General features: G+C 64.3%; 38 protein-coding genes and 3 tRNA genes. 22 read left to right on the top strand and 19 right to left on the bottom strand.

The window, feature by feature from the left end; all coding sequences use genetic code 11:
• Positions 1–49: 49 nt before the first annotated feature.
• Positions 50–124 (bottom strand) — tRNA-Val (locus A7Q26_RS15590).
• 136 nt (positions 125–260) lie between these two features.
• Here A7Q26_RS15590 and A7Q26_RS15585 point away from each other — a divergent pair.
• Entirely contained in the window at positions 261–389 is a 129-nt protein-coding gene (locus tag A7Q26_RS15585) for an entericidin A/B family lipoprotein (RefSeq protein ID WP_066861483.1), read from the top strand.
• A gap of 11 nt (positions 390–400) precedes the next feature.
• On the opposite strand, the gene A7Q26_RS15580 is transcribed toward A7Q26_RS15585, so the two are convergent.
• Positions 401–589 (bottom strand): hypothetical protein, encoded by a 189-nt coding sequence (locus tag A7Q26_RS15580; protein ID WP_066861480.1) that lies wholly within the window; start codon positions 587–589, stop codon positions 401–403.
• 190 nt (positions 590–779) lie between these two features.
• Between A7Q26_RS15580 and hslV the strand changes: the two genes are divergently transcribed.
• The gene (gene hslV / locus A7Q26_RS15575; protein ID WP_198162959.1) at positions 780–1334 is read left to right on the top strand and encodes an ATP-dependent protease subunit HslV; all 555 of its coding nucleotides are present in this window, start codon (positions 780–782) and stop codon (positions 1332–1334) included.
• A 17-nt stretch (positions 1335–1351) separates the two neighbouring features.
• Positions 1352–2653, top strand: a complete 1302-nt coding sequence (gene hslU / locus A7Q26_RS15570; protein ID WP_066861474.1) for an ATP-dependent protease ATPase subunit HslU — start codon at positions 1352–1354, stop codon at positions 2651–2653.
• 148 nt (positions 2654–2801) lie between these two features.
• Here hslU and proS read toward each other — a convergent pair whose 3' ends face one another.
• From proS to phaR, 3 genes are all read right to left on the bottom strand, one after another.
• The gene (gene proS / locus A7Q26_RS15565) at positions 2802–4328 is read right to left on the bottom strand and encodes a proline--tRNA ligase (protein ID WP_066861471.1); all 1527 of its coding nucleotides are present in this window, start codon (positions 4326–4328) and stop codon (positions 2802–2804) included.
• Positions 4329–4412: 84 nt separating this feature from the next.
• Positions 4413–4757, bottom strand: a complete 345-nt coding sequence (locus A7Q26_RS15560) for a hypothetical protein (RefSeq protein ID WP_066861469.1) — start codon at positions 4755–4757, stop codon at positions 4413–4415.
• An 18-nt stretch (positions 4758–4775) separates the two neighbouring features.
• Entirely contained in the window at positions 4776–5351 is a 576-nt protein-coding gene (gene phaR / locus A7Q26_RS15555; protein ID WP_066861467.1) for a polyhydroxyalkanoate synthesis repressor PhaR, read from the bottom strand.
• Between phaR and A7Q26_RS15550 the strand changes: the two genes are divergently transcribed.
• Positions 5350–6438, top strand: coding sequence for an alpha/beta fold hydrolase (locus tag A7Q26_RS15550; RefSeq protein WP_198162958.1), 1089 nt, complete (start codon positions 5350–5352; stop codon positions 6436–6438). The two genes, phaR and A7Q26_RS15550, sit on opposite strands and share 2 nt — an antisense overlap.
• 50 nt (positions 6439–6488) lie before the next feature.
• Complete coding sequence (locus A7Q26_RS15545) at positions 6489–7661, top strand: acetyl-CoA C-acetyltransferase (RefSeq protein ID WP_066861464.1); 1173 nt, start codon at positions 6489–6491, stop codon at positions 7659–7661.
• 50 nt (positions 7662–7711) lie between these two features.
• On the opposite strand, the gene A7Q26_RS15540 is transcribed toward A7Q26_RS15545, so the two are convergent.
• From A7Q26_RS15540 to A7Q26_RS15500, 9 genes are all read right to left on the bottom strand, one after another.
• Positions 7712–8758: an alanine racemase gene (locus A7Q26_RS15540; protein WP_066861461.1), complete on the bottom strand. Its 1047-nt coding sequence runs from the start codon at positions 8756–8758 to the stop codon at positions 7712–7714.
• A gap of 25 nt (positions 8759–8783) precedes the next feature.
• Positions 8784–10373, bottom strand: coding sequence for an MFS transporter (locus A7Q26_RS15535; RefSeq protein WP_066861458.1), 1590 nt, complete (start codon positions 10371–10373; stop codon positions 8784–8786).
• Between the two features lie 581 nt (positions 10374–10954).
• Positions 10955–11338, bottom strand: coding sequence for a hypothetical protein (locus A7Q26_RS15530; protein WP_066861455.1), 384 nt, complete (start codon positions 11336–11338; stop codon positions 10955–10957).
• Between the two features lie 107 nt (positions 11339–11445).
• A complete protein-coding gene (locus A7Q26_RS15525) occupies positions 11446–11817 on the bottom strand; it encodes a tRNA-binding protein (protein ID WP_066861452.1) in 372 nt (123 codons plus the stop codon).
• 118 nt (positions 11818–11935) lie between these two features.
• Positions 11936–13936, bottom strand: coding sequence for an acetyl-CoA carboxylase biotin carboxylase subunit (locus tag A7Q26_RS15520; protein ID WP_066861448.1), 2001 nt, complete (start codon positions 13934–13936; stop codon positions 11936–11938).
• 132 nt (positions 13937–14068) lie between these two features.
• Positions 14069–15070 carry a biotin synthase BioB gene (gene bioB, locus A7Q26_RS15515; RefSeq protein WP_066861445.1) on the bottom strand — a complete coding sequence of 334 codons (1002 nt, stop codon included), beginning with the start codon at positions 15068–15070 and terminating at the stop codon, positions 14069–14071.
• A gap of 2 nt (positions 15071–15072) precedes the next feature.
• Positions 15073–17226 carry a methylmalonyl-CoA mutase gene (gene scpA / locus A7Q26_RS15510; RefSeq protein ID WP_066861442.1) on the bottom strand — a complete coding sequence of 718 codons (2154 nt, stop codon included), beginning with the start codon at positions 17224–17226 and terminating at the stop codon, positions 15073–15075.
• A gap of 165 nt (positions 17227–17391) precedes the next feature.
• Entirely contained in the window at positions 17392–17829 is a 438-nt protein-coding gene (gene mce, locus A7Q26_RS15505; protein ID WP_066861438.1) for a methylmalonyl-CoA epimerase, read from the bottom strand.
• A gap of 107 nt (positions 17830–17936) precedes the next feature.
• A complete protein-coding gene (locus tag A7Q26_RS15500; protein ID WP_066861435.1) occupies positions 17937–19469 on the bottom strand; it encodes an acyl-CoA carboxylase subunit beta in 1533 nt (510 codons plus the stop codon).
• Between the two features lie 125 nt (positions 19470–19594).
• Between A7Q26_RS15500 and A7Q26_RS15495 the strand changes: the two genes are divergently transcribed.
• The gene (locus A7Q26_RS15495; RefSeq protein WP_066861432.1) at positions 19595–21010 is read left to right on the top strand and encodes a helix-turn-helix domain-containing protein; all 1416 of its coding nucleotides are present in this window, start codon (positions 19595–19597) and stop codon (positions 21008–21010) included.
• Here the strand turns inward: A7Q26_RS15495 and A7Q26_RS15490 are convergent.
• Both A7Q26_RS15490 and A7Q26_RS15485 read right to left on the bottom strand, forming a co-directional pair.
• Positions 21007–22308: a chloride channel protein gene (locus tag A7Q26_RS15490; protein WP_066861429.1), complete on the bottom strand. Its 1302-nt coding sequence runs from the start codon at positions 22306–22308 to the stop codon at positions 21007–21009. The two genes, A7Q26_RS15495 and A7Q26_RS15490, sit on opposite strands and share 4 nt — an antisense overlap.
• A gap of 61 nt (positions 22309–22369) precedes the next feature.
• Positions 22370–22804 carry a DUF983 domain-containing protein gene (locus tag A7Q26_RS15485; protein ID WP_157102574.1) on the bottom strand — a complete coding sequence of 145 codons (435 nt, stop codon included), beginning with the start codon at positions 22802–22804 and terminating at the stop codon, positions 22370–22372.
• Positions 22805–22956: 152 nt separating this feature from the next.
• Here A7Q26_RS15485 and ychF point away from each other — a divergent pair, with 152 nt between their 5' ends.
• From ychF to A7Q26_RS15460, 5 genes are all read left to right on the top strand, one after another.
• Positions 22957–24057, top strand: a complete 1101-nt coding sequence (gene ychF / locus A7Q26_RS15480) for a redox-regulated ATPase YchF (RefSeq protein ID WP_066861423.1) — start codon at positions 22957–22959, stop codon at positions 24055–24057.
• A gap of 4 nt (positions 24058–24061) precedes the next feature.
• The gene (locus tag A7Q26_RS15475) at positions 24062–24583 is read left to right on the top strand and encodes a DNA-deoxyinosine glycosylase (RefSeq protein ID WP_066861420.1); all 522 of its coding nucleotides are present in this window, start codon (positions 24062–24064) and stop codon (positions 24581–24583) included.
• 89 nt (positions 24584–24672) lie between these two features.
• On the top strand, positions 24673–26223 hold the full coding sequence (locus tag A7Q26_RS15470; protein ID WP_066861417.1) for an alkaline phosphatase D family protein: 1551 nt from the start codon (positions 24673–24675) through the stop codon (positions 26221–26223).
• Between the two features lie 61 nt (positions 26224–26284).
• Positions 26285–26755: a MaoC family dehydratase gene (locus A7Q26_RS15465; protein WP_066861414.1), complete on the top strand. Its 471-nt coding sequence runs from the start codon at positions 26285–26287 to the stop codon at positions 26753–26755.
• Positions 26756–26819: 64 nt separating this feature from the next.
• On the top strand, positions 26820–27446 hold the full coding sequence (locus tag A7Q26_RS15460) for a LysE family translocator (protein WP_066861486.1): 627 nt from the start codon (positions 26820–26822) through the stop codon (positions 27444–27446).
• Positions 27447–27530: 84 nt separating this feature from the next.
• Here A7Q26_RS15460 and A7Q26_RS15455 read toward each other — a convergent pair whose 3' ends face one another.
• Together A7Q26_RS15455 and mutL are read right to left on the bottom strand one after the other, a co-directional pair.
• Positions 27531–28016, bottom strand: a complete 486-nt coding sequence (locus A7Q26_RS15455) for a hypothetical protein (protein WP_066861412.1) — start codon at positions 28014–28016, stop codon at positions 27531–27533.
• A gap of 4 nt (positions 28017–28020) precedes the next feature.
• A complete protein-coding gene (gene mutL, locus A7Q26_RS15450; protein ID WP_066861408.1) occupies positions 28021–29823 on the bottom strand; it encodes a DNA mismatch repair endonuclease MutL in 1803 nt (600 codons plus the stop codon).
• A 158-nt stretch (positions 29824–29981) separates the two neighbouring features.
• Here mutL and A7Q26_RS15445 point away from each other — a divergent pair, with 158 nt between their 5' ends.
• The 7 genes from A7Q26_RS15445 (at position 29982) to A7Q26_RS15415 (ending at position 37053) form a co-directional block, all read left to right on the top strand.
• Positions 29982–31028: a rod shape-determining protein gene (locus tag A7Q26_RS15445; protein ID WP_066861405.1), complete on the top strand. Its 1047-nt coding sequence runs from the start codon at positions 29982–29984 to the stop codon at positions 31026–31028.
• Between the two features lie 16 nt (positions 31029–31044).
• On the top strand, positions 31045–31956 hold the full coding sequence (mreC, locus tag A7Q26_RS15440) for a rod shape-determining protein MreC (RefSeq protein WP_066861402.1): 912 nt from the start codon (positions 31045–31047) through the stop codon (positions 31954–31956).
• Positions 31953–32480, top strand: a complete 528-nt coding sequence (locus tag A7Q26_RS15435; protein ID WP_066861399.1) for a rod shape-determining protein MreD — start codon at positions 31953–31955, stop codon at positions 32478–32480. Before mreC ends, A7Q26_RS15435 begins: the two co-directional genes overlap by 4 nt.
• Entirely contained in the window at positions 32477–34549 is a 2073-nt protein-coding gene (gene mrdA / locus A7Q26_RS15430; protein WP_066861397.1) for a penicillin-binding protein 2, read from the top strand. The genes A7Q26_RS15435 and mrdA overlap by 4 nt, the downstream gene beginning before the upstream one ends.
• Positions 34546–35658 (top strand): rod shape-determining protein RodA, encoded by a 1113-nt coding sequence (gene rodA, locus A7Q26_RS15425; protein ID WP_066861394.1) that lies wholly within the window; start codon positions 34546–34548, stop codon positions 35656–35658. Before mrdA ends, rodA begins: the two co-directional genes overlap by 4 nt.
• Positions 35659–35778: 120 nt before the next feature.
• A tRNA-Lys gene (locus A7Q26_RS15420) sits at positions 35779–35854 on the top strand.
• 194 nt (positions 35855–36048) lie between these two features.
• Positions 36049–37053, top strand: a complete 1005-nt coding sequence (locus A7Q26_RS15415; protein ID WP_066861391.1) for a cytochrome-c peroxidase — start codon at positions 36049–36051, stop codon at positions 37051–37053.
• 170 nt (positions 37054–37223) lie between these two features.
• On the opposite strand, the gene ettA is transcribed toward A7Q26_RS15415, so the two are convergent.
• Entirely contained in the window at positions 37224–38909 is a 1686-nt protein-coding gene (ettA, locus tag A7Q26_RS15410; protein WP_066861388.1) for an energy-dependent translational throttle protein EttA, read from the bottom strand.
• 101 nt (positions 38910–39010) lie between these two features.
• Between ettA and A7Q26_RS15405 the strand changes: the two genes are divergently transcribed.
• The 4 genes from A7Q26_RS15405 to A7Q26_RS15390 all read left to right on the top strand — a co-directional run bounded on the left by A7Q26_RS15405 (position 39011) and on the right by A7Q26_RS15390 (position 42364).
• Entirely contained in the window at positions 39011–40387 is a 1377-nt protein-coding gene (locus A7Q26_RS15405; protein WP_066861385.1) for a M20/M25/M40 family metallo-hydrolase, read from the top strand.
• Positions 40388–40544: 157 nt separating this feature from the next.
• Positions 40545–40748 (top strand): hypothetical protein, encoded by a 204-nt coding sequence (locus A7Q26_RS15400; RefSeq protein ID WP_066861382.1) that lies wholly within the window; start codon positions 40545–40547, stop codon positions 40746–40748.
• 204 nt (positions 40749–40952) lie between these two features.
• Positions 40953–41029, top strand: a tRNA-Pro gene (locus A7Q26_RS15395).
• A 180-nt stretch (positions 41030–41209) separates the two neighbouring features.
• Complete coding sequence (locus A7Q26_RS15390) at positions 41210–42364, top strand: tyrosine-type recombinase/integrase (protein WP_066861379.1); 1155 nt, start codon at positions 41210–41212, stop codon at positions 42362–42364.
• Positions 42365–42377: the final 13 nt, after the last annotated feature.

Here is a 42377-nt window from a genome sequence, read left to right as displayed (position 1 = left end):
CGGAGGCTCCGATAGGGACACCATTAACCCTTGGAATATCAAGGGAAAATGGTGGGCGCGACAGGGATTGAACCTGTGACCCCACCCGTGTGAAGGGTGTGCTCTACCGCTGAGCTACGCGCCCCCTGTAAGGAGGAGGCGGCCTTTGGCATCGGCCGCGCGCCCTGTCAACACTGTCCATCGATTCGATGCAAAATGCTTTCCCGACCGTCGGATCGCCGACTATAGAGAGGCATTCGAAATTCAGGAGTTCAGCCTCTATGCGTCAAGCCCTTATTCTCGTGATCGGCGGCCTGCTGCTTACGACCCTTTCCGCCTGCAATACAGTGCAGGGGGTGGGTCGGGATATCGAATCGGTGGGTCGTGCCGGAAAGGACGCCATGCACTGAAGAAGAAAACGCTATTGCAGGATGCGGCCGATCGCGGTCGCATTCTTGCGCAGACGGACTCCGTCACAATCGGGTTCGCCGCACTCGCACGCTTCGATCGTGTAACGCACACCGCACATGACCAGAATATCCTGATCGAACGAATAATTGGAAATACCCGCGCGTTCGACCTTTTCCTGTGCTCTGGCTTTGAGAGACATGGATACTCCTTCTGCTCGGTAATCATTCGTTGTGCGATGCACAATGTCAATTGACGCAGATTTGTTCCTGAACATTTTGTAAGAATATTGTCGCGCAAATGACACGTTCCGGCGTGAACAAAAGCCCGACTTGCACGGCGCGATGCCGCGTCCCATATGCCGCGCCATGAATGACCAACGCAGCTCGGCCATGCCTGTCTGGCATGGCACCACCATCATGTCCGTCCGCAAGAATGGGAAGGTCGTCGTCGCCGGCGATGGCCAGGTCTCCATGGGCCAGACGGTGATGAAGCCCAACGCCCGGAAAGTCCGCCGCCTGCATGACGGCTCCGTCATCGGCGGCTTTGCCGGCGCTACCGCCGATGCCTTCACCCTGTTCGAACGGCTGGAGGCCAAGCTGGACCGCCATAATGGACAGTTGATGCGCGCTGCGGTGGAGCTGGCCAAGGACTGGCGGACCGACAAATATCTGCGCAATCTGGAAGCGATGATGATCGTCGCGGACAAGGACGTGACCCTGATCCTTACCGGCAATGGCGATGTGCTGGAACCGCTGGCCCACCCGAACGGCACTGTCGCCGCAATCGGTTCCGGCGGCAATTTCGCGCTCGCCGCCGCCCGCGCGCTGGTGGAATATGAGGAAAACGCGGAAACCCTCGCCCGCAAGGCGATGGCCGTCGCGGCCGACATCTGCGTCTACACCAACGACCAGCTCACCATCGAAACGCTCGACAGCGTTTCCTGAGATTTCAAGAAAAGATCATGAACGACAACCTGACCCCCAAAGCCATCGTCGCCGCACTCGACGCACATATCATCGGCCAGCAGGATGCCAAGCGCGCGGTCGCCGTTGCGCTGCGCAACCGCTGGCGCAAGCAGCACCTGTCCGCCGACCTGCGTGACGAGGTGACGCCCAAGAACATCCTGATGATCGGGCCGACCGGCTGCGGCAAGACGGAAATCAGCCGCCGCCTCGCCAAGCTTGCCGATGCGCCGTTCGTAAAGGTCGAGGCGACCAAGTTCACCGAGGTCGGCTATGTCGGCCGCGATGTCGAGCAGATCGTGCGCGACCTGGTCGAGGAAGCCGTGCGTCTGGAGAAGGATCGCCGCCGTGAAGCCGTGCGCGAAGCGGCGTCCGAAGCCGCCATGGCCCGCCTGCTCGACGCCCTGACCGGCAAGGAAGCGAGCGAGGCGACCCGCCTCTCCTTCCGCCAGAAGATCGAGAACGACCAGATGAACGAGGTCGAGGTCGAGGTGGAAGTCGCCGACAGCCCCTCCATGCCGATGGAGATTCCCGGCATGGGCGGCCAGGTCGGGATGATCAACCTCAGCGACATGATGTCCAAGGCGTTCGGCCAGGTGCAGAAGAAGCGCCGCAAGATGCGCGTCGCCGACGCCTGGGACAAGCTGGTCGAGGAAGAGCAGGACAAGCGGCTGGACCAGGATGATGTCGCCCGCACCGCCATCACCAGCGCCGAGCAGAATGGCATCGTCTTCCTCGACGAGATCGACAAGATCGCGGTCAGCGACGTGCGCGGCGGCTCCGTCAGCCGCGAAGGCGTGCAGCGCGACCTGCTGCCGCTGATCGAGGGCACCACCGTCTCCACCAAATATGGCCCGCTCAAGACCGACCATATCCTGTTCATTGCGTCGGGCGCCTTCCATGTTGCCAAGCCCAGCGACCTGCTGCCCGAATTGCAGGGCCGCCTGCCCATCCGCGTCGAATTGAAAGCGCTGACCGAAGAGGATTTCGTTGCGATTCTCTCCGACACCAAGGCCAGCCTGGTAGCGCAATATCGGGCGTTGCTGGCGACCGAGGAAGTGACGATCGATCTCACGCCCGAGGGCATCCGCGCCGTCGCAAAGATCGCCGCCGAAGTGAACAGCGAGGTCGAGAATATCGGCGCCCGCCGCCTCCAGACGGTCATGGAAAAGCTGCTGGAGGATGTGAGCTTCGAAGCGGAGGATCGCCGCGGCGAAACGCTGGTGATCGACCGCGCCTATGTGGAAAAGCAACTGAACCAGATCGCGCATGACACGGATCTGAGCAAATATGTGCTGTAGCGTCTGTTTCCCCTCCCGCCTGCGGGAGGGGACTAGGGGATGGGCCTGCGTAAACTCGCAAATGCCCACATCCTGACGCGACTAATCTGGCCGTCGGCTTATCAAGTCTCGCTGCCACTCCCGCCTTCGGGAAGGGCGATTTACCGGGTCAGTAACTCCGCCCGACCAGCACCCGCTCCACCGCCTTTTCGCCGGTGAAGATGCACGCACCATCCGCGGCCTCCGCATCGCTCGGCACGTTGCGAAGGGTCAGCTTCTCGCCCTTGAGCCACTGCACCACCTTCTCCAGTGTTTCGCCGGACGGCTTTGACCATTGCACCAGCGCCCAGCCGGGCTTCTTGCTGGCGTTGAAATAGGCTTTCAGTGCCTCGATGTCGGTGATGGACCTGTCGATATTGCCATCCAGCCGCGCCTTGGCGTCGGCGAACAAGGACGCCTGAATATCCTCCAGCATCGCCGTTGCCCCTGCGACGAAATCAGCTTTGGCGACGATCCGGCTGTCGAGCTTGCCGTCTTCGCGATAGAGTCGGTCGCGGCGGATGACCGAGACATTGCTGCCGGCGACATCGCGCCCGCCGACCTCGATCACGATCGGCGCGCCCTTCTTGACCCATCCCCAGCGCTTGTTCGCCGCCTTGGCCGGACGCCTGTCGAGCAGCGCACGCACCGGCTCGCGAAACAGGTCCAGCCCGTTGAGCTGGTCGACCAGATCGGTGCAATAATCGACGATCGCGGCGTCCTCTTCCGTATCGCGCAGCATGGGCACGACGACGATCTGCCAGGGAGCGACGCGCGGCGGTACGCGCAGCCCGTCATCGTCGCCATGGACCATGATGAGGCCGCCGATCATCCGGGTCGACACGCCCCAGCTGGTGGTCTGCGCCAGTTCCTGTTGGCCTTCGGCATTCTGAAACCGGATATTCTGGGCCTGGCTGAACGTCGTGCCCAGGAAGTGCGAGGTGCCGGCCTGGAGCGCCTTGCCGTCCTGCATCATCGCCTCGATCGAATAGGTCGCGACCGCGCCGGGGAAGCGTTCATTCTCCGGCTTCTCGCCCGCGACGACGGGCAGCGCGATGCACTCCTCGGCGAAGCTGCGATAGACTTCGAGCATTTTCAATGTCTCGTCCATCGCCTCGTCCACCGTGGCGTGGGCGGTATGGCCTTCCTGCCAGAGAAATTCGGCGGTGCGCAGGAACATGCGGGTCCGCATTTCCCAGCGCACGACATTGGCCCACTGGTTGATGAGGACGGGCAGATCGCGCCAGCTCTGCACCCAGCGACTGAAGGCCGCGCCGATCACGGTCTCCGACGTGGGGCGCACGACCAGCGGCTCCTCAAGCTTCGCGCTAGGATCGGGGACCAGCTTGCCGTCCTGCTGGATCAGCCGGTGATGGGTGACGACCGCCATTTCCTTGGCAAAACCATCCACATGCTCCGCCTCCTTCTCGAAATAGCTCAGCGGAATGAACAGCGGGAAATAGCAATTTTCGTGGCCGGTCGCCTTAATCCTCTCATCCAGCAGCTTCTGGATACGTTCCCAGATGCCATAGCCCCAGGGCCGGATGACCATGCAGCCGCGCACTCCGCTTTCCTCGGCCATGTCGGCCTCCGAAATGACGGCCTGATACCAGGCGGCGAAATCCTGTTCGCGGGTGACATTAAGGGCGTGCTTCACGGGGTGCGGACCTTGGCTAGTCGGGAAAGAAGAATGGCGCGCCATAGGCCAGACGCGCCATGCCTGTCGACCCCCGAGGCGCGGTCAGTCTGTGGTGGCACCCATCCGCTGCAACCAGGCGCCCGCCTGCCTCGGTTCGCCGACGGCATCAGCGGCCGCAGGGCCGCGGGCCGCCATGAAGTCCCGGTGCAGATCGAATGGTTCCAACCCCAGTGTATCGCGCATCGCGTCGATCTCGGTCGCCAGTTCGGTCAGCGCCGCGATCACCGGCGCGGTGCGGGCGATCGCGGCCTTGTCCTTCTGATGGGCAAACAGACCCCAGCGCCCGGCCGCCGTCACGTGCAAGGCTGCGATCAGGGAGGCTCGATATTCGCTCTCCAGTTCGGCCCGCCGCATATCGAGCCGTTCAAGCCTGTCCGCCTTCGCCATGCCGGTGTCGATCCGCTTTCAGCTCAGCTTGTCGATCTTCGCGTTCAGCGCAGCCAGTTGAGCCTTGAGATCCTTGATCTCGTCGTCCTTGCTGCCTTCCGATGTCGGCGCGGCCGGGGGCGTCATACCGGGTATCACCGGCACGCCGCTGCCGAAGGCGCTGGCCGCGGCCTCGAACATCTGCATGTTGCGCTTGGCGATTTCGGCGAGCGGACCGCCACCGAATGCGCCCTTCATCGCTTCCTGGAACTGCTGCTGGTTCTTGCGGAAGGCGTCCATCGACGCTTCCAGATATTGCGGCACCATCGATTGCATCGAATCGCCATACATGGCGATCAGCTGGCGCAGGAAGTTGACCGGCAGCATATTCTTGCCGCGCTGTTCCTCTTCCATGATGATCTGGGTCAGCACATTATGCGTGATGTCCTCGCCGGTCTTGGCATCGACAACGACGAACTCGCGCCCCTCGCGGGTCATCTGCGACAGCAGATCGAGCGTGATATAGCTGGAGGTTTCGGTATTATAGAGCCGCCTGTTGGCGTACTTCTTGATGACGACCGGCTCAGATTCATTGACGGTCTTGGATTTGGTCATGGATTCCTCTCCCACACCTGCATATATCGCATTAGCACAAGGTGATACCGCACCGCAACATGGGCCGCGCCCTTTACCCCTTTTTCTCAACATTTTATGGCGCGAAACGGAGGGTGATCCCGACCTTCGGCGCCGGGCGTTCCGGGGGCTGCGCAAATATCAGGAGGCTCAGCGTCCCGCCCCCGCGCCGCAGCCTTGGCACCTCGCCAGCGCCGGACCGGCGCGACTGCTGCGATATGGCGCGGAAAACGGCCGTTTCCCAATCGTATTCATTCCGTCCCTGATCAATCCGCCGCAGGTACTGGATCTGTCCGAAAGCCGGTCTTTGCTGCGCCGCATGGCCGCAGCAGGCCATGATGCCTATCTCGTCGATTGGGGCACCCCGACGGCGAGAGACGCTATGCTCGGGCTTGACGGCCATGTGACGCAACGGCTGTTGCCGATGCTGGGCGCACTGCCGCGTCCGCCCATTTTGGTCGGCTATTGCCTCGGCGGGTGCCTCGCGCTCGGCGCCGCGGCGATGCAGCGCTTTCCCGCCCTGGTGACCATCGCCGCCCCCTGGCGGTTCGATGGCTTTCCGGCGCGCGACCTGGATCTGATCAGCGGGCTGTGGCGTGGAGCAAAGGACATGTGCGAGCGGATCGGTTCCGTGCCGATGGAGGTGCTGCAATCCGGCTTCTGGGCGATGGACCCGACCCGTACCATCCGCAAATTTGCGGCTTTCGCCGACGCGGAACCGGGATCGGATGCCGAGCGCGCTTTCCTGGCGGTCGAGGATTGGGCCAATGGTGGCGCGCCGCTGACCTTCGCTGCGGGACGCGACCTGTTCGAGGGGTTCTACGCCGGTAATGCGAGCGGTTCGGGACGCTGGCTGATCGATGGCCGCATGGTCGATCCCGCCGCGCTCGACTGTCCCAGCCTTTCCATCGTATCGACCAACGACCGCATCGTCCCCGCCGAGGCCGGCCCCGCGCTGCGCGAACAGCGCAGTCTCTCGCTCGGCCATGTCGGCATGGTGGTGGGAGGGCGCGCGCGCGAAATGCTGTGGAATCCGCTCTCCCTTTGGCTTTCCAGCCATGGCGGTTGATGCTATGTGCAGCCGCGAAAAAATATTCATCACCAACGAGGATCAAGGCTTTGTCAGACATCGTCATCACCGCCGCCAAGCGTACGCCTGTCGGCAGCTTCCTGGGGGCTTTCGCTTCGACCCCGGCGCATGAACTCGGTCGTCAGGCGATCCTCGCCGCACTTGCTCAGGCCGGCGTCGCGCCGGACGAAGTGGATGAAGTGATCCTCGGGCAGGTTCTGTCCGCAGGACAGGGGCAGAACCCCGCGCGCCAGGCCGCCGTCAACGCCGGCATCCCGGTCGAGCGCACGGCAATCGGCCTCAACCAGCTTTGCGGCTCGGGCCTGCGCGCCGTCGCACTCGCGGCCCAGGCGATCCGCGCCGGCGACGCCAGCATCATGGTGGCCGGGGGCCAGGAAAGCATGTCGCTGGCCCCGCACGCCCAGTTGCTTCGCGCCGGCGCGAAGATGGGGCCGGTGACGTTGGTCGACACCATGATCCATGACGGCCTGACTGATGCCTTCAACAACTATCATATGGGCATCACCGCCGAAAATCTGGCGGAAAAATACCAGATCAGCCGCGATGCGCAGGACGCCTTCGCCGTCGCCAGCCAGAACAAGGCAGAGGCGGCCCGCGCCGCCGGCCGCTTCGTCGACGAGATCGTTCCCGTCACGATCAAGGGCCGCAAAGGCGACACGATCGTCGAACATGACGAATATATTCGCGCCGGTGCGACGATCGAGGCGATGCAGGCGCTGCGCCCCGCCTTCAAGAAGGACGGCACCGTCACCGCGGGCAACGCCAGCGGCATCAACGATGGCGCCGCCGCGCTGGTGCTGATGACAGCCGACGCTGCCGCCAAGCGCGGCGCGACGATCCTGGGGCGCATCGCGGGCTTCGCCACTTGCGGCGTCGATCCGTCGATCATGGGCATCGGCCCGGCTCCGGCCAGCCGCAAGGCGCTGGAGAAGGCGGGCTGGAGCGTGGCCGACCTCGACCTGATCGAAGCGAACGAAGCGTTCGCCGCGCAGGCTCTGTCAGTGGGCCAGGAACTGGGCTGGGATCCGGAAAAGGTCAACGTCAATGGCGGCGCGATCGCCATCGGTCATCCGATCGGCGCTTCAGGCGCGCGAGTGCTGACCACCTTGTTGTATGAAATGGCGAAGCGCGACGCGAAGAAGGGCCTTGCGACCCTCTGCATCGGCGGCGGCATGGGCGTTGCCATGTGCATCGAGCGCTGAGGCTGCAAGGCTGACGAAAAGGCCGCCGATCGAGAGATCGGCGGCCTTTTTCATTCCCAGACCCGGTCGAAGCGCGCACCCAGCCCCGTCAGCAACTCATATTGCGACAGGCCCGATACCGCCGCCGCGTCCGGCAGCGCATAGTCGATCGTCATCCAGTCGCCCTCCGCCACATCGGGCCTCGCGCTGACATCGACCGCGATCAGATCCATCGACACCCGACCCAGCAGCGGCATGCGCTCGCCCTCGTGACGGGCCGCGCCTTTGCCGGAGAAGCCACGCAGATAGCCGTCGGCATAGCCCAGGTTCAGGATCGCGACCTCATGGTCACGATCGGCGGTGAAGATGGCATTATAGCCGATACTGTCCCCGGCGATCAGGCGGCGGCGTTGCAGCACTTGCGCCTGCGGCTGCACCACGGCGCGGATATGCCCTGCCGCCTGGTATCGCGGGATGCCGCCATAAAGCGCCAGCCCCGGCCGGGTCAGGTCGAAATGATAATCGCGCCCCAGGCAAATGCCCGCGCTGTTGGCAAGGCTGTAGCGTTGCGCCGCCACGGCATTCCTGATTCCGACGAACCGCTGCCGCTGGGTGGCATTGAGCGCGACATCCTCGTCCGCCGAAGCGAGATGGCTGAGCAACGTCGCGATTTCCAATCCCCCGGTCGCCGCCGCGAGATCGCCCCGCCAATCGAGCCCCAGCCGGTTCATGCCGGTATCGACCATCAGGTCGCACGCGCCGCCCCCGGCCGCGCGCCAGCGGGCCGCCTGCAAGGGCGTGCAGAGTATCGGCCGCGCCCGCGAACCCAGCGCCTGGCGCATATCCTCTTCCCGCACGCCGTGGAGGACGGAAAGGCCGACGCCCTCCTCCAGCAAGGGTTCGACCGCTGCCGCCTCGCCCCAGTTGGACACGAAGAAATCGCGACAGCCCGCGCGCAGCAGCCGCCGCATGACCCCGACCGCGCCCAGCCCATAGCCGTCGGCCTTGATCGCCGCGCCACAGGCCGCATCGCCGCTCGCGCCCGCAAGCCAGCGCCAGTTGGAGACAAGCGCGTCGCCATCCAGGCGCAGGCGCAGCGGAGCGATATAGCCGTGCATCCCGCTGCCGATAGCGTCCCGGTACTCAGGCGTCGAGGGGGCGATCCCGGGTTTCGGGCAATCCGATCAGGCAGGTGACAAGCGCCAGCGCCACCACCGCGAGCGTGTACCACAGGCCCGCATAGGGATCGCCCGTCCGCGCCACGATATATTGGCTGACCAGCGGCAGGAACCCGCCGAAATAGCCGGTGCCGATATGATAGGGGATGGACAGCGAGGAATAGCGGATGCGCGCGGGGAAATATTCCGACAGCAAGGCCGCCACCGGGCCATAGGTCGCGCCCGATAGCGTCCAGAGCAGCAACAGCGCGCCGAACAGCGCCAGCGCCCGCGGCCAGTCGGGCGTCACCGTCCCGCTCGGATATCCGCCAGCCGCCAGCGCCGCGTCCAACCCGTCCGGACTGAGGTCGCCGACCGAAGCATCGCCGATCGCCACGCCCGGCATGGCCGCCTCCCGCTTTTCATAAGGGATGCCGCGCTTGGAAAAATGGTCGAGCAGCTTGCCGCAGTCGGTCGGCTGAACCTTGGCAAAGGGATCGAAACGGCAATCCGGGCCGCTCACCACCACCGGCCCGCGCGCGGCCGCCGCCTCCAGTTCCGGGTTCGCCGTCCGCCCCATGAACTGGTAGAGCGGCAGCGCCAGCAGCAGCACCAGCGCATAGCCGATGAGGATCGGCTTCCTGCGCCCCACCCGGTCGGACAGCCAGCCGAAGAAGATGAAGCTGGCGACGCCGAACAAGGCGCTGCCGCCGACCAGCAACTGCGCCATGCCCGGCGCGACGTGCAGGCCGTTCTGCAGGAAATAGAGCGCCTGGAACATCACCGTATAGGCGATCACCGTAAAGCCCGCGGCAATGCCGATCATCGCCACCAGCATCCGCCTGACATTGCCCGGCGCGGTGAAGGCTTCCTTGAGCGGGTTCTTCGCCTGCGTGCCCGCCGCCTTCATCGCGGTGAAGACCGGGCTTTCGCGCAACATCAACCGCATCCACAAGGATATGCCGAGCAGCGCGAGCGACAGGATGAAGGGGATGCGCCAGCCCCATGCGTCCCACACTGCCTTGCCCACGATCGCCTGCGTGCCGACCACGACGATCAGCGACAGGACGAAACCGCCGATGACCCCGGCCTGGATGAAGCTGGTATAGAAACCGCGCTTTCCGGTAGGTGCATGTTCGGCGACATAGATGGCCGCGCCGCCATATTCGCCGCCAAGCGCCAGCCCTTGCGCCACGCGCAGCAGGATGAGGATGACCGGCGCCGCGACACCGATGGCCGCCGCCGACGGCGTGAGGCCGACGCCAGCCGTGGCCGCGCCCATCAGGACGATGGTGGCAAGGAAAGTATATTTGCGCCCCCACCGGTCGCCCAGATAGCCGAACAGCACGGCGCCCAGCGGCCGGAAGGCAAAGCCGATCGCGAAGCCGGCCAGCGTGTAGAGGAGTTCGACAGTCGGATTGTCGGTCGGGAAGAAGGTGCGCCCGATGATCGGCGCCAGCACGCCGTAGATATAGAAATCATACCATTCGAACACCGTGCCGAGCGCCGAGGCGGTAATGACCAGCCGGTCCCGCCGTGCGTCCATCACATAGTCGCTGCCGACCGATTGCGTCATTCCACCCCCGAAGTTCACACTGTCACTGGATGCCATGAAAATGCCCGTTTGCGCCGAAGTTCACACTATCGCAGGGCAATGTCGAACGATCATGGCAGCGAAGTTCACACCGTCGCAGGGCTTCATCGAACGGACGGATGCGATGGCGTGGACGGCCGCGGAATTGGGCATCGCGGCGAAGTTCACACCGTCGCCGGGATATTCTGCTTTTCGGCTGCTACTTTGCATGTCGATATCCCCCCCGCCCGAAATAATTGCGGCTCCTGCCCTGCGTCCATGAACCGCCGCTGCTCGACTATGACGGGAAGACGGCGTGTAGGACAGCCTTCATTCATTCTTACCGCTGACAGGCCCAGCCATGGGTCGAAGCAAGTCCTAGCGGACCGGTTCTAATGGGTATGAGTTGAATGTCCGGAAGGGTCGCTAAGCGGCGGTCTTTTTTAACGTCATCCCTGCCATGGCATATATCCATTTCTTCAACCTAGCGCTGGATGCGAGGTCAGAAGATGAGTTCCCGCCTGCGCGGGAATGACAAACTTGGGTGGGTAGGCGACGGTCAGCTTTTTGACGATGCATGGTGTTTAGCGGACATTCCCGCGCCACGCTGTTGGTTCATCTGTTATCGCAAACGCGGTCCGTTCAAACTCAATCGTAGAAGTATCCTCGCCACCGACAGAATAACCTTCCAAAAGGCTCATTCGCCCATGCTCGAAGAAGAGGAGCAGGCCGATGCCGTGTTCCATACCATCTACGCTTGCATAAACGTTCAACCCTAGAGGGCTGGCAACAATCGCGGCTGGAGCCTGTGCAGAAACCGAAAGGGTCGTAAAAAAGCCACCACCTGTATTCTCGCGGCTCTCGACCATGACAGATTGAAGCTGGTCATCGAGCATGGCGAGACAGTGTGGCTTTTCAGCCAGGATTGCGCAGATTGCTTGGCGCTCTAGGTACGAAAGTTCCGCCATGAAAGGTGATTATCCCATCCATGGCAATGTCCGCAACTGCACATGCATGGCCGACCATCGAACGTCGAAAAATGGTCGCCAGCAGCCTCAGCGCTGCCTGCCCAAGGTCAAAACAGCCGCGATCCGTTGGGCACCGCCTTGTCCGGTGCGAACAGGGTCACGGCTCCGCTCTCATCGGCGAAGCCAAGGGTCAGGACCTCCGACATGAACTTCCCGATCTGGCGCGGGGGGAAATTGACCACGGCGGCGACCTGGCGGCCGGGCAAGTCTTCGATCGCGTGATTTTCGGTGATCTGGGCGCTGGACTTCCTGTGGCCGATGGTCGGACCGAAATCGATCAGCAGTTTGTAGGCGGGCTTGCGCGCTTGCGGATAGGGTTCGGCCGAGACGATCGTGCCGACGCGGATGTCGACCTTCAGGAAATCATCGAAGCTGATCGGGTCGGCGGCCGGGGCGCCGGGATCGTGGGTCAGGTGCATGGCGCTACCCTAACCGTTCGTGTCGAGCGAAGTCGAGCGGCGTGTCTCGACGTCGCCTGCCCTGAGCGCCCGCCTTGGCAGGCAGTCGAAAAGCCCGACACGAACGGAGGTTGGAGCCTTACTCCAGTTCCAGGATCACCGCGTCTACCGGCAGGCTTTCGCCCTGAGCGGCGGATACGCTCTTGACCGTGCCCGCCTTTCCGGCGCGGAGGATATTTTCCATCTTCATCGCCTCGATCACGGCGAGCGGCTGGCCGACCTCGACCTTGTCGCCTTCCTTCACGTTCAGCGCGACCAGCAGGCCGGGCATCGGGCAGATCAGGAAGCGCGACAGGTCGGGCGGGATCTTTTCGATCATGTGCGCCGCGTGGGGAGCGGCATGGGCGGGCAGGATGCGCAGCTTGTGGCTGGCGCCATGCGCCGTCAGCACGAAGCCGGAGCGCACCGGCGCGATCCGCACGGCCAGCTGCTCCTCGCCGAACTCCGCCTCGATCAGGCGGTCACCCGGCGTATATTCGAGCGCCATGTCGATCGCCTCGCCATCGACCGTCACTTCATCGCCATCGATCACGACATCATGGACCGCATCGCCAATCTTGACCTGCCAGCCGGTCGGGGGGCTGAGGCGCCTGCCGAGTTGCCCGTCAATGCGGCGGGCGCGATCGGCCTGCGCCATGGCGGCAAAGGCGCCGATCGCCGACAGCCGCTGGAGCAGTTGCGGCGACGCGGGCGCGCCGGTAAAGCCCTCGGGATATTCCTCTGCAATGAAGCCGGTAGTGATGTTGCCCGACCGGAACCGCTCATGCTGCATCAGCGCGGAGACGAAATCGATATTATGCCCAGGCCCCTCGATCTCGAACTTGTCGAGCGCCTCGATCTGCTTGTCGATCGCTTCAAGGCGGGTGGGCGCCCAGGTGATGAGCTTGGCGATCATCGGGTCGTAGAACATGGAGACTTCGCCGCCTTCGACCACGCCGTCATCCACGCGGATCAGCGCGCCGCTCTCGTCCGTGCCGGTTTCGGGCGGATTATAGCGGATCAGGCGGCCGGTGGACGGCAGGAAGCCGCGATAGGGATCTTCGGCATAGACGCGGTTCTCGATCGCCCATCCGTTGATCTTCACGTCCGCCTGGGTGAAGCTCAGTTCCTCGCCATTGGCGACGCGGATCATCTGTTCGACCAGGTCGACGCCTGTGATTTCCTCGGTGACGGGATGTTCGACCTGGAGCCGGGTGTTCATTTCCAGGAAGTAGAAGCCGTCGCCGGTCTTGTCCTCGCCAGACACGATCAGTTCGACCGTGCCGGCGCTGAAATAGCCGACGGCGCGGGCGAGCGCGACGCACTGTTCGCCCATCTTCCTGCGCATTTCAGGGCTGACGAAGGGCGACGGTGCTTCCTCGACCACCTTCTGGTGGCGGCGCTGGATCGAACATTCGCGCTCGTTCAGATAGACGATATTGCCATGCTGGTCGCCCAGCACCTGAATTTCGATATGACGCGGGCTTTCGATGAACTTCTCGATGAAGACGCGGTCATCGCCGAAGCTGTTGAGGCCTTCGCGCTTGGTCGCCTCGAAGCCTTCGCGGACATCCTGCTCGCTATAGGCAAGCCGCATCCCCTTGCCGCCGCCGCCGGCCGATGCCTTCATCATCACCGGATAGCCGATCTCGTTGGAGATGCGGACGGCGTGTTCGGTGTCCTCGATCACGCCGACATAGCCGGGGACGACATTGACGCCCGCTTCCATGGCCAGCTTCTTGGACTCGATCTTGTCGCCCATGGCGGCGATGGCGTTGGCGGGCGGGCCGACGAAGATGATGCCCTCGGCGTCCAGCGCCTTGCGGAAGCTCTCCCGCTCGGAGAGGAAGCCGTAGCCCGGATGCACCGCATCGGCCCCGGTGGCCTTGCACGCCTCGATGATCTTTTCGGCGATCAGATAGGACTGGGCGGCAGGCGACGGGCCGATATGGACGGCCTCGTCCGCCATCAGCACATGCGGCGCGCGCGCATCGGCATCGGAATAGACCGCGACGGTCTTGATGCCCATCTTCTTCGCGGTCCGCATGACACGGCACGCAATCTCGCCACGGTTCGCGATCAGGATCTTGGTGATTGCCATTATACTTCCTGTCCCAGTCCTATATGCTGCGGTTCGGGTCGAGCGTGCCGAGAACCGATTCCCGACGTCGCCCGAAGCGAACGGCTGTTGTTGCTTGGCGCCGCTAAAATCCCAGATCAGAGTGCGGCCCTGTCACTCCGCTGCCTCCAGCTCGACCTTCACTTCGGCCTGCATGGGCACGACGCCCAGCTTCGCGAACAGCGCCGCGTCGGCATTGTCGCCGGCATTGGCGGTGGTCAGCAGCTTGTCGCCGGTGAAGATGCTGTTCGCGCCCGCCATGAAGCAGAGCGCCTGGCAACTGTCCGACATGCTCTCGCGGCCTGCGCTCAGGCGAACCATCGATTCCGGCATCACGATGCGCGCGACCGCGACCGTGCGGACGAACTCGATCTCGTCGATCCTGGCGAGCGGTGTGTCTGCCAGCATATTGCCCAGCACCGTGCCCTTCACCGGCACCAGCGCGTTGATCGGCACGCTTTGGGGATGCTGCGGCAGCACGGCCAGCGCGTGGAGGAAGCCGACGCGATCCTCGCGCGTTTCGCCCATGCCCACGATCCCGCCGGAGCAGACATTGATCCCCGAATTGCGGACATTTTCCAGAGTTTCCAGCCGGTCGTCGAAGGTCCGGGTGGTGATGACCTTCTCATAATGTTCGGGCGAAGTGTCGATATTATGGTTGTAATAATCGAGGCCTGCATCGGCCAACGTCTTGGCCTGGCTTTCGCTGAGCATTCCCAGCGTCATGCAGGTTTCCATGCCCATCTGGCGCACGCCCTTCACCATCTCGACGATGGCGGGCATGTCGCGGTCCTTGGGGTTGCGCCAGGCGGCGCCCATGCAGAAGCGCGAGCTGCCGGCATCCTTCGCCTGCGCCGCCGCCTGCATCACCGCCTGCACGCTCATCAGCTTCTCGGCCTTGAGGCCGCTGTCCGCCGATGCGGACTGGTTGCAATAGCCGCAATCCTCCGGGCAACCGCCGGTCTTGATCGACAGCAAGGTGGACAGTTGCACTTCATTGCGCGGGAAGTTCGCGCGGTGGATCGACTGCGCCTCGAACATCAGGTCGGCGAAGGGCAGGTCGAACAGCGCGGCGATTTCGTCACGGGTCCAGTCGGTGCGGGCGGTGATGGTCATTATTACGCAGCTTCCTCTAGCCCCGCCGGGGGCATGTTGTGGCCGAGCAGGCGCAGCACGTCGGCGGCGCACTCCACGACATTGGAACCCGGCCCATAAATGCCCTGAACCCCTGCGTCACGAAGGAAGTCGTAATCCTGCGGCGGGATGACGCCGCCCGCGATCACCTTGATGTCGCTGCGCCCCTTTTCGCGCAGCTTGGCGATCAGTTCAGGGATCAGCGTCTTGTGCCCGGCGGCAAGCGACGAAGCGCCGACCACATCCACGCCGCTGTCGAGCGCCAGCACCACCGTTTCCTCCGGCGTCTGGAACAACGGACCCGACACGACGTCGAAGCCCATGTCGCCAAAGGCGGACGCGATGACGTTGGCGCCTCGGTCGTGCCCGTCCTGCCCCATCTTGGCGACGAGGAGTTTGGGCTTGCGACCGAGGCGCCGTTCGACGGCCTGCACCCCGTCGAGAACCTGTTGCCAGCGGCTGTCCCCTTCATAGGGGGCTGCATAGACGCCCTTCACCGGTGTCGGCTGCGTGCCGTAGCGGTTGAAGCTGTCCTCCATCGCGGAGGAGATTTCGCCCAGCGTGGCGCGGGCGCGCGCCGCTTCGACGGCGTGGGCGAGGAGATTATTCTCGATCGTCTGCGGCCCGGCGGCGGCGGCGCGCAACGCCGCAAGCGCGGCCTGGCAGGCTTGCTCGTCGCGCTGCGCCTTCACCTTGTTGATGCGGGCGATCTGGCCTTCGCGCACCTTGGCGTTGTCGACTTCCAGCGTTTCGAGCAGGTCTTCATTGGCGAGGCGGTACTTGTTCACTCCCACGATCACGTCGTCGCCCCGATCGACCCGCGCCTGGCGTGCGGCGGCGGCGGTCTCGATCATCGCCTTGGGCCAGCCGGCCGCGACGGCCTTGGCCATGCCGCCTTCGGCTTCGACGCGGTCGATGATCTCCTGCGCGGCGTCGACCAGTTGCTGGGTCAGCGCCTCGACATAATAGCTGCCACCCAGCGGATCGACGACGTTGCACATGCCCGTCTCTTCCTGGATCACGATCTGGGTGTTGCGCGCGATGCGGGCCGAGAAGTCGGTCGGCAGCGCGATCGCTTCGTCCAGCGCATTGGTGTGCAGCGACTGGGTGCCACCCAGCATCGCGGCCATCGCCTCGATCGTGGTACGCATGACGTTGTTATAGGGGTCCTGCTCGGTCAGCGAGACGCCCGATGTCTGGCAATGGGTTCGCAGCATCTTCGAGCGCTCGTCCTTCGCTCCGAGCTTCGTCATGACCCGATGCCACAGCACGCGCGCGGCGCGCAGCTTGGCGATTTCCATGAAGAAGTTCATGCCGATGGCGAAGAAGAAGCTCAGCCGCCCGGCGAACTTGTCGATGTCGAGGCCGCTCGCCACGCCATAACGCACATATTCCGCGCCGTCGGCGATGGTGAAAGCCAGTTCCTGCACCTGCGTCGCGCCGGCTTCCTGCATATGATAGCCGGAAATGGAGATGCTGTTGAACTTGGGCATCTCGCGGCTGGTGTAGCCGAAAATGTCGGAGATGATCCGCATCGAGGGTTCGGGCGGGTAGATATAGGTGTTGCGGACCATGAACTCCTTGAGGATGTCGTTCTGGATCGTCCCGTCGAGCAGCTTGCGATCGACCCCCTGCTCCTCGCCCGCGACGATGAAGAAGGCGAGGATCGGGATCACCGCGCCGTTCATCGTCATGCTGACCGACATCTGGTCGAGCGGGATGCCGTCGAAAAGGATCTTCATATCCTCGATCGTGTCGATCGCCACGCCGGCCTTGCCGACATCGCCCACGACGCGCGGATGGTCGCTGTCATAGCCGCGATGGGTGGCGAGGTCGAAGGCCACGGAAAGCCCCTTCTGCCCCGCTGCCAGGTTGCGACGATAGAAGGCGTTGGATTCCTCGGCCGTGGAGAAGCCCGCATATTGGCGGATGGTCCAGGGACGGCCCGCATACATGGATGCACGGACGCCCCGGGTGAAAGGCGCGAAGCCCGGAAGGCCCGGATCGACGGTCACGTCCTCGGCCGTGTAGAGCGGCTTGACGGCGATCCCTTCCGGGGTCTGCCAGGTCAGATCCTTGCCCTTCACTTCCTTGGCGGCTGCGGCGGCCCATTGGTCCAGTGTCGGCTTCTCGGTCATACTTCCCTACCCTTATTCCTCTCCCGCTTGCGGAAGAGGATACGCAGGCCTGCCAACTTGTTGGCTAGCCGAAGTTGGAGTGAACTGTCCCTTGCCCACCCCGCTGCGACCAGGCGGCAAAGCCGCCAAGTCTCGCTGCCCCTCCCGCTTGCGGGAGGGGCAATGTCAATGCGCCTCCTTCGGCGTCTCCATAATCTCGGTCAGCACGCCATTCATGTCCTTGGGATGGACGAAGAAAATGAGCGTGCCATGCGCGCCGATGCGGGGTTCGCCGAGCACCTTCTTGCCCAGCCCCTCGAACCACGCCTTGGCCTCGTGGATGTCGGGCACTTCATAGCACATATGATGCTGCCCGCCGGCCGGGTTTTTGGCGATGAAGCCATGGATCGGGCTGGCCTCTCCCAGCGGCTCGATCAGTTCGATCTGCGTGCCGGAGGTACCGTTCTCGCCCGGCGTATCGACGAAGCAGACCTTCACTCCCTGCGCAGGGAGGTCGAACGGCTCGTGCGTGATCGTCGCGCCCATGATGTCGCGATAATAAGCGAGCGATGCCTCCAGCGAGGGCGTCGCGATACCGATATGGTTCAAGCGGCCGAGTTTCATACTATCCTCACATCGTCACCCCAGCGAAAGCTGGGGCCTCAGGCAATGATGGGCAACCTGGCCGCACGCGATCCCAGCCTGCGCTGGGATGACGGCCCTGCGGGCCGTCAAAGCGGAATATTGTCGTGCTTCTTCCAGGGGTTCTCCAGCGCCTTGTTGCGCAGCTTGCGCAGACCCAGCGCGATGCGGCGGCGCGTCGAGTGGGGCTGGATCACCTCGTCGATGAAACCCTTGCCCGCCGCCACGAAGGGGTTGGCGAAGCGGTCTTCATATTCCTTCGTCTTTTCGGCGATTTCCTCGGGCGTCTTGCCGCGGAAGATGATCTCGACCGCGCCCTTCGCGCCCATCACCGCGATCTCGGCAGTGGGCCAGGCATAGTTCAAGTCGCCGCGCAGATGCTTGGAGGACATGACGTCATAGGCGCCGCCATAGGCCTTGCGCGTGATGACGGTGATCTTGGGCACGGTCGCCTCGGCATAGGCGAAGAGCAGCTTCGCGCCATGCTTGATGATACCCGAATGCTCCTGCGCGGTGCCGGGCAGGAAGCCTGGGACGTCCACGAAGGTGACGATGGGAATTTCGAACGCATCGCAGAAGCGGACGAAGCGCCCGGCCTTCTTCGATGAATTAATGTCCAGCACCCCGGCCAGCACCATCGGCTGGTTGGCGATGATGCCCACCGTCTTGCCCTCGATCCGGCCGAAACCGCAGAGGATATTGCCCGCATGGGCTGGCTGCACCTCAAAGAAATCGCCCTCGTCCACGACCTTGCGGATCAGTTCGTGCATGTCATAAGGCTGGTTCGCGTTGGCGGGGATCAGCGTGTCGAGGCTCTCCTCGATCCGGTCCCACGGATCGGCGCTCGGCCGTTCCGGCACTGGTTCCTTGTTGGACGCGGGCAGGAAGTCGACGAAATCGCGCACCGCCAGCAGCGCTTCTATGTCATTTTCGAATGCTACGTCCGCCACGCCCGACTTGGTCGTATGCGTGACAGCGCCACCCAGTTCCTCCTGGGTCACGACCTCGTTGGTGACGGTCTTGACCACGTCGGGACCAGTCACGAACATGAAGCTGCTATCCTTCACCATGAAGATGAAGTCGGTCATGGCCGGAGAATAGACCGCGCCGCCCGCGCACGGCCCCATGATGACGCTGATCTGCGGCACCACGCCCGACGCCAGCACGTTGCGCTGGAAAATCTCCGCATAGCCGCCGAGCGAGGCGACGCCTTCCTGGATACGCGCGCCACCGCTGTCGTTGAGGCCGATCACGGGAGCGCCGACCTTCAGCGCCATGTCCATGATCTTGCAGATCTTCATGGCGTGCCGTTCCGAGACCGCGCCACCATAGACGGTGAAGTCCTGGCTGAACACGAACACCAGCCGACCGTTGATCGTGCCCGATCCGGTGACGACGCCGTCCCCGGGAATATGCTGTTCGTCCATGCCGAAGTCGATGCAGTTATGCTCGACATACATGTCCAGCTCCTCGAAGCTGCCTTCGTCCAGCAGCACGTCGAGCCGTTCGCGCGCGGTCAGCTTGCCCTTGGCGTGCTGGGCGTCGATGCGACGCTGGCCGCCGCCCAGACGCGCCGCGTCGCGCTTGGCTTCCAGCTGTTCGATGATGGCGAGCTTCGACATTCGTGCATCTCTCCAGAATTGCGGCGGCAGCCGTCCTGTCCTTCCCCTAACGATGCTTTCGCAATTTTCGCAAATGCAAATTTGCCAATTTGCAAATCACGACTTCGCAAATTAGGGTGCGAAATATGGCACGCGGCAACCGTATCTTCGCAGGTCCACGCCTGCGCCAGCTGCGCCTGGACCACCGGATGGACCAGGCGACGATGGCGCAGGCCCTGGGCATATCCGTATCCTATCTGTCGCAGATGGAAAATGACGATCGCCCCCTGACCGCCAAGGTCAAGGCCGCGCTCGCCAGCGCCTTTCCCACCGACTGGGCCAGTTTCGACAGCCGGGAGGAGGAGCAACTGCTGGGCGCCTTCACCTATGCGCTGGCCCATCCCGAACTGCCCGGCGCGCAGATGGAGCCGGAGCGGATCGAGAAGCTGCACCTGCAATTCCCCGAATTCGCGGCGCGCTATGTCGATCTCTACAACGCGCATATGCGCGCAAACGAGCGGATCAACATGATCGAGGAGGCGATCGCCAACGATCATGAGGTACAGGCGCGCCTGCCTTGGGAAGCCGCGCGCGACTGGTTCCATGAGGCCGGCAACTATGTCCACAGCCTCGATTGCCTGGCCGAGGAGATGGCGGAGAGCTTCACCCAGGGTCAGGTGCTGGACGAAGGGATGCTGGTGGAAGCGCTGGCCCGCCGCCACGGCATCGAGACGCTGATCGCCGAAACGCCGGACAGCGCGCTGCGCGCCTATCGCGCCGCCGACCGGCAGCTTTTCATCAACGCCGCGCTGCCGACCGAAAGCCGCAAGTTCATGCTGGCGCATCAGTTGATGATGCTGGAAGGGCAGGCGGTGATCGCCGACGTGGTGGGCAGAGCCGCCCTGCCCGTCCCCGGCGCCGACCGGCTGCTCGCCATCGGGCTTGGCAATTATGCCGCCGGCGCGCTGCTGATGCCCTATGCGCCGTTCCGGGAGGCGGCACGCACGATGCGCCACGACATCGACCGGCTGGCCCGGACGTTCGGCGTCAGCTTCGAACAGGCCTGCCATCGGCTTTCGACGCTGCAACGGCCGGGGCTGCGCGGTATTCCCTTCTTCTTCTGCCGTGTCGACATGGCCGGCAATATCACCAAGCGCCACAGCGCCACCCGGTTGCAATTCGCCCGTTTCGGCGGCGCCTGCCCGCTATGGAACGTGCATGAGGCCGTGGCCGTGCCCGACCGGATCAACGTGCAGCTGGGCGAGACGCCGGACGGGGTGCGCTATGTCTCGATGGCCAAGGGGCTGGTGAAGCCGTCGGGCAGCTACAAGCGAACGCCGCGCCGCTACGCCGTGGTGCTGGGCTGCGAAGTCACCCACGCCGCCAATTTCGTCTATGCCGACGGCCTGCATTTGCAGGAAGAGGGCGCCGCCACGCCCATCGGCATCACCTGCCGCCTCTGTCCGCGCCAGAGCTGCGACCAACGCGCCTTCCCGCCCGCCGACCGGCCGATCCATGTCGATCCCGACAATCGGCAGATCGTGCCCTACTGGATCGGCTAGCGGCTCACCGGCAGAAAACGCTGCGACAGGCCGTGATACAGCTTTTCCTTGCAAACAAGTTGCGCGGCGAAGTCCGCCACCAGTGCGGATGCTAGCAGCGGCATCATCAGGCCGCGGCTGGCCGTGGTTTCGGAGATGATGATGACCGCCGTCAGTGGGGCGCGGACGACGCCGGTGAAATAGGCGACCATGCCCAGCAGCACGATCGCGCCGGGCGGATAGGCGGGGAAGAGGCTGCGCAACATGTCGCCGATCCCCGCGCCGACCGATAGCGAGGGGGCGAAGATGCCACCGGGCAGGCCCGACAGCGCCGTGGCCAGCGTAGACAGGAATTTGGCGACGCCGAACCAGATCGGCACGTCATGTCCTTCGATGATCGCTTTCGCGGTCTGGTAGCCGGTGCCCCATGTAAGTCCGGAACCCACCCCCAACAGCGCCACAACGATGCCGCAGCACAGCGCGAACGTAACCGGCCGCGCCCTCAACCACGCCAGCGGCGCGGCCTGCACCGATCCGAAGGACAGCATCAGGCGCGAGAACAGGCCGCCCGCGATACCCCCGATGACACCCGCGACCGGCGTGACCATCAACGCTTCCCTGACGCCGATCGCTTGCCGCATCGCGCCGAAATAGACATAGTCCCCCGCAATGCCCAGGCTGACCATGCCTGCGATCAGCACGGCGGTCATCACCAGCAGGGTCATACGCTGCTCATAGGCCGCCGCCAGTTCCTCGATGGCGAAGGCGACCCCGGCGAGCGGCGTATTGAACGCCGCCGCCACGCCCGCCGCGCCGCCCGCGATGAAGACGGATGCCCGCAGCGGGACATGCAGCAAACGGTGGGCATATCCCATGATGCTGGCCGCGATCTGCACCGTTGGCCCCTCCCGCCCGACCGACGCGCCGAACAATAATGTGCTGATCGTCAAAAAGAATTTGGCGATGGCCGTCCGGCCCGACACCAGATGGCGCATACTGCCTTCGGGATCCTTGGTGGCGGCCATCACCTGTGGAATGCCCGACCCCTTGGCGGAAGGCGCGAACCTCAGGGTCATCCACGCGACCAGCGCAAAGCCTGCAGGCGTGACAAGGAGCGGCGCCCACCACCAACGCGCAACCATGGCGGCGAAGAGATGCGTAGCCTCATCCGCAAGATCCGCGAACAACAGCGCGACGATGCCCACCAATATCGCGCCAGCCAGCGTCGCGATACGTCGACGCCAAACCATCGCTTCCGGGCCGTGACGCCGCGTCATCACGCGCGCCCGGCGCAACAGAAGAGAGATGCGCTGTTTCATGACGTGGCTTCATAACCGGCAAGACCCGGAATGATAACCGCTCTTTCCCGTTTTATTTGGTTCAGTGCGGCCTGTTCAGCTTCGACCAGAGGTCCGCCGTGCCCGCCTCCTGCGCCTGCGTCGTGAACTGAGCTGCGACCAGCCAGCCCTTGATCGGGCGCATCGGCAGCACGGTGGTGAGGATGAGCACGGGAATGCCCACGGCGACATGCACCCACCAGGGCGGCCGCGCCAATATCTCCAGCAGGATGATGAAGACGACGCCGGGCACGCAGGCGAACAGCTGGACGAAGACCGCCGGGCCGTCCGCCGGATCGGCGAAGCTGTAGTCGAGGCCGCAGACCTCGCAATGGTCGCGCACGGTCAGGAATCCGGTGAAGATATGGCCTTCGCCGCAGCGCGGGCAACGGCCGAACACACCGGTCTCATGCGCGGGGCGCTTCTTCCATTGCCGCCCGGATTCATCGACCCAATGGGCTTGCCTGCTCTGTTCCATCTCGTCTCCAGTCATCCTGCCCCATGCCGGCAAGACCCGGCCCAATGCAATTGCGCCTTTTGTCCCACCACTGCCCTTCGCCCAAGGCTGGCCTTTGCGCGCACAAAGCGCTATCGGGCGCGCCAATCATCCCGATCTTATAAGGCAGTCAAATGGGCTTTCGTTGCGGTATCGTCGGTCTTCCCAATGTGGGCAAGTCCACCCTGTTCAATGCGCTCACCGAAACGCAGGCCGCGCAGGCGGCCAATTACCCCTTCTGCACGATCGAGCCGAATGAAGGCCGCGTCGCCGTGCCCGACGACCGGCTCCAGACCATCGCCAAAATCGGCGGCAGCGCCAAGATCATCGAGACGCAGCTGAGCTTCGTGGACATCGCCGGCCTGGTGCGCGGCGCATCGAAGGGCGAAGGGCTGGGCAACCAGTTCCTCGCCAATATCCGCGAGACCGATGCGATCGTCCATGTGCTGCGCTGCTTCGAGGATGGCGACATCACCCATGTCGAGGGCAAGGTCGATCCAATCGCCGACGCCGAGACGGTCGAGACCGAGCTGATGCTGGCGGACCTGGAAAGCCTGGAAAAGCGCGTCCCCAACCTCGCCAAGAAGGCGGCGCAAGGCGACAAGGAGGCCAAGGCCGCCGCCGCCGTGCTGGGCCAGGCGCTCGACCTCCTGCGCGACGGCAAACCCGCGCGCCTCACCGTGCCGCGCGACGTGGAGGAGGAACGCCTCTTCGCCCAGGCGCAGTTGCTCACCGCCAAGCCGGTCCTTTACGTCTGCAATGTCGAGGAAGACGCCGCCGCCACGGGCAACGCCCATTCGGCCCGTGTCTTCGAGAAGGCCGCGGCCGAAAACGCCAAGGCGGTGATCGTGTCCGCCGCGATCGAGGCCGAACTGGTGACGATGCCCATCGAGGAGCGCGCCGAATATCTCGAAGCGCTGGGCCTGACCGAAGCCGGCCTCGCCCGCATCATCCGCGCCGGCTACGAACTGCTCGGCCTCATCACCTTCTTCACCGTCGGGCCGAAGGAAGCCCGCGCCTGGACCGTGACCAAGGGCAGCAAGGCGCCACAGGCCGCCGGCGCGATCCACACCGATTTCGAAAAGGGCTTCATCCGCGCCGAAACCATGGCCTTTGCCGACTATGTCCAGTTCAACGGCGAAGCAGGTGCCAAGGAAGCGGGCAAGTGGCGCTCCGAAGGCAAGGATTATGTGACGCAGGACGGCGACATCATGCTGTTCCGTTTCAACGTCTGACCCCATGGCGCTGCGCCCCGGCCAAATGCCAGCACAGCGCAAGGCCGCCTTTCCGCCCAGCGTCGATGCGGACACGCGCCTGCTGATCCTGGGCAGCCTGCCGGGCGATGCGTCGATCCGGCAGGGCGAATATTATGCCCACCGGGGCAACGCCTTCTGGGATCTGCTGGGCGACGTGCTGGGCGAGCCATTGCGTGGCCAGCCCTATGCGATGCGCCTGAAGCGACTGCGCGCGCTGGGCGTAGGGCTGTGGGACGTGATCGAGAGCGCCGAGCGGCCCGGCAGCCTGGACAGCCAGATCAGGGGCGCCGAACTGCGCGACCTTGGCAATTTCGTGAACCGGCTGCCCGCGCTCCGGGCGGTCGCCTTCAACGGCAAGACCGCCGCACTGCACGGACGGCGGCAACTGGGCGAGCGGCCCGGTTTGTCGCTGATCGACCTGCCCTCCTCCAGCGGAGCCTATGCCAGCCTGTCGCACGAGAAGAAGGCGGAGGCGTGGCGGACGCTGCGCGCCTGGATCGTCTGACCGGTTGCGTCGTCCTGTCATATTGCACCGCTAGAGCAGGCGGCTAAGAGACTCTTTTACAACCGCCCGATGACGAGGTCGCCGCCTTCATGCTCACCCGCCGCCAGATCCTGACCACCGCCGTCGTGACGCCGCTGATCGGTGCGCCCGCCATCATCAACGCGCAAAACTGGTTCGCCGGCTATCCCTTCGCGCTGGGCGTCACGTCCGGCGATCCCGCGCCCGACGGCTTCGTGATCTGGACCAAGCTGGCGCCCAGGCCGTTCGAGCCGCATGGTGGGATGCCGATGGCGCCGCTGCCGGTGAAGTGGGAGGTCGCGAGCGACGATCGTTTCAAGACCATCGTCGCGACCGGCGAGGCTGTCGCGCGCCCGGAACTGGGCCATAGCGTCCATGTCGAGGTGACGGGCCTCCAGCCCGACCGCCCCTATTGGTATCGCTTCACGCTGGGCAGCGACCAGTCGTCACGCGGTCGCGCACGCACCCTGCCGCTGCCATCCGCCAGCCCCGCCGCGCTCAAGTTCGGCGTCGCGGGCTGCCAGAATTACGAGGACGGCCTGTTCACCGCCTTCCGCCATCTCGCGCGCGAGGACGACCTGGCCTTCGTCTATCATTATGGCGACTTCATCTACGAATATCAGCAGCGCGGCCCGGACTATGACAAGGACGGGCTGCCCGCCCCGCAGGTGCGCCAGCATATCGGCCAGGATTGTTTCGACCTCGCCGATTATCGGCTGCGCTACGCCCAATATCTGAGCGACTATGACCTCCAGGCCGCGCGCGCGAAACACACATGGTTCCCGACCTTCGACGATCATGAGGTGGAGAATAACTGGGTCGGCGACGCCAACTGGAAGGACGTGCCGCAGGAAATATTCCGCCTGCGCCGGCAGGCGGGGTTGCAGGCCTGGTATGAATATATGCCGGTGCGTGCCGCCATGCTGCCCCGCAACGGCATCATCACGAATATGTATCGCGAGGCGCGCTTCGGCGATCTGCTGTCGATCGATTTCCTCGACACCCGCTCCTTCCGCTCGGACCAGCCGTGCGACGACGGGTTCAAGCCCTATTGCACCGGCATCGACGACAACAAGGCGCAGGTCATCTCGCCGGAGGAGGAAAGCTGGCTGGTGCGCAACCTGACGCGCGGCCAGGCGAAGTGGAATTGCGTGGCGCAGCAGGTGATGATGATGTCGCTCGACCGTCGCCGCTATGCCGACGAGAAGCAGAAAATCTACAATATCGATAGCTGGGCGGCCTATACGACGCAGCGCAACCGGCTGCTGGCGAAGATGCGCGGCCTGGACAATGTCGTCGTCCTGACCGGCGACGAGCATCAGAATTTCGCCGGATTGCTGGAAAGCGAGGGCAAGCCGGTGGCGGTCGAATTCGTGTCCACCTCCATCTCCTCTGGCGGGGACGGGTCGGACCTGCGGACCGGCAGCGACGTGATGATGAAGAACAGCCCGGAACTGAAATTCATCAACGACCAGCGCGGCTATCTGCTTTGCGAGGTGACGCCCGATGCCTGGACCACGCGTTTCCGCGTGGTGGATCAGGTGTCGACGCCCGGCGCGCCGATCAGAACCCGCGCCAGCATCACCGTGCCGCGCGGCCAGCCCTCGCTCGCCATCGCCTGACATTGACGTTAACGGAAGCCAGGCCTACATCCTTGTCCGTTCCAATGGGAGACGGATGAGGATGGAAGCCATAGTCTATTTCGAGGATATCGCGATCGGCGACAGCTTCGATTTCGGTCCGCTGACCCTGTTACGCGAGGAAAGCGTCGCTTTCGCGGCGGAGTTCGATCCCCAGCCCTTCCATCTGTCGGATGAGGCCGCGGCCAGCACCCATTTCGGGACCATCTCGGCAAGTGGCTGGCACACCACCGCCCTGTTCATGAAGATGTTCGTCGCCGAAATGCAGCGGGATCCGGGGCGTCAGGCGGCCAGCCTGGGCGCGATGGGGGTGGACGAACTGCGCTGGCTGCGCCCGGTGCGTCCCGGCGACACACTGCGCGGGAAGAGCGAAGTGATCGACAAGAAGGCGTCGCAGAGCCGTCCGGAAATGGGCATCGTCCGCAGCAAGGTGACGATCCTCAACCAGGACGATCAGCCGGTACTGACGATGATCCCGATCGCCATGTGGCGGACCCGGCCAACGCCCCCATAGTGGCCCTGCCCCGCTCCGCTCGTCGGGGCTAGGCGAACGGCATCATGCCGTTGGGGAAATGCCGATGCCGAGTGCCGCTCATCTGATCGCTTTTGCGCTGGTATCGCTGGGCGTGGTCCTGACGCCCGGTCCCAACATGATCTATCTGGTGTCGCGCTCGATTTCGCAAGGGCGCGCGGCGGGCATGATCTCGCTGCTCGGCGTGGCGTGCGGCTTCCTCTTCTACATGGTGAGCGCGGCCTTCGGCATCACCGCACTTATGATGGCGGTGCCGTTCGCCTATGACGTCCTGCGGATCGGTGGCGCGCTCTATCTGCTTTGGCTGGCGTGGAGCGCAGTGCGGCCGGGCGGGCGATCCCCCTTTCAGGTCCGCACCCTGCCGCAGGATTCGCCGCGACGGCTCTTCACGATGGGGCTGGTCACCAACCTGCTCAATCCCAAGGTCGCGATGATCTATCTGTCGCTGCTGCCGCAGTTCGTCGAGCCGACGCGCGACAATGTGCTGGGCCAGTCGCTGGCGCTCGGCGCGACGCAGATCGTCATCAGCTTGTCGGTCAATGCGCTGATCGCCTGCCTCGCCGGATCGATCGCCGGATTTCTCCACGGCCGCCCGCGCTGGCTGACGATCCAGCGCTGGTTCATGGGCACGGTTCTGGGCGGGCTGGCCGCACGCATGGCGGTGGAGCGGTAACGGCACGGCCTCCGTCATCATGGCTTGATACTACCGCCACCAAACCGATTAATGGTCCGCGCGTTTTACGGACATCCGATCCAGCTAGAGCGGCTGGTTGGCCTTCGCATCAGCGGTCATGATGCGGATGCTGGCGTCCTTCGATCCGACAATCTGGATGATATGGCGACCGGCGGGCAGGTCGAACCACACGATCTTGCGAATGCCCGAACAATCCGGACCATGGCCATGCTCGATCGAGGCGACCGGGGTGGTGCCCGTCACGACATCGACCCAGGCCGGCCCCGACAGTGCGATGCCGATGCGCGCCGCCGCCTTGAGCGACAAGCCGAACAGCCCGCCATGCCCCTCCTTCGCACCTTTGCCGGGGGCTGCGGCGAACTGGACATAGGCCGCCGGCGTCAGCGCCGCCATAACCGGCTTGCCCAGGATCAGCGTCGGCGCGCCCTGTACCTGCACCCCGGCCTTCGCCTCCCCGCTCTGGGTCCAACTGGTCCACGGCTCGCCCAGCAGCGCAGGGTCGGCACAGACGGGCGCGGCGGCGAGCAGCAGGGCGGCAAACATCGTCATCGGCTCATTTCCTTCCGAACAGTTTTTCGATGTCGCCATGCCCCAGCTTCACCCAGGTCGGGCGGCCATGGTTGCATTGTCCCGATCGCGGGGTGACTTCCATCTCGCGGAGCAGGGCGTTCATTTCGGCGACACTCAGCACGCGGCCGGCGCGGACCGAGCCGTGGCAGGCCATGGTCGCGGCGACGAGATCGAGCCGCTCCTTGAGCGACAGGGCGCTGTCATAGGCGGCGAGATCGTCGGCCAGATCCGTGACCAGTCCCTGCACGTCCGACTGGCCCAGCATCGCGGGGACGGCGCGGACCAGCATGGCCGAGGGACCGAACCGCTCAAGATCAAGGCCGAAATCCTTGAGTTCGGCGGCGCGCGCCTCCAACCGGTCGCAGGCCGGCTCATCCAGTTCCACCACTTCGGGCAGCAGCAGCGCCTGGGACGCGACGCGATTGCCATTCTCCTGGCCCTCCATCGCACGGCGCATCCGTTCGAGCGTCAGCCGCTCATGCGCGGCGTGCTGGTCGACGATCACCAGGCCGTCCTCCGCCTCCGCGACGATATAGGTGCGCGCCACCTGACCGCGCGCAACCCCCAGCGGGAAGCTATGGCCTTCGGGTGCGGGCGCGGCGGCAGGCTCGGCGCGCGCCTGGGGCGGCGGCGCGAGAAAGGACGGGCGGCGGTCAGCGAAGGAGGCCGGCGCGAACTGGCTGTAGCTCGCCGGCGAGGAGGCCGCCGCCTCGAAGATCGGCATGGCGCCGATCGGGGTGGGCGACACCGGCTCCGGCCGCCAGGCCGCCAGCCCCGCTGCATCCGCCTGCTGCACCGCGCGGAACCCTTCGGCATCGAGCGCCCGACGCAGGCCGGAGACGATCATGCCCCGGATCATCGCGGGGTCGCGGAAGCGAACCTCGGTCTTGGCGGGATGAACGTTGACGTCTACGTCGAGCGGCGGCACGTCCAGGAACAGCGCCACCACCGGATGCCGGTCGCGCGCCAGCATGTCGGCATAGGCGCCACGCAGCGCGCCGATCAGCAGCCGGTCCTTCACCGGACGGCCGTTTACGAACAGATATTGATGATCGCCCACGCCGCGATTGTAGGTGGGCAGCGATGCGACCCCGGACAGGCGCACCCCGTCCCGTTCCAGGCTCACGATTACATGATTGTCCGCCAGTTGCCGGTCGGTCAGCGCGGCGACCCGGTCCTCCCGCGCTTCGTCGCCCTGCACGCCCAGCACCCGGCGCCCGTCATGTTCGACCGAAAAGGCGACCGACGGATGGGCCATGGCCAGCCGGCGGACGATGTCGAGGCAGGCGGCATATTCGGCCTTGGCCGAACGCAGGAATTTCCGCCGCGCGGGCACCTTCCCGAACAGTTCTTCCACCGTGACGCGGGTGCCGGGCGGCAGCGCGGCCGGCCCCTCCGCCACCAGCCGCCCATTGTCGACCGTGCGGTTCCAGCCATCGGCGCCGCGCGGGCGGCTGTCGATCGAAAGCCGGGCGACACTGGCGATCGACGGCAGCGCTTCGCCGCGAAAGCCCAGCGTCGCCACATTCTCGATCGCATCATCGGGCAGTTTCGATGTCGCATGGCGCTCCAGCGCGAGCGCCATGTCGGCCGAATCCATGCCGCAGCCATCGTCGCTGACCTCGATCCGGTCCAGCCCACCGTTGGACAATCGTATGGCAATGCGAGTCGCACCCGCGTCCAAAGCGTTTTCCACTATCTCCTTGAGCGCGCTGGCGGGTCTTTCGACCACTTCACCGGCAGCGATACGATTGACCAGATGTTCGGGCAGGCGGCGTATTGACATTGATTAGGGACTAGCCCAAGCGGGCGCTTTCCGCGAGCCGCGAACCCGATATTTTTTGCACTGCAAGGGGCAAGGAAGAAGGGAGCAACGGACGGGCAAAACAGCTTTCCGACGGTCCCCTTCGCGTCGCGGGGACGGCGGGCGAAACAGGATAAGGCATGTCGATCTTCTCGCGTCTCTTCAAATTCTCCTCGCAGGATATGGCCATCGATCTCGGCACCGCCAATACGGTGGTCTATGTACGTGGCCGGGGCATCGTCCTGAACGAGCCTTCGGTGGTGGCGGTGGAGACGCTGAACGGCGTCAAGCGCGTCAAGGCCGTCGGTGAAGACGCCAAGCTGATGATGGGCAAGACCCCGGATTCGATCGAGGCCATCCGGCCGCTGCGCGATGGCGTGATCGCCGACATCGACGTGGCCGAGCAGATGATCAAGCATTTCATCACCAAGGTGCATGGCGGCAAGCACAGCCCCTGGCGCGCGCCGGAGATCGTGATCTGCGTGCCCAGCGGATCGACCAGCGTCGAGCGCCGCGCCATTCGCGACGCCGCCAGCAACGCCGGCGCCAGCCAAGTCTTCCTGATCGAAGAGCCGATGGCCGCAGCGATCGGTGCCGACATGCCCGTGACCGAGCCGATCGGTTCGATGGTGGTGGACATCGGCGGTGGCACGACCGAAGTCGCCGTGCTCTCGCTGCGCGGCCTCGCCTATACCACCAGCGTCCGCGTGGGCGGCGACAAGATGGACGAGGCGATCGTCTCCTTCGTGCGTCGCCATCACAATCTGCTGATCGGCGAAGCCACGGCCGAGCGGATCAAGAAGCAATATGGCGTCGCCCAGCCGCCGGAAGATGGCGTCGGCGAGACGATCCATATCAAGGGCCGCGACCTGGTGAACGGCGTGCCGAAGGAAATTTCGATCAACCAGGGCCAGATCGCCGATGCGCTGGCCGAGCCGATCAGCACCATCGTCGAAGGCGTCCGGATCGCGCTGGAAAACACCGCACCCGAACTGGCCGCCGACATCGTCGACCAGGGCATCGTCCTGACCGGCGGCGGCGCGCTGCTCAAGGGGCTGGACGACGAACTGCGCGACGAGACGGGCCTGCCCGTCACCATCGCCGAAGATCCGCTGACCTGCGTCGCGATCGGCACTGGCCGCGCGATGGAGGATCCGATCTTCCGGGGTGTGCTGCAAACCGCCTGATCGGAAGGGACGATTGATGGCGCGGCCACCCAGCCGACGCCCCGGCATCAACCGGAAGGCGCAATATAGCCTGTTTGCGAGCTATGTGGTGGCGGTTGCCGGTGCGGCGGCCGGCCTGCTGCTGGTCGTGGTCGCGATGTTCGATCCGACCGGCTTCGCTGGCCTGCGCACGGTCACCGCCGAACTGACCCGCCCGGTTTCGGCCGGCCTCAAGAATATGGTCAGCGGCATCAGTTCGGTGGACGAGGTGCTGGCCGCCTATTGGCGGGCGGGCTCGCAGAATGTGGCGCTGCGCCGCCAGGTCGAGACGGATCGCAACCGCATCATCGAGGCGAAGGCGGTCAAGCAGGAAAATGCGCGGCTCAAGAAGCTGCTCAAGCTGGTCGACGAGGATCAGAGCGACCTGCTGACGGCGCGGCTCATCAGTTCCTCCTCCAGCAGCGCGCGCCGTTTCGCGCGGCTCAACGCGGGCCGCTGGCAGGGCGTGCGCCCCGGAATGCCGGTCCGCGCCGCCGAAGGGCTGATCGGCCGCATCCATAGCACGACGCCCAACACCGCCGAAGTGCTGCTACTGACGGACACCGGCAATATCGTGCCGATCCGTCGCGCCAATGACAGCGTACCCGCCATTTCGACCGGAGCGGGCGACGGGTCGCTCGAAATCCGAGCGTTGTCCGCGGGCCGCAACCCCTTCAAGCCAGGCGACCTGCTGGTGACGTCGGGCATCGGCGGCATATACCAGCCCAATATCCCCGTCGCCGTAGTGGTCCGCGTCGAGGGCGAGATCGCCTGGGGCTTCCCCCTGGCCAACCCCTCGCGCGTCGATGCGGTCGTGGTGGAACGCGCCTTCGAGGAGGTGGTGACGCGCGGTGGAGCCGCCGAGACGGCGCAGGAGGCGGCGCCGGCCGCAAATGCGAGCGCCCCGTGATCGACCCGCATCTGCTGCACGTCCCGCGCCTGGGCCGGCATCCCGGCCGGTTCCGCCTCGCCGGGACGCCCGTCATCACCGTCATGCTGGGGTCGCTCGCGACCACGTTGCCGCTGATCGCCCAGTCGCCGATCATGCCGCCCTTCGGCCTGCTGCTGCTGCTGTCGTGGCGGCTGCTGCGGCCCGAATTGTGGCGGACCTGGATCGGCCTCCCGCTAGGCCTGTTCGATGACCTGGTGGGCGGCCAGCCGATCGGATCGGGGATGTTTTTGTGGACGGTCGCCCTGATCGGCGTCGACTTCATCGAACATCGACTGGTCTGGCGCAGCTACAAGCAGGACTGGCTAATCGCCGGCATCGCGATTATCTTCTGCCTGTCAGGGGGGCTTTTCTTCGCGCGGATCACCGGCGGAGGCGATATAAGGTTGCTGTTGGTCGCGCCGCAGATGGTCTGGACGGTCCTGCTCTTTCCCTTCATTGTCCGGCAATGCGCCCGGATCGACCGCTGGCGTGTGATGGCATGAAGTTTCCCGGTCCCAAGCGCAAGATCGTCACCGAAGCCACCCAGTCCTTCACCTTCAGCCGCCGCGCGATGGTGGTGGGGGGATTGCAAGGCGCGATCGGGGCGCTGCTGGTCGGTCGCATGGGCTGGATCAGCGTCGCCGAAAACGAGAAATACAGCCTGCTTTCCGAGAGTAACCGGGTCAACCTCACGCTCATTCCGCCGCGCCGGGGCTGGATCCTCGATCGCCATGGCAAGACGCTGGCGAACAACCGGACCGATTTTCGCGTCGACCTGATCCCGCAGCGCGTGGTGGACGGCGAGGCGACGATCCGGCACCTCGCCCAGTTGCTGAGCCTGGAATCGGACGAAGTCGATCGCATCCGCGAGGAACTGGACAAGTCGGCGGGATTTCGTCCGGTCCAGGTCGCCGACAAGCTGACCTATGACCAATATGCCGCCGTGAGCGTCCGCCTGCCCGACCTGCCCGGCGTCGCGCCCAGCCAGGGCTTTTCGCGCTATTATCCGGCGGGCGCCACGGTCGGGCACCTGCTCGGCTATGTCGGGGCGGCCACGGCGGAGGAATATAAGGAGCGCAAGGATCCGCTGCTCATCACGCCGGGATTCAAGGTCGGCAAGGATGGGCTGGAAAAGGCGTTCGACCGGCACCTGACCGGCAGGCCCGGCGCCAAGCGGGTCGAGGTAACGGCGCGCGGCAAGATCGTGCGCGAACTCACGACACGCCCCGACACGCCGGGCAAGCCCGTCAGCCTGACCATCGATGCCGGGCTTCAGGAATATGCGGGGCGGCGCCTTGCGACGCAAAGCGGTTCGGTCGTCGTGATCGATTGCGCCAACGGCGACGTACTCGCCATGGCCTCCATGCCCAGCTTCGATCCCAACAGCTTTTCCGACGGCATCAGCCATCTGGAATATGAGATGCTGTCGAAGGACGATCATATTCCGCTGCGCAACAAGACCTTGCAGGGGCTCTATCCGCCGGGCTCTACGGTTAAGCCAATGGTGGCGCTGGCGCTGCTGGAGGCTGGCGTCGGGCCGCAGGAGCGGATCAGTTGCGCCGGCGCGCTGCGCGTGGGCAACACCTTGTTCCACTGCCACAAGCGGCGCGGGCACGGCCCGCTCGACATGCGGGGCGCGATCGCCCAGAGCTGCGACATCTATTTCTACCAGATGGCGCAGCGCGTCGGAATGGACCGGATCGCCCAGATGGCGCGGCGGGTGGGCATGGGCCAGCGCTTCGACCTGCCCTTCCCCAGCCAGAGCTATGGCACCGTTCCCGATCCGGCGTGGAAAGAACGCAAATATGATCAGAGCTGGCAGGCCTATGATACGGTGAACGCCACCATCGGCCAGGGCTATATGCTCATCAATCCGCTCCAGATGGCGGTGATGGCCGCGCGCCTAGCGACCGGCCGGCAACTCATGCCCAATTTCCTTCTGGGTGCCAAGCGGCCGCCGCCCACGTCTGTCGGCGCCACCGAGGAGCATCTGGTCATCATTCGCGACGCGATGAGCGCCGTGGTCAATGGCGGCGGCACCGGCGGCGCCGCGCGGATGAACATTCCCGGCGTGCTCATCGCGGGCAAGACCGGCACCGCCCAAGTCCGGCGCATCACCATGGCCGAGCGCCGCGCGGGCGTGCGGCGGGACAGCTCATTGGCGTTCAAGCTGCGCGACCACGCCCTGTTCCAGGGCTTCGCCCCCTTCGACAATCCACGCTATGCGGTCGCCTGCATCATCGAGCATGGCGGACATATGATCCGCAACGAGGACGCGCCGATGATCGCCAGCGACACCCTGTCCTATCTGTTCGATCCCACCAAGGCGATGGAGAAGCTGGTCACGCTGGAAAAGGGTTGGGGCGGCACCCCCGCCGAACGGCAGGCGCGACAGATGGCCGCATTCCGCCTGGCCAAGGCGATCGAGAAAGGGGAAGCGCCGCCACCCGTCGCCGACAATGCGGCCAACGCCGCCGTCGCCAACGCAACGGCACCGTCTCCCGTTGCCGCCGAAGATGCGGCCAACGATGTTCCGCCACCGCCCGGCAGCAACGCGACGGACGCGCCATGAGCATCATCCCCCATTCCGTGACGCAATTTCCCTGGCGGGTGCTGCTGCTGCTGCTGGCCATCGCGACCTTCGGGACACTGGTCCTCTACAGCGCTGCGGGGGGCAGCATCTTTCCCTGGGCCGTCAACCAGGGCGTCCGCTTTTGCGTCTTTTCCGGCATGGCCCTGGCATTGAGCCGGGTGCCGTTCGACCTGTTCTCGCGCTTCGCCTTTCCCGCCTATGGCGCGGTGCTGGCGGCGCTGGTGCTGGTGGAACTGATCGGCGGGGTCGCGGGCGGCAGCCAGCGCTGGATCAACCTGGGCTTTATGCAGTTGCAGCCGTCCGAGTTCATGAAGCCGATCATCGTGCTGGCGGTGGCCCGCTTCTACGCGATGCTGCCGGTGGGCGAGATCCGCCGCTGGAACGCGATCTGGCCCGCGCTGGTGCTGATCGGCCTGCCCTGGGCGCTGGTCCTGGTGCAGCCGGATCTGGGCACCGCGACGATGATCCTTGCCGGTGGCATCACCGTGATGTTCCTCGCCGGCCTGCCCTTGCGCCTGTTCGTCGGTTCGGGCCTGGCCGTGGCCGCCATCGTACCGATCGCCTTCAGCTTCCTGCATGACTATCAGAAGAACCGCGTCCTCATCTTCCTCGATCCGGAAAGCGACCCGCTGGGCGCCGGCTATCATATCAGCCAGTCCAAGATCGCGATCGGATCGGGCGGCATCTGGGGCAAGGGGTTCCTTCAGGGTACGCAAAGCCATCTCGACTATCTGCCCGAAGGCCATACCGACTTCGTCTTCGCCACCATGGCGGAGGAATGGGGCCTGCTGGGTGGGGTGCTGCTGATCGGCGGCTTCATGCTGCTGTTCCGCTGGGGCATCCGGGTTTCCATGCGGACACAGGACAAGTTCGCACGGCTGGTGGCAGCGGGCCTGACCACCACCATCTTCTTCTATGTCGCGATCAACCTGATGATGGTCATGGGGCTGGCGCCGGTCGTCGGCATACCCCTGCCCTTCATGTCCTACGGCGGATCATCGATGCTGACGGTCATGCTATGCGTAGGGATCATCATGGCGATCGACCGGGCGGGCAAGCGTCGCGCGGGCGTCGGAAACTGGGCCTGACGCAAGCGCGAATGAAAATTTCCGCCGCAACGCGATTTAGTGTTTGCAGAATCGCGAGCGGCTGCTAACAGCCCGGCCACGCCGGAGCGACGACCCACAGGGTCACGCCAACGCCAGCGTGGACGCATAGCTCAGTTGGTAGAGCAGCTGACTCTTAATCAGCGGGTCCTAGGTTCGAGCCCTAGTGCGTCCACCAAGTTTTCCTGTCATTTTCCTCCCATGCGGCGCAAAGCTCTCGCGTCGGGTGACAGCGCATTTCGGTGATCCGGCTATCGAAGGGGATGCCGCGATCCTGCACTGCTTTTTCCGCCCTGCAATGACCGCCCTCCTTTACGTCTCCCTGCGGATCGGCCAGCCTCCGTTCGTCTTGCGCGGCGAAGGGAAAAGGCCATGCGGGTTGGCATAGCGGCAATCATCGGGGCGACGGCGTTGCTGGCGACGGGCGTGATGGCGACCGGGCCGGACTGGCAATGGCAGGACCTGCCCGCCGGCTTGGCTGCTCCCATCCTCCCGGCCGACAACCCCATGAGCGCCGCCAAGGTCGCGCTGGGGCGCCGCCTCTTCTACGATCGCGCCCTGTCGCGAGACGGCAGCATGGCCTGCGCCGATTGCCACCAGCAGGCGCGCGGCTTCAGCGATGGCCTGCCCACCCATGCCGGGGTCACCGGCGACATGGGTGTCCGCAACGTGCCGGGCCTCGCCAATGTCGCCTGGCGCTCCGGCTTCACCTGGACCGAGGCCGGCATTACCACGCTGGAGGCGCAGGCGATGGTGCCGATGACCGGCACCAGGCCGGTCGAGATGGGCATGGCCGGCAGCGACGCCGAACTGGGGCAGCGCCTTGACGCCGATCCCTGCTATCGCCGCCTGTTCGTCCGCGCCTTCCCCACTGCGCAGGGCGGCGCGACCTATGCGAAGGTGACGGCGGCGTTGGGCGCATTCCAGCGGACGATGATCTCCTTCGGCAGCGCGCATGACCGGGGCGCACTTTCACCGCTCGCCCGCAAGGGCGCCACGCAATTCGCGGCGTCCGGCTGCGCCTCCTGCCACGGCGGCGCAGATTTCACCGACGGCAAGGTTCATTATGTCGGCACGGCCGCGCCCGGTGAAATCGACAGCAGCGCTTATGGCGGCAAGCCTCCCCCGCCCGGCTTCGAGCCGCCGCCCGAACGCTTCCGCACGCCCTCGCTCCGCAACGTCGCGGTGACGGGGCCGTGGCTGCACGACGGCCAGAGCCGGAGCATCGAAGCGGCGATTCGGCGCCATGCCGCTGCCCAGCTGGTGGGTATCGACATGCCGGCGCTGCTCGCTTTCCTCGATTCGCTGACCGATCGCCCGTTCCTGGAGAATAGGGCGCTGGGGCGGCCGGCGGATGCCTGCCCGGCCGCGACCTGACCAAAAAAAAGGCCGATCCAAAAAGGACCGGCCTGGAAAGTTTTAGGAGAGGATGCCTGAAAGGCCCGCTCTCTATGAAATGTTAGCGCCACCATCGCAAGTGCGAAAACGCCGTTCGCGGTTGCAAAGATTGCAATCCGGTTACCCCGCCTGCAACGGATCGCGCCCCATCAACGCGTCAGCTTCTTGTAGGCGAGACGCGTCGGACGATCGGCCGCATCGCCCAGGCGGCGGCGCTTGTCTTCCTCATAGGCCTCGAAATTGCCCTCGAACCATTCGACATGGCTGTCGCCTTCGAAGGCGAGAATGTGGGTGGCCAGTCGATCGAGGAAGAAGCGGTCGTGGCTGATAACCACGGCGCAGCCCGCGAAATTCTCAATCGCTTCCTCCAGCGCGCCCAGCGTTTCGACGTCGAGGTCGTTGGTCGGTTCGTCGAGCAGCAGCACATTGCCGCCCCGCTTCAGCATCTTGGCGATGTGGACGCGGTTGCGTTCACCGCCCGACAGCTTGCCGACATTCTTCTGCTGATCCTGGCCCTTGAAGTTGAAGGCGCCGACATAGGCGCGGGTCGACATGTCATGGCCGTTGACCTTGACGTAATCGAGGCCGTCGGAGACTTCCTCCCAGACGTTCTTGGTCGGGTCGAGATGGTCGCGGCTTTGGTCGACATAGCCCAGGCGCACGGTGGACCCGATGTCGATCTCGCCCGAATCGGGAGTTTCCTGCCCGGTGATGATGCGGAACAGGGTCGACTTGCCCGCGCCGTTCGGCCCGATCACGCCGACGATGCCGCCCGGCGGCAGCAGGAAGGACAGGTTTTCGAACAGCAGCTTGTCGCCATAGGCCTTGCTGATATTCTTTGCCTCGATCACCTTTCCGCCCAGACGCTCGGGCACCTGGATGACGATCTGGGCCTTGCCGGGGGTGCGGTTGTTCTGGCTGGCGACCAGTTCCTCGAACTTCTTGATGCGCGCCTTGGACTTGGTCTGGCGGCCCTTGACGCCAGCCCTGATCCATTCCAGCTCATCGTTTATCGCCTTCTGGCGGCCGGTGGCTTCGCGGTCCTCCTGCTCCAGACGCTTGGACTTCTTCTCCAGATAGGTGGAGTAGTTGCCTTCATAGGGGAAATATTTGCCCCGATCGAGTTCCAGGATCCAGCCAACGACATTGTCGAGGAAATAGCGGTCGTGGGTGATCATCAGCACCGCGCCGGCATATTCCTTGAGGTGATTTTCCAGCCAGGTGACGCTTTCGGCGTCGAGATGGTTGGTCGGTTCGTCGAGCAGCAGGATGTCCGGCTTCTGGATCAGCAGGCGGGTGAGCGCGATACGACGCTTTTCACCACCCGACAGATTTTCCACCGACCAGTCCGACGGCGGGCAGCGCAGCGCCTCCATCGCGATTTCCAGCTGGTTGTCGAGCGTCCAGCCGTCGACCGCGTCGATCTGTTCCTGCAACGTGCCCATTTCCTCCATCAGGGCGTCGAAATCGACATCCTCCGGCGGATCGGCCATGATCATGCTGATCTCGTTGAAACGGTCCATCTTGTCCGCGATTTCGCGCGCGCCGTCCTTGACGTTTTCCAGGACATTCTTGGTCGGGTCGAGCTGCGGCTCCTGCGGCAGATAGCCGACTGTGATATTCTCGCCCGGCCAGGCTTCGCCCGAAAAATCGGTATCGATGCCGGCCATGATCTTCATCAGGGTCGATTTGCCCGCGCCGTTGGGGCCGACGATGCCGATCTTGGCGCCGCGGTAGAATTGCAGGTTGATCTGGTTGAGCACCGGCTTCGCCGCACCGGCGAAGCTCTTGGTCATGCTCTTCATGACATAGGCATATTGCGAGGAAGCGGACATGGGTTCGCGCAGCTCCGAAAGAACAGATAGGGAAATCCGCGTCGGGTTAGCGGAGGCGGACCATATTGGCAAATGGCGGATGGCTCGTTACGCCTTCATCCATGCAGAAAATCCGATCGGGTCCGCTCGCCGCCCTCCTCCTTGGCAGCATCCTCACCCCCTCCCTCTCCTTCGCCGCTCCGGCCGCCGGCAGCGGCGCGATTCGGGAATCGGCGCTCAAGGACGATGTCGCCTGGGACTTTACCGAAGGGCTGACGACGGAAGTCGGCCCGCGCCCCGCCGGCACGCCGCAGGAAGCGCGCGCCCGCGACTGGGCCGTCGCGAAGCTGAAGGCGCTGGGCTTCTCGAACGTCCGGGCAGAATCCTACACCATGCCCGTCTGGGTGCGCGGGCGCGACGAAGCGCGCATCCTCTCCCCCTTCCCGCAGACGCTGGTCCTGGCGGCGCTGGGCAACAGCGGATCGACCAGCGACAAGGGGCTTGAGGGCGAGGTCGTCTATTTCCAAAACATCGCCGACTTGGAGGCCGCGCCGGATGCGAGCCTCAAGGGCAAGATCGCCTTTGTCGATCATGGCATGAAGGCGACGCAGGACGGTTCCTCCTACGGCTATTTCGGGGCCGCGCGGCGGCAGGGACCGAGCATCGCGTCGAAGAAGGGCGCAATCGCCATTTTGATCCGGTCGATCGGCACCGACCATCATCGCGTGCCGCATACCGGCGTCCAGATGTGGGCCGAAGGCGCGACGCCGATCCCGGCCGCCGCGCTCTCCGTACCCGACGCCGAGCAACTCGCGCGCGTCGTCAAGCGGGGCCAGCCGGTGACGCTCCATCTTACCCTGACGTCCAGGATGCTGAAGGACCAGCCATCGGGCAATGTCGTCGCCGAAATTCCGGGCAGCGACCCGTCGGCGGGTCTGGTCGTGGCGGCCTGCCATCTCGACAGCTGGGACCAGGGCACCGGCGCGATCGATGACGCGACGGGCTGCGCCATCGCTGCCGCCTCCGCGCTTCAGGTCGCCAAGGCCGGGCAACCCCGCCGCACCATCCGCGTGCTGATGGCCGGCGCGGAAGAAGTCGGCGGCGATGGAGCGCGCGCCTATTACAAGGCGCATGGGTCCGAGAAACATGCGCTGGCGATCGAATCGGATTTCGGTGCGGATCGAATCTGGCGGGTCGATTTCAAATTGCCCAAGGGCCATGAGGCCTTGTCCCGTCGGATCGCGCAGGCGCTCGCCCCGCTCGGCGTGGGCGCCGGCACGCAGGAAGCGGGCGGCGGCGCCGACATCGCGCCGCTGGTCAAGGCCGGGGTTCCGGTCATTGATCTGCAACAGGATGGCACCCGCTATTTCGACCTGCACCACACGCCGGACGATACGCTGGACAAGGTCGATCCCGAGCAGTTGCGCCAGAATGTCGCCGCGTGGTCGGTGACGCTGGACCTTGTCGCCAATGCCTCAGAAACATTGAGCGCTAACTGAACTTTTATAGTAGACAACACTCCGTCGCGTGATTCTGCCGCTTCACCGACGCAGAAAAGCATTGATTTGTGCAGCGCACACGTTAATGCGGGTCGCTCGCGTAGGGCCACATTTGTAACGTGCCAGACGCGGCATAATGCTATGGGAGCCGTACACAATGAAGAAGATCGCAGTTGTTTTCGCTTCGGCCAGCCTGATGGCCCTCGCCGCTTGCGGTGAGAAGCCGGCCAACGAGACCGCGAACGCTTCGAACGCTGTCGTCGAGAACGTCGTCGAAAACGCCGTCAACGCTGCTGACAACGCCGCGAACGCCGCTGAAAACGCCGCGAACGCGACGAACAACGTTGCGAACGCGATGTAATCTTCGCGCTAGCGAGATTTTCGAAGGGCGGGTCCGAAAGGCCCCGCCCTTTTCATTTGGACCGAACCTTTCGCATTTCGCCGGGAATGACGACCCTGTTGGGGTTTCCGGGCGTATCGATCCCGATAATTCTGCTTTTGTGGCAGTTGTTCCACCGATCGCCGATTGACGGCACGCGCGCTTCCCCGCTAAGGCCGCCGCATTCGGGGAGTAGCGCAGTCTGGTAGCGCGCCTGCTTTGGGAGCAGGATGTCGCAGGTTCGAATCCTGTCTCCCCGACCACTCTTTGCCTCAAAACAACTCAAATTTACCCATGAGGTCCAGGGTGAAAATCCACTGTTTTCAGTGGTTTGGATGTGTCATCATAGGACGCCACCAGGATTCGGGGTGGAATGGTGAAACAACACATTCTTGGCGGAAATGTTGTTCGTCTCGCCGCGTGAAACGCGGAGATGAAGGACTATGCTTTCCGACGACTTGCTGACTCGATTAACCGCTCACGACAAGCCGCTAAAGAAATCCGATGGCGGCGGCCTGCTTATCCGGGTCGAGCCATCGGGCCGGAAGATCTGGCAGCTCGCCTACCGTTTCGATGGCAAACAGAAGACGCTGAGTGGCGGAATATATCCTGATACCAGCCTTTCCCAGGCACGAGCCTGGCGGGACCGCAACAAGAGACTGATCGCCGGCGGAACGGACCCATCCTCCTTGCTGGAAGAGCGAAAGTTTCAGCGGCGAGCCAATGCCCTTACGTTCGAGGCTCTAGCTATCGAGTGGCTGAAGGCGCGGAAGTCGTCCTGGTCACCGAGATATTACAGGATCACCAAGCGACGCCTTGAGGCTGATATCTTTCCTCATCTTGGCAGCAAGTCGGTTCGCTCAATTCTGCCGCGTCATGTCCTCGAAGTGTTAAGGCTGGTGGAACAGCGCGGGTCGGTCGGCATGGCTCACCGGCTCAGGGGAACATGCAGCGAGATTTTTCGATATGGCATCCCTGATGGACGCGTAGATAGCGATCCATGCCGGGATCTCATTTCGGCTATGGTGAAGCTTCCCGCGACCCGCCACATGGCCAAGGTCGAAGCTAAAGACCTTCCCACCTTCTTTCGCAAGCTCAACGCTGATCAGGGCTCCCGCATGAGCCACTTGGCGCTGCGCTGGACGATGCTCACCATGGTCCGGACGCAGGAGACGCGCTTTGCGACCTGGTCCGAATTTGAGGGCCTCGGAACAGACGAACCGGTTTGGCGCATACCCGCAGGTCGCATGAAAATGCGGACCGAGCATGTCGTGCCACTGCCGCCGCAGGCGATCACGCTACTGCGCGAGATCAGAGACGAAAACCCTTATGGATTGGCAGGGAACGAACGGTTCGGCAAATATCTGTTCCCGGTCGCCGGCTCGCGCTCGGACACTATCAGCGAGAACAGGATGCTGGATATCCTTTACCGCATGGGCTTGAGAGGCAAGGTCACCGTGCATGGTTTTCGGTCGCTTGCAAGCACTGTTCTCAACGAGTCCGGCCTGTTTCTGCCTGTCAAACGGCGTTCAAAAGGGACCCCCGATCGGCGTCGAAGAGGGACCCCCTTTTCAGATAATATGATGCTGGTTTGTTGAAGATGGCCTTGCG

The organism is Sphingobium sp. TCM1 (assembly GCF_001650725.1).
Classification (GTDB): domain Bacteria; phylum Pseudomonadota; class Alphaproteobacteria; order Sphingomonadales; family Sphingomonadaceae; genus Sphingobium.
The sequence above is the reverse complement of the archived record's forward strand: the minus strand, read 5'-3'. Positions and strand labels throughout refer to the sequence as shown.

What these genes read in the sequence shown, in the direction of transcription:
- A7Q26_RS15585 (WP_066861483.1), top strand. Translation starts at nt 261, where the DNA reads ATGCGTCAAGCCCTTATTCTCGTGATCGGCGGCCTGCTGCTTACGACC.
- A7Q26_RS15580 (WP_066861480.1), bottom strand. Translation starts at nt 589, where the DNA reads ATGTCTCTCAAAGCCAGAGCACAGGAAAAGGTCGAACGCGCGGGTATT.
- hslV (WP_198162959.1), top strand. Translation starts at nt 780, where the DNA reads ATGCCTGTCTGGCATGGCACCACCATCATGTCCGTCCGCAAGAATGGG.
- hslU (WP_066861474.1), top strand. Translation starts at nt 1,352, where the DNA reads ATGAACGACAACCTGACCCCCAAAGCCATCGTCGCCGCACTCGACGCA.
- A7Q26_RS15560 (WP_066861469.1), bottom strand. Translation starts at nt 4,757, where the DNA reads ATGGCGAAGGCGGACAGGCTTGAACGGCTCGATATGCGGCGGGCCGAA.
- A7Q26_RS15550 (WP_198162958.1), top strand. Translation starts at nt 5,350, where the DNA reads ATGGATTCCTCTCCCACACCTGCATATATCGCATTAGCACAAGGTGAT.
- phaR (WP_066861467.1), bottom strand. Translation starts at nt 5,351, where the DNA reads ATGACCAAATCCAAGACCGTCAATGAATCTGAGCCGGTCGTCATCAAG.
- A7Q26_RS15540 (WP_066861461.1), bottom strand. Translation starts at nt 8,758, where the DNA reads ATGCACGGCTATATCGCTCCGCTGCGCCTGCGCCTGGATGGCGACGCG.
- A7Q26_RS15535 (WP_066861458.1), bottom strand. Translation starts at nt 10,373, where the DNA reads ATGACGCAATCGGTCGGCAGCGACTATGTGATGGACGCACGGCGGGAC.
- A7Q26_RS15530 (WP_066861455.1), bottom strand. Translation starts at nt 11,338, where the DNA reads ATGGCGGAACTTTCGTACCTAGAGCGCCAAGCAATCTGCGCAATCCTG.
- A7Q26_RS15525 (WP_066861452.1), bottom strand. Translation starts at nt 11,817, where the DNA reads ATGCACCTGACCCACGATCCCGGCGCCCCGGCCGCCGACCCGATCAGC.
- A7Q26_RS15520 (WP_066861448.1), bottom strand. Translation starts at nt 13,936, where the DNA reads ATGGCAATCACCAAGATCCTGATCGCGAACCGTGGCGAGATTGCGTGC.
- bioB (WP_066861445.1), bottom strand. Translation starts at nt 15,070, where the DNA reads ATGACCATCACCGCCCGCACCGACTGGACCCGTGACGAAATCGCCGCG.
- scpA (WP_066861442.1), bottom strand. Translation starts at nt 17,226, where the DNA reads ATGACCGAGAAGCCGACACTGGACCAATGGGCCGCCGCAGCCGCCAAG.
- mce (WP_066861438.1), bottom strand. Translation starts at nt 17,829, where the DNA reads ATGAAACTCGGCCGCTTGAACCATATCGGTATCGCGACGCCCTCGCTG.
- A7Q26_RS15500 (WP_066861435.1), bottom strand. Translation starts at nt 19,469, where the DNA reads ATGTCGAAGCTCGCCATCATCGAACAGCTGGAAGCCAAGCGCGACGCG.
- A7Q26_RS15495 (WP_066861432.1), top strand. Translation starts at nt 19,595, where the DNA reads ATGGCACGCGGCAACCGTATCTTCGCAGGTCCACGCCTGCGCCAGCTG.
- A7Q26_RS15490 (WP_066861429.1), bottom strand. Translation starts at nt 22,308, where the DNA reads ATGAAACAGCGCATCTCTCTTCTGTTGCGCCGGGCGCGCGTGATGACG.
- A7Q26_RS15485 (WP_157102574.1), bottom strand. Translation starts at nt 22,804, where the DNA reads ATGGAACAGAGCAGGCAAGCCCATTGGGTCGATGAATCCGGGCGGCAA.
- ychF (WP_066861423.1), top strand. Translation starts at nt 22,957, where the DNA reads ATGGGCTTTCGTTGCGGTATCGTCGGTCTTCCCAATGTGGGCAAGTCC.
- A7Q26_RS15475 (WP_066861420.1), top strand. Translation starts at nt 24,062, where the DNA reads ATGGCGCTGCGCCCCGGCCAAATGCCAGCACAGCGCAAGGCCGCCTTT.
- A7Q26_RS15470 (WP_066861417.1), top strand. Translation starts at nt 24,673, where the DNA reads ATGCTCACCCGCCGCCAGATCCTGACCACCGCCGTCGTGACGCCGCTG.
- A7Q26_RS15465 (WP_066861414.1), top strand. Translation starts at nt 26,285, where the DNA reads ATGGAAGCCATAGTCTATTTCGAGGATATCGCGATCGGCGACAGCTTC.
- A7Q26_RS15460 (WP_066861486.1), top strand. Translation starts at nt 26,820, where the DNA reads ATGCCGAGTGCCGCTCATCTGATCGCTTTTGCGCTGGTATCGCTGGGC.
- A7Q26_RS15455 (WP_066861412.1), bottom strand. Translation starts at nt 28,016, where the DNA reads ATGACGATGTTTGCCGCCCTGCTGCTCGCCGCCGCGCCCGTCTGTGCC.
- mutL (WP_066861408.1), bottom strand. Translation starts at nt 29,823, where the DNA reads ATGTCAATACGCCGCCTGCCCGAACATCTGGTCAATCGTATCGCTGCC.
- A7Q26_RS15445 (WP_066861405.1), top strand. Translation starts at nt 29,982, where the DNA reads ATGTCGATCTTCTCGCGTCTCTTCAAATTCTCCTCGCAGGATATGGCC.
- mreC (WP_066861402.1), top strand. Translation starts at nt 31,045, where the DNA reads ATGGCGCGGCCACCCAGCCGACGCCCCGGCATCAACCGGAAGGCGCAA.
- mrdA (WP_066861397.1), top strand. Translation starts at nt 32,477, where the DNA reads ATGAAGTTTCCCGGTCCCAAGCGCAAGATCGTCACCGAAGCCACCCAG.
- rodA (WP_066861394.1), top strand. Translation starts at nt 34,546, where the DNA reads ATGAGCATCATCCCCCATTCCGTGACGCAATTTCCCTGGCGGGTGCTG.
- A7Q26_RS15415 (WP_066861391.1), top strand. Translation starts at nt 36,049, where the DNA reads ATGCGGGTTGGCATAGCGGCAATCATCGGGGCGACGGCGTTGCTGGCG.
- ettA (WP_066861388.1), bottom strand. Translation starts at nt 38,909, where the DNA reads ATGTCCGCTTCCTCGCAATATGCCTATGTCATGAAGAGCATGACCAAG.
- A7Q26_RS15405 (WP_066861385.1), top strand. Translation starts at nt 39,011, where the DNA reads ATGCAGAAAATCCGATCGGGTCCGCTCGCCGCCCTCCTCCTTGGCAGC.
- A7Q26_RS15400 (WP_066861382.1), top strand. Translation starts at nt 40,545, where the DNA reads ATGAAGAAGATCGCAGTTGTTTTCGCTTCGGCCAGCCTGATGGCCCTC.
- A7Q26_RS15390 (WP_066861379.1), top strand. Translation starts at nt 41,210, where the DNA reads ATGCTTTCCGACGACTTGCTGACTCGATTAACCGCTCACGACAAGCCG.